The sequence below is a fragment of the Sporosarcina sp. So3-204 genome (assembly GCF_058068165.1).
In genome coordinates this window covers 1,384,116-1,441,786 of the sequence record NZ_CM176485.1, presented here as the reverse complement: position 1 = coordinate 1,441,786, position 57,671 = coordinate 1,384,116, and the positions used below count along the sequence as shown (strand labels likewise).

65 protein-coding genes and 1 riboswitch (2 of these 66 cut by a window edge) are annotated in these 57,671 nt (G+C 37.3%); of the genes, 7 read left to right on the top strand and 58 right to left on the bottom strand.

Annotation, left to right across the window (positions count from 1 at the left end):
- From AC3RV6_RS06965 to AC3RV6_RS06915, 11 genes are all read right to left on the bottom strand, one after another.
- Window positions 1-416 carry the 5' portion of a pyridoxal phosphate-dependent aminotransferase gene (locus AC3RV6_RS06965; RefSeq protein WP_489748725.1) on the bottom strand. It extends 778 nt beyond the left edge of the window, so 416 of the gene's 1,194 nt are visible here — the first part of the coding sequence; the start codon lies at window positions 414-416; the stop codon falls past the left edge of the window.
- 13 nt (window positions 417-429) lie between these two features.
- Window positions 430-909: a cell wall elongation regulator TseB-like domain-containing protein gene (locus AC3RV6_RS06960; protein ID WP_489748724.1), complete on the bottom strand. Its 480-nt coding sequence runs from the start codon at window positions 907-909 to the stop codon at window positions 430-432.
- Window positions 910-952: 43 nt separating this feature from the next.
- A complete protein-coding gene (dinG, locus tag AC3RV6_RS06955; RefSeq protein ID WP_489748723.1) occupies window positions 953-3,736 on the bottom strand; it encodes an ATP-dependent DNA helicase DinG in 2,784 nt (927 codons plus the stop codon).
- A gap of 136 nt (window positions 3,737-3,872) precedes the next feature.
- The gene (gene panD / locus AC3RV6_RS06950; protein ID WP_489748722.1) at window positions 3,873-4,253 is read right to left on the bottom strand and encodes an aspartate 1-decarboxylase; all 381 of its coding nucleotides are present in this window, start codon (window positions 4,251-4,253) and stop codon (window positions 3,873-3,875) included.
- 5 nt (window positions 4,254-4,258) lie between these two features.
- Window positions 4,259-5,119: a pantoate--beta-alanine ligase gene (gene panC / locus AC3RV6_RS06945; protein ID WP_489748721.1), complete on the bottom strand. Its 861-nt coding sequence runs from the start codon at window positions 5,117-5,119 to the stop codon at window positions 4,259-4,261.
- Window positions 5,109-5,954, bottom strand: coding sequence for a 3-methyl-2-oxobutanoate hydroxymethyltransferase (gene panB, locus AC3RV6_RS06940; RefSeq protein WP_489749206.1), 846 nt, complete (start codon window positions 5,952-5,954; stop codon window positions 5,109-5,111). The genes panC and panB overlap by 11 nt, the downstream gene beginning before the upstream one ends.
- Before the next feature lie 318 nt (window positions 5,955-6,272).
- Entirely contained in the window at window positions 6,273-7,247 is a 975-nt protein-coding gene (locus tag AC3RV6_RS06935; protein WP_489748720.1) for a biotin--[acetyl-CoA-carboxylase] ligase, read from the bottom strand.
- Window positions 7,237-8,427, bottom strand: coding sequence for a CCA tRNA nucleotidyltransferase (locus AC3RV6_RS06930; RefSeq protein ID WP_489748719.1), 1,191 nt, complete (start codon window positions 8,425-8,427; stop codon window positions 7,237-7,239). Before AC3RV6_RS06930 ends, AC3RV6_RS06935 begins: the two co-directional genes overlap by 11 nt.
- Complete coding sequence (gene bshA, locus AC3RV6_RS06925) at window positions 8,424-9,557, bottom strand: N-acetyl-alpha-D-glucosaminyl L-malate synthase BshA (RefSeq protein ID WP_489748718.1); 1,134 nt, start codon at window positions 9,555-9,557, stop codon at window positions 8,424-8,426. The genes AC3RV6_RS06930 and bshA overlap by 4 nt, the downstream gene beginning before the upstream one ends.
- 19 nt (window positions 9,558-9,576) lie before the next feature.
- The gene (gene dapB / locus AC3RV6_RS06920; protein WP_489748717.1) at window positions 9,577-10,377 is read right to left on the bottom strand and encodes a 4-hydroxy-tetrahydrodipicolinate reductase; all 801 of its coding nucleotides are present in this window, start codon (window positions 10,375-10,377) and stop codon (window positions 9,577-9,579) included.
- Complete coding sequence (locus AC3RV6_RS06915; RefSeq protein ID WP_489749205.1) at window positions 10,374-10,694, bottom strand: nucleotide pyrophosphohydrolase; 321 nt, start codon at window positions 10,692-10,694, stop codon at window positions 10,374-10,376. Before AC3RV6_RS06915 ends, dapB begins: the two co-directional genes overlap by 4 nt.
- A gap of 126 nt (window positions 10,695-10,820) precedes the next feature.
- Here AC3RV6_RS06915 and AC3RV6_RS06910 point away from each other — a divergent pair, with 126 nt between their 5' ends.
- A complete protein-coding gene (locus tag AC3RV6_RS06910; RefSeq protein WP_489748716.1) occupies window positions 10,821-11,693 on the top strand; it encodes a YitT family protein in 873 nt (290 codons plus the stop codon).
- Between the two features lie 57 nt (window positions 11,694-11,750).
- Here AC3RV6_RS06910 and AC3RV6_RS06905 read toward each other — a convergent pair whose 3' ends face one another.
- The 30 genes from AC3RV6_RS06905 to AC3RV6_RS06760 form a co-directional block, all read right to left on the bottom strand.
- The gene (locus AC3RV6_RS06905; protein WP_489748715.1) at window positions 11,751-12,419 is read right to left on the bottom strand and encodes a zinc metallopeptidase; all 669 of its coding nucleotides are present in this window, start codon (window positions 12,417-12,419) and stop codon (window positions 11,751-11,753) included.
- Between the two features lie 70 nt (window positions 12,420-12,489).
- Window positions 12,490-13,095, bottom strand: a complete 606-nt coding sequence (lhaT, locus tag AC3RV6_RS06900; RefSeq protein ID WP_489748714.1) for a lipoprotein heptaprenylglyceryl N-acetyltransferase LhaT — start codon at window positions 13,093-13,095, stop codon at window positions 12,490-12,492.
- A gap of 126 nt (window positions 13,096-13,221) precedes the next feature.
- Window positions 13,222-13,983 carry a c-type cytochrome gene (locus AC3RV6_RS06895; RefSeq protein ID WP_489748713.1) on the bottom strand — a complete coding sequence of 254 codons (762 nt, stop codon included), beginning with the start codon at window positions 13,981-13,983 and terminating at the stop codon, window positions 13,222-13,224.
- Window positions 13,984-14,031: 48 nt separating this feature from the next.
- Window positions 14,032-14,706, bottom strand: coding sequence for a menaquinol-cytochrome c reductase cytochrome b subunit (qcrB, locus tag AC3RV6_RS06890; RefSeq protein WP_489748712.1), 675 nt, complete (start codon window positions 14,704-14,706; stop codon window positions 14,032-14,034).
- Between the two features lie 23 nt (window positions 14,707-14,729).
- Window positions 14,730-15,230 (bottom strand): Rieske (2Fe-2S) protein, encoded by a 501-nt coding sequence (locus AC3RV6_RS06885; RefSeq protein ID WP_489748711.1) that lies wholly within the window; start codon window positions 15,228-15,230, stop codon window positions 14,730-14,732.
- Between the two features lie 147 nt (window positions 15,231-15,377).
- Window positions 15,378-15,827 (bottom strand): DUF2487 family protein, encoded by a 450-nt coding sequence (locus tag AC3RV6_RS06880; RefSeq protein WP_489748710.1) that lies wholly within the window; start codon window positions 15,825-15,827, stop codon window positions 15,378-15,380.
- A gap of 46 nt (window positions 15,828-15,873) precedes the next feature.
- Window positions 15,874-16,428, bottom strand: a complete 555-nt coding sequence (locus tag AC3RV6_RS06875; RefSeq protein WP_489748709.1) for a ReoY family proteolytic degradation factor — start codon at window positions 16,426-16,428, stop codon at window positions 15,874-15,876.
- A gap of 1 nt (window position 16,429) precedes the next feature.
- Window positions 16,430-17,698 (bottom strand): tetratricopeptide repeat protein, encoded by a 1,269-nt coding sequence (locus AC3RV6_RS06870; protein ID WP_489748708.1) that lies wholly within the window; start codon window positions 17,696-17,698, stop codon window positions 16,430-16,432.
- Window positions 17,699-17,749: 51 nt separating this feature from the next.
- Window positions 17,750-19,048: a 3-phosphoshikimate 1-carboxyvinyltransferase gene (gene aroA / locus AC3RV6_RS06865; protein ID WP_489748707.1), complete on the bottom strand. Its 1,299-nt coding sequence runs from the start codon at window positions 19,046-19,048 to the stop codon at window positions 17,750-17,752.
- Between the two features lie 15 nt (window positions 19,049-19,063).
- The gene (locus AC3RV6_RS06860; protein WP_489748706.1) at window positions 19,064-20,164 is read right to left on the bottom strand and encodes a prephenate dehydrogenase; all 1,101 of its coding nucleotides are present in this window, start codon (window positions 20,162-20,164) and stop codon (window positions 19,064-19,066) included.
- Window positions 20,161-21,261, bottom strand: coding sequence for a histidinol-phosphate transaminase (gene hisC, locus AC3RV6_RS06855; protein WP_489748705.1), 1,101 nt, complete (start codon window positions 21,259-21,261; stop codon window positions 20,161-20,163). Before hisC ends, AC3RV6_RS06860 begins: the two co-directional genes overlap by 4 nt.
- 23 nt (window positions 21,262-21,284) lie before the next feature.
- Window positions 21,285-21,650 carry a chorismate mutase gene (aroH, locus tag AC3RV6_RS06850; protein ID WP_489748704.1) on the bottom strand — a complete coding sequence of 122 codons (366 nt, stop codon included), beginning with the start codon at window positions 21,648-21,650 and terminating at the stop codon, window positions 21,285-21,287.
- Window positions 21,647-22,744 (bottom strand): 3-dehydroquinate synthase, encoded by a 1,098-nt coding sequence (aroB, locus tag AC3RV6_RS06845; protein WP_489748703.1) that lies wholly within the window; start codon window positions 22,742-22,744, stop codon window positions 21,647-21,649. The genes aroH and aroB overlap by 4 nt, the downstream gene beginning before the upstream one ends.
- Window position 22,745: 1 nt before the next feature.
- Complete coding sequence (gene aroC / locus AC3RV6_RS06840; RefSeq protein ID WP_489748702.1) at window positions 22,746-23,927, bottom strand: chorismate synthase; 1,182 nt, start codon at window positions 23,925-23,927, stop codon at window positions 22,746-22,748.
- Window positions 23,928-24,154: 227 nt separating this feature from the next.
- Complete coding sequence (locus AC3RV6_RS06835) at window positions 24,155-24,925, bottom strand: CheR family methyltransferase (protein ID WP_489748701.1); 771 nt, start codon at window positions 24,923-24,925, stop codon at window positions 24,155-24,157.
- Between the two features lie 80 nt (window positions 24,926-25,005).
- Complete coding sequence (gene ndk, locus AC3RV6_RS06830; RefSeq protein WP_489748700.1) at window positions 25,006-25,452, bottom strand: nucleoside-diphosphate kinase; 447 nt, start codon at window positions 25,450-25,452, stop codon at window positions 25,006-25,008.
- Between the two features lie 83 nt (window positions 25,453-25,535).
- Entirely contained in the window at window positions 25,536-26,510 is a 975-nt protein-coding gene (locus AC3RV6_RS06825) for a polyprenyl synthetase family protein (RefSeq protein WP_489748699.1), read from the bottom strand.
- Window positions 26,511-26,534: 24 nt separating this feature from the next.
- The gene (locus tag AC3RV6_RS06820; protein ID WP_489748698.1) at window positions 26,535-27,233 is read right to left on the bottom strand and encodes a demethylmenaquinone methyltransferase; all 699 of its coding nucleotides are present in this window, start codon (window positions 27,231-27,233) and stop codon (window positions 26,535-26,537) included.
- A gap of 17 nt (window positions 27,234-27,250) precedes the next feature.
- Entirely contained in the window at window positions 27,251-27,988 is a 738-nt protein-coding gene (locus AC3RV6_RS06815; RefSeq protein WP_489748697.1) for a heptaprenyl diphosphate synthase component 1, read from the bottom strand.
- A gap of 50 nt (window positions 27,989-28,038) precedes the next feature.
- Entirely contained in the window at window positions 28,039-28,260 is a 222-nt protein-coding gene (gene mtrB / locus AC3RV6_RS06810; RefSeq protein ID WP_489748696.1) for a trp RNA-binding attenuation protein MtrB, read from the bottom strand.
- A gap of 68 nt (window positions 28,261-28,328) precedes the next feature.
- On the bottom strand, window positions 28,329-28,898 hold the full coding sequence (gene folE, locus AC3RV6_RS06805; protein ID WP_489748695.1) for a GTP cyclohydrolase I FolE: 570 nt from the start codon (window positions 28,896-28,898) through the stop codon (window positions 28,329-28,331).
- A gap of 283 nt (window positions 28,899-29,181) precedes the next feature.
- The gene (locus tag AC3RV6_RS06800) at window positions 29,182-29,454 is read right to left on the bottom strand and encodes an HU family DNA-binding protein (RefSeq protein WP_489748694.1); all 273 of its coding nucleotides are present in this window, start codon (window positions 29,452-29,454) and stop codon (window positions 29,182-29,184) included.
- Window positions 29,455-29,734: 280 nt separating this feature from the next.
- Complete coding sequence (gene spoIVA, locus AC3RV6_RS06795; protein ID WP_489748693.1) at window positions 29,735-31,213, bottom strand: stage IV sporulation protein A; 1,479 nt, start codon at window positions 31,211-31,213, stop codon at window positions 29,735-29,737.
- A gap of 82 nt (window positions 31,214-31,295) precedes the next feature.
- Complete coding sequence (locus tag AC3RV6_RS06790; protein ID WP_489748692.1) at window positions 31,296-32,006, bottom strand: hypothetical protein; 711 nt, start codon at window positions 32,004-32,006, stop codon at window positions 31,296-31,298.
- 4 nt (window positions 32,007-32,010) lie between these two features.
- Window positions 32,011-32,220 carry a DUF2768 domain-containing protein gene (locus tag AC3RV6_RS06785; protein ID WP_489748691.1) on the bottom strand — a complete coding sequence of 70 codons (210 nt, stop codon included), beginning with the start codon at window positions 32,218-32,220 and terminating at the stop codon, window positions 32,011-32,013.
- A 28-nt stretch (window positions 32,221-32,248) separates the two neighbouring features.
- Window positions 32,249-33,271 (bottom strand): NAD(P)H-dependent glycerol-3-phosphate dehydrogenase, encoded by a 1,023-nt coding sequence (locus AC3RV6_RS06780; protein WP_489748690.1) that lies wholly within the window; start codon window positions 33,269-33,271, stop codon window positions 32,249-32,251.
- A gap of 33 nt (window positions 33,272-33,304) precedes the next feature.
- Window positions 33,305-34,615: a ribosome biogenesis GTPase Der gene (der, locus tag AC3RV6_RS06775; protein ID WP_489748689.1), complete on the bottom strand. Its 1,311-nt coding sequence runs from the start codon at window positions 34,613-34,615 to the stop codon at window positions 33,305-33,307.
- A gap of 303 nt (window positions 34,616-34,918) precedes the next feature.
- Window positions 34,919-35,185: a YolD-like family protein gene (locus AC3RV6_RS06770; protein WP_489748688.1), complete on the bottom strand. Its 267-nt coding sequence runs from the start codon at window positions 35,183-35,185 to the stop codon at window positions 34,919-34,921.
- Between the two features lie 16 nt (window positions 35,186-35,201).
- Window positions 35,202-35,351: a YolD-like family protein gene (locus AC3RV6_RS06765; protein WP_489748687.1), complete on the bottom strand. Its 150-nt coding sequence runs from the start codon at window positions 35,349-35,351 to the stop codon at window positions 35,202-35,204.
- A gap of 243 nt (window positions 35,352-35,594) precedes the next feature.
- Complete coding sequence (locus AC3RV6_RS06760) at window positions 35,595-36,377, bottom strand: hypothetical protein (protein ID WP_489748686.1); 783 nt, start codon at window positions 36,375-36,377, stop codon at window positions 35,595-35,597.
- A gap of 641 nt (window positions 36,378-37,018) precedes the next feature.
- On the opposite strand from AC3RV6_RS06760, the gene AC3RV6_RS06755 reads away from it, so the two are divergent.
- The 5 genes from AC3RV6_RS06755 (at window position 37,019) to AC3RV6_RS06735 (ending at window position 40,651) form a co-directional block, all read left to right on the top strand.
- Complete coding sequence (locus tag AC3RV6_RS06755; RefSeq protein WP_489748685.1) at window positions 37,019-37,252, top strand: hypothetical protein; 234 nt, start codon at window positions 37,019-37,021, stop codon at window positions 37,250-37,252.
- 619 nt (window positions 37,253-37,871) lie between these two features.
- Complete coding sequence (locus AC3RV6_RS06750; RefSeq protein ID WP_489748684.1) at window positions 37,872-38,867, top strand: excalibur calcium-binding domain-containing protein; 996 nt, start codon at window positions 37,872-37,874, stop codon at window positions 38,865-38,867.
- A 150-nt stretch (window positions 38,868-39,017) separates the two neighbouring features.
- The gene (locus tag AC3RV6_RS06745; RefSeq protein WP_489748683.1) at window positions 39,018-39,737 is read left to right on the top strand and encodes a potassium channel family protein; all 720 of its coding nucleotides are present in this window, start codon (window positions 39,018-39,020) and stop codon (window positions 39,735-39,737) included.
- Window positions 39,738-40,156: 419 nt separating this feature from the next.
- Complete coding sequence (locus AC3RV6_RS06740) at window positions 40,157-40,276, top strand: tyrosine-type recombinase/integrase (protein ID WP_489748682.1); 120 nt, start codon at window positions 40,157-40,159, stop codon at window positions 40,274-40,276.
- Between the two features lie 69 nt (window positions 40,277-40,345).
- The gene (locus AC3RV6_RS06735) at window positions 40,346-40,651 is read left to right on the top strand and encodes a tyrosine-type recombinase/integrase (RefSeq protein ID WP_489748681.1); all 306 of its coding nucleotides are present in this window, start codon (window positions 40,346-40,348) and stop codon (window positions 40,649-40,651) included.
- A gap of 140 nt (window positions 40,652-40,791) precedes the next feature.
- Here AC3RV6_RS06735 and rpsA read toward each other — a convergent pair whose 3' ends face one another.
- From rpsA to AC3RV6_RS06675, 12 genes are all read right to left on the bottom strand, one after another.
- Window positions 40,792-41,934, bottom strand: coding sequence for a 30S ribosomal protein S1 (gene rpsA / locus AC3RV6_RS06730; RefSeq protein WP_489748680.1), 1,143 nt, complete (start codon window positions 41,932-41,934; stop codon window positions 40,792-40,794).
- 81 nt (window positions 41,935-42,015) lie between these two features.
- Window positions 42,016-42,600, bottom strand: a complete 585-nt coding sequence (locus AC3RV6_RS06725) for a lysophospholipid acyltransferase family protein (RefSeq protein WP_489748679.1) — start codon at window positions 42,598-42,600, stop codon at window positions 42,016-42,018.
- Window positions 42,597-43,274 (bottom strand): (d)CMP kinase, encoded by a 678-nt coding sequence (cmk, locus tag AC3RV6_RS06720; RefSeq protein WP_489748678.1) that lies wholly within the window; start codon window positions 43,272-43,274, stop codon window positions 42,597-42,599. The genes AC3RV6_RS06725 and cmk overlap by 4 nt, the downstream gene beginning before the upstream one ends.
- 92 nt (window positions 43,275-43,366) lie before the next feature.
- Window positions 43,367-44,005, bottom strand: coding sequence for a flagellar brake protein (locus AC3RV6_RS06715; RefSeq protein ID WP_489748677.1), 639 nt, complete (start codon window positions 44,003-44,005; stop codon window positions 43,367-43,369).
- A gap of 138 nt (window positions 44,006-44,143) precedes the next feature.
- Entirely contained in the window at window positions 44,144-45,427 is a 1,284-nt protein-coding gene (locus AC3RV6_RS06710) for a PepSY1/2 domain-containing protein (protein ID WP_489748676.1), read from the bottom strand.
- A gap of 79 nt (window positions 45,428-45,506) precedes the next feature.
- Window positions 45,507-46,295, bottom strand: a complete 789-nt coding sequence (sleB, locus tag AC3RV6_RS06705; protein WP_489748675.1) for a spore cortex-lytic enzyme — start codon at window positions 46,293-46,295, stop codon at window positions 45,507-45,509.
- Window positions 46,296-46,375: 80 nt separating this feature from the next.
- Complete coding sequence (gene prsW, locus AC3RV6_RS06700; RefSeq protein ID WP_489748674.1) at window positions 46,376-47,053, bottom strand: glutamic-type intramembrane protease PrsW; 678 nt, start codon at window positions 47,051-47,053, stop codon at window positions 46,376-46,378.
- Between the two features lie 64 nt (window positions 47,054-47,117).
- Entirely contained in the window at window positions 47,118-48,080 is a 963-nt protein-coding gene (locus AC3RV6_RS06695) for a YpdA family putative bacillithiol disulfide reductase (RefSeq protein ID WP_489748673.1), read from the bottom strand.
- Between the two features lie 2 nt (window positions 48,081-48,082).
- Window positions 48,083-48,853 carry a metallophosphoesterase gene (locus AC3RV6_RS06690; RefSeq protein WP_489748672.1) on the bottom strand — a complete coding sequence of 257 codons (771 nt, stop codon included), beginning with the start codon at window positions 48,851-48,853 and terminating at the stop codon, window positions 48,083-48,085.
- A gap of 88 nt (window positions 48,854-48,941) precedes the next feature.
- Window positions 48,942-49,616, bottom strand: coding sequence for a LysM peptidoglycan-binding domain-containing protein (locus AC3RV6_RS06685; RefSeq protein WP_489748671.1), 675 nt, complete (start codon window positions 49,614-49,616; stop codon window positions 48,942-48,944).
- An 85-nt stretch (window positions 49,617-49,701) separates the two neighbouring features.
- Entirely contained in the window at window positions 49,702-51,138 is a 1,437-nt protein-coding gene (locus AC3RV6_RS06680; RefSeq protein ID WP_489748670.1) for a RecQ family ATP-dependent DNA helicase, read from the bottom strand.
- On the bottom strand, window positions 51,129-52,178 hold the full coding sequence (locus AC3RV6_RS06675; RefSeq protein ID WP_489748669.1) for a YpbB family protein: 1,050 nt from the start codon (window positions 52,176-52,178) through the stop codon (window positions 51,129-51,131). The genes AC3RV6_RS06680 and AC3RV6_RS06675 overlap by 10 nt, the downstream gene beginning before the upstream one ends.
- A 305-nt stretch (window positions 52,179-52,483) precedes the next feature.
- On the opposite strand from AC3RV6_RS06675, the gene AC3RV6_RS06670 reads away from it, so the two are divergent.
- The gene (locus AC3RV6_RS06670) at window positions 52,484-52,735 is read left to right on the top strand and encodes a 4Fe-4S domain-containing protein (protein WP_489748668.1); all 252 of its coding nucleotides are present in this window, start codon (window positions 52,484-52,486) and stop codon (window positions 52,733-52,735) included.
- A gap of 137 nt (window positions 52,736-52,872) precedes the next feature.
- Here the strand turns inward: AC3RV6_RS06670 and AC3RV6_RS06665 are convergent, their stop codons facing one another.
- From AC3RV6_RS06665 to AC3RV6_RS06645, 5 genes are all read right to left on the bottom strand, one after another.
- Window positions 52,873-53,457: an ECF transporter S component gene (locus AC3RV6_RS06665; protein ID WP_489748667.1), complete on the bottom strand. Its 585-nt coding sequence runs from the start codon at window positions 53,455-53,457 to the stop codon at window positions 52,873-52,875.
- Between the two features lie 156 nt (window positions 53,458-53,613).
- A riboswitch (FMN riboswitch) is annotated at window positions 53,614-53,746 on the bottom strand.
- 76 nt (window positions 53,747-53,822) lie between these two features.
- Window positions 53,823-55,064 (bottom strand): hypothetical protein, encoded by a 1,242-nt coding sequence (locus AC3RV6_RS06660; protein WP_489748666.1) that lies wholly within the window; start codon window positions 55,062-55,064, stop codon window positions 53,823-53,825.
- The gene (locus AC3RV6_RS06655) at window positions 55,057-55,593 is read right to left on the bottom strand and encodes a sigma-70 family RNA polymerase sigma factor (protein WP_489748665.1); all 537 of its coding nucleotides are present in this window, start codon (window positions 55,591-55,593) and stop codon (window positions 55,057-55,059) included. Before AC3RV6_RS06655 ends, AC3RV6_RS06660 begins: the two co-directional genes overlap by 8 nt.
- A 45-nt stretch (window positions 55,594-55,638) precedes the next feature.
- A complete protein-coding gene (locus AC3RV6_RS06650) occupies window positions 55,639-57,414 on the bottom strand; it encodes an ATP-binding protein (protein WP_489748664.1) in 1,776 nt (591 codons plus the stop codon).
- A protein-coding gene (locus AC3RV6_RS06645; protein WP_489748663.1) for a response regulator transcription factor crosses the window boundary here: on the bottom strand, window positions 57,407-57,671 show its 3' portion. The gene runs 455 nt beyond the window's last position; the window shows 265 of its 720 coding nt (coding positions 456-720); its start codon lies off the right edge, out of view — the gene reads right to left on this strand; the stop codon is at window positions 57,407-57,409. Before AC3RV6_RS06645 ends, AC3RV6_RS06650 begins: the two co-directional genes overlap by 8 nt.

Here is a 57,671-nt window from a genome sequence, read left to right as displayed (position 1 = left end):
ACACCGCCAGCAAGCTTTACTTGTTCAGGATAACTAACCCAGTAAGGAGATGGGATGATTACTTCATCGTCCGGATCAAGCAGAACTTGAAATAATGTGAAAAGGACGTGTTTTGCACCGATTCCTATCATTATTTCATTACGATTATAGTTAAGTCCTTGATCTCTTTCTAATTTATTAATGACAGCATCTTTTAACTCAACTAAACCACCTGATGGCGTATACTTAGTTTTGCCATCGTACATTGATTTTGTTGCTGCTTCAAGTATATTATTAGGTGTATTATAATCTGGTTCGCCTGCACCAAGACCGATAATATCAATACCCGACTTTCTCATCTCCGCAGCTTTCGCTGTAATTGCAAGTGTTGTCGACGGTGTTAGTGTGCTAACCCTAGAGGCTAATTGGATTTTCAACTAAATCACTCCCTTATAAATTTAATATTCTTTTCCACCACTGTCCATTTTCAAAAAAAACATATACATAGTTAAGTTTATCACCTTCACTTGTAAAGACGACTTCCCAAACCGGTTCTTCTTCCTCAATGCCGAGTGTGACATGAAGAACATCCTCGATTTGAAGTTCTTTCCTAACTACCTTTATTGCTTCTTCAGCCGTAATACCATCAGCAAGTTTCACTGACTCATATTCTCCATCCTTCTCATTGTTTACAAATAATGCAATTTCTTCACCGTCTTTATTAAGTCCAATAACCGTCATCAATGCAACAGCACCATTGTATGACTGAACAGAATTAACTGACACTACTTGGCCAGAAGCAATTGCCTCTTCTTTTGCCACATTAGTTGCGGCGGCGAAAGGTTTATTCGCATTAAAAAAAATCGTAATTACGATAATTGATGTCAATGCAATTAGAAAGACTGATATAAATTTAATCCAATTTACCATATCATTCACTTCCTATAATGTGAAACTTCAATTTGTTTAAATTCTACTCGAATCTATTATAGCAATTTTCAAGTTCTTTAACCATTACTTCAAGAGGTACATTTTTAATTGGCACATTAGGCAAAGACTCTAGAAATCGATTTCCATATGACTTTGTTTCAATTCGTTTATCTAAAATTATAAAAAATCCTTTATCCTCAGATGAGCGAATAAGTCGACCGAATCCTTGTCGTAGCCGCATAACAGCTTCAGGCAAAGCATATTCTCCGAATGAATTTTTCCCTTCAGCTGCTAACTTCTTAGCCTTCGCTTTAAATATAGGTTCTTCTGGAGAAGAGAATGGAAGCCTAACAACGATGACAGCTGAAAGTGCATCACCTGGTACATCAACGCCCTCCCAAAAGCTACTCGTTCCAAAAAGTACTGAATTGCCGAATTGGCGGAATGACTTTAACAGTTTCATACGGCTGCCAGGTGTAATACCTTGTGCAAACAGAGCATACTCTTCCAATTGTCTACTTTCGACAATTAGTTCAAATGTTTTTCTAAGCATATCTTTTGATGTGAAAAGAACAAATAACTTTCCCCCTGTTGCCATAACAGTTTGAATGATAGCATCCGTCATTGCTTCGATATATTCTGACTGGGACACTTGCTGAATGTCCGGCATATCTTTAACAATAAATATTTTTGCACCTGCATAAAAGTTTTTTGGCGCATCGAAAGTAAGTAAAGGGACCTGTTCATCTACGCCTAGCTGGTTTGGTATGTATCTTGTGTTATCACAAATTGATAATGTCCCTGAAGTCCAAACAATACCAGTATTTTGTTCCTTTAATGAATCAATTAATTTCCGAATGATTATTGTGCCGTCAAGAGGTCGTTTAACTATAATTAAACTACCTGGGATACTACGTTTGTCTTTTTCCATCCATACAGCATAATCCGGAAAGTCTTTCTCCAAAAATAGTTCTACCCAATCCGCCACTTTAATTTTTAACTCTTGAATCCAATACGACCATTCCGAAAGAAGCGCTTGCTCATTATTTGTCATATTATCTGTATGAATTGTTAAGCGTCTATCGACTGACTCCAAAATATCTATATAGTCCTTCATGGTAACTACTACCTTAGAAAAATAACCATTCATATTTTCTAATTCATTTAGCATATAAACCTTTCGATTACCTTGCTGCCGCTTATCATTATGAGGTTCAAAATACGCAAGAATCCCGATTGCTTTGTCAAAGCTATCTGTAAACTCAGCATATGACGCCATTAAAGATGATTTTGAGTGCATTAAATGAATGCTTAGTCTATTAGCAAGTGAATATATTTGGTACATCAAATGTCCTTCAGCTTCTGATCCTATTTGCCCCATAATATATTTCCAATTCGTATAAGAAAAAACTGTCTCATTAAATTGTGAAGCTGTTTGCACAAACTGATGTGCCTCATCGACAATAAGCCCAGTCAAAGAGCTAAATAATGGCTTATTTCTATTTATATCCGCTAAAAGCATCGAATGGTTAGTAATTATAACATTTGATTGATTACAATCTATCATATGCCGACTGTAGTAATCAGCCTCTGGTTCATCAATTGCCATTTTTCTCGATCTATTTCGAATACGGTCTACGAATAGCTGACCCCCACCAGAAACATTTAATTCTTCGAGATCGCCTGTAACAGTTTCTGTGAGCCAAACCAATACTTGCATGATTGTAAACGTTTCATCGTAAGATTCTTCTGATATAATAAGCAATTCCTGAAATTTACCCAGGGAAACATATTGTTCTTTCCCCTTTATCACAACTGCCGTTAAATCCGCACCTATAATCAGACGAAGCTTATCGAGTTCTTCTTCAAGAATCTTATCAGCCAAATAATTTGTATATGTACTTATAACAACAGGCTTACCAGTCGTTATTGAGCGAATAGCCGCAGGTAAAAGATAGGCAATTGTCTTCCCTATACCTGTCGGAACTTCTGCTGCAATTTCTGATTCATTTACTAGCGTATCCCAAACCGCATCCATAAATCTATACTGAGATTCCCTATATTCAAAAGATGGGAAAGCTTTTTTAAATTGAATTGTTTTCTCTTCATCATCTACTGGATATGAAAGTTCCTTTAATACACATCTATCCACATTCGCTCTTTTTTTATAAGGAATATTTCTGAAAGTAGCAAAATCAGACCCCTCTATTTTATTCCTGACGGCTTTCAATGCTGCGTAAAATAAAGAAGATAAATCAGTTTTTAAATGAAAAGACCGCTTATGCAGCAATTCCAATGTACCTTCTGGAAGTGAATGAAGCTTTTTGTTGCATGCGAGTAAAAGCTTGCTTGTCGCTTCTGCATCGTCATCTGCTCTATGCGCAGACGGCAAAGGAATTTCTAATTCTTCAGCAATATCTTGTAATCGATAGCTTGGAGAAGAAGGGTAAACGATTTTAGAAAGCTCTACCGTATCTATTATTTGGCCAGACCATTTAGCAATTCCACATCTTCCAAATTCGCTTTGAAGAAACGGTAAATCAAAATCAGTATTATGCGCGACAAATATTGCCCCTTCAAGGCGTTGTCTAACTTCAACAGCAATATCTTCAAAATACGGCGCATTTTCAACGTCTTTATCCGATATATTTGTGAGTTGTCGAATAAATGCAGGTATTTTTTGACCTGGATTAACGAATTTAACATATTTATCACAGATTTCTCCATTTTCAATTAAAACAATTGCGATTTGAATTATTCTATCCCCATTTATTGGCGAATGTCCAGTCGTTTCTAAATCAACAACCGCATATTTTTTAGTATTCATATGATCATCAACTTCCCATAACCCCTATAATCATTGCACACTTGATTATATCATAATTAGAACCTTTCGTTCATCACAATAGTTAATTTAGCCACGGCTTAATTGATTCTCGATTTTTCAAGCTAATTAAATTCATCTAAATTGTCATTCCAGGGGCTTCAGTAATAATCTGCTCAATTTTATTGTTCTTATCCATAATAAGAACAGTTGGCACATGGTCTTGGACCTCTTCGTCTGCCAAATAGACATAAGATAATATAATGACGATATCACCTTTTTGTACAAGACGAGATGCTGCACCATTTACACAAATAACCCCGCTCCCGCGTTCACCTGCAATAATATACGTTTCAAATCGTGCGCCATTATTATTATTGACGACATGGACTTTTTCATTAGGATACATACCCGCTGCATCTAGTAGCTCGCTGTCTATCGTAATGCTTCCTACGTAATTAAGATCTGCTTCCGTCACCGTCGCACGGTGTAATTTACTTCCCATCATCATTCTAAACACTTATTTCATCCCCTAATTGTCATAATGATATTATCGATTAACCTAACTTTTTCAAATTGAATAGCACAAGCGAGAATTGCCTCTTTCGTTTCAGGCACAATCGGTGTTAGCGTTGGGTAAGCAAGTAATGATACATAGTCGATCTTTCCAGAACTATTTTCTGTAATTAATCGTGAAACTGTTTTTTTAATAACTTCAGCTGATTGACCTTCATAGAACAATATTTCCCCTTTTTTTAACGATTCCTGAATAATAGGTGCTTCTAATCTTTCACTGTCAGCTAAATTAACATTACGTGAACTCTTTGCAAGACCATCTTCTTCACGAACAATTGGGACACGAATAATTTGCGTTCTAATGTTGAATTCTCTGACAAATGTTTCAATTATAGCCAACTGTTGCGCATCTTTCATACCAAAATAAGCATAATCGGGTTCTACAATATTAAATAATTTGAGCACAACTTTTAACACACCATCAAAATGACCCGGTCTTGAAGCACCACAAAGTACAGTTGATTGTGGACCAGGCAAAATGCGAATGCCGCCATCTTGAGGATACATCTCTATATTTTCAGGAATGAATAGAATATCGACGCCAGATTCTTTTGCTTTAATTGCATCATTTTTTTCATCGCGTGGATATGCATCATAATCCTCATTTGGTCCAAACTGCGCTGGATTTACAAAAATACTCATGACCACAATATCATTTTTTTCACGAGCCTTTTTAACAAGTGACAGATGTCCTTCATGTAAAAAACCCATAGTCGGAACCAAACCGATTGTTTGTTTGTCTCGTTTTTTTTCATCCAGCATTACTTGTAGTTCACTGATTGTACGAACAATACGCATACTATTTCCCACTTAACAAACCTCCGTACAACTCCGTTAATTGTTCATCGGCCATTGTAAAATGGTGCTGCTCCGCTGGAAATGTACCTTCTTTAACAGATGCTACATAAGCAGTAATTCCATCATGAATTTCCGATCCGACATCTGCATATTGCTTGACGAATTTAGGTATATGATGGTTGCCGTACTTTATCATATCGTGAAAAACAAGCACTTGACCGTCCGCCTCAACGCCAGCTCCTATTCCAATCACCGGAATAGATACTGCAGCTACAACTTCTTTTGTTAGCTGGTGTGGGATACATTCAAGAACCAACATGAATGCTCCAGCCTCTTCACAAGCGAGCGCATCACTTATAAGTTGATTAGCTGCTTGTGCTGTCTTCCCTTGAACTTTATACCCCCCTGTAACTCCCGCAAGTTGTGGTAGTAACCCTAGATGACCAACCACTGGAATTCCAGACGTTGTGAGTAATTTTATTTTATTAATTACTTCGCCTGCTCCTTCTACTTTAAGCGCATTCGCTCCGGTTTCTTGAAAGATTCTAAGCGCCTCTTCTAAAGTCCGATTCGATGAGCCATGATATGACCCAAAAGGCATGTCAACAACGACAAATGTGTCCTTTGCACCTCTTTTAACAGCTTTACCATGATGGATCATTTCATCCACAGTAACGAATGCTGTCGATTCATAGCCTAATACAACCATACCAAGAGAGTCTCCCACTAAAATTAAGTCCACACCTGCGTCTTGTACTATCTTCGCAGAAGGATAATCGTATGCAGTCACCATAGCAATTTTGTTATTATCACGTTTCATTTCTATAAAACTAGTTGTAGTTTTCATCATTTTCTCCTCTCTAGGAAAAAACCAGAAGATAAAAACCCTTCTATCCAATAAAAATGGACAGAAGGGTTGCGTAATCATCATTAGATGGTTTCCTCCGTCCCTGTCTTTTTGAAAGATCAAGGCAGATATTTTTAATTTTCATAATAAGTTACACCAATAGTAATTTAGTGTAGATTATTTTCGAACTCAAAGCTTATAGAGAAGAACGAAAATCAATTCCACCCAGCAGACTTTAACTAAGTGTTATTTAGGTGCGATTCATTTAAGATACCGCCCTTAGAACTAACTATATCAAATCATTTTAACACTGTACACTTATTGTTTCTGTATTTCAATATCTGCTGAATAAATACCTCGAATAGTTCCATCATCCAACTTCAATTCAAGCATACCATCTTCTGAAATCCCAAGTGCAATACCTTCAATCGTCTCGTTCAACATAACTGCACGAATTCGACGGCCGGCTGTATTTGAAAAACCTTCCCACAGAAGTTTAATTGGACTAAAGCCGTTTGTCACATATATATCCGTGTACACCTCAAGATATTCCAGTGTTTTGGCAATCAATTCCGCACGATTCACAACTTTTCCACCGATAATATGAAGTGACGTTGCAATCGTTTTTAATTCCTCCGGAAACTCATCTAATGTTTGATTAACATTTATGCCTATACCTAAAATTATCGCTTTTACACGGTCAGGATCCGCTTGCAGTTCAGTTAATATTCCCGTAACTTTTTTCCCGTCAAACAAAATATCATTTGGCCATTTGATATACGGATTTAAACCTGTCACTGCATGAATCGCCTGTGTTACAGCAACAGCAGCCACAAGCGTCATTTGCGGCGCTTGCTGAGGCGTAAGAGAAGGACGTGTAATGACACTCATCCAAATTCCTTTACGAGCAGCGGAATCCCACGGTCGAGACATTCTACCTTTTCCTGATGTTTGTTCTTCCGCAATAATAACAGTTCCATCCGGAGCGCCATTTTGTGCTTCATCATGGGCAATTATTTGTGTTGAAGAACAAGTTTCAACGTAATCAATTCTTTGTCCATATGACTTAGTCGTCAAATACTTTTTCACATTTGCTTCATTTACCCGGTCAGGAACGGTAATTAAGTAATAGCCCTTTTTTCTAACTGTTCCAATTTCATAGCCTTCTTTTTCGAAGTCTTTTACATATTTCCATATCGCAGTTCTAGACAACCCGAATTCATCAGCTATCTCCTGCCCAGATACTGGCTGACCATCAGCTTCATGCAATCGTTTTAAAAATTCATTTTTCACGTTTGAACTCATAAGTAAACCAGTCCTTTATTTTATTTGGCTCATTTTCTAACTTTCCATGTAACACGGACTTCTCAATTTTACTAATCCAAAACCCCGTCCACTTCCCACCAGCCAATCCTGTCCATTCCATAAGGATTTTCCCATCAATCGAGAGATCCTTAATAGATCGAATTGGAAGATTCTGCTTCGCTTCTTCTATAGTCTCATCAGCTATAAGTTGAGTTTCCGGATTTATTGCATGGTAAAACTTTTCAACTACTTTTAAAACAGCTAACTCATTTGTGTAATATTCCTCAATAGAATACATTGTCGTTTCTCTTATTTCATATAAGTTTTTCACCGCTTTGATAAACTTCTCTTCATCATTTGATAGTTTATACGCTTTCCCAAAAGCAGACGGGGCGAACTCACCTATAACCGCTAAAAAAGCCCATCCTTCTACAGGTTTTTCAAATGGAATGACATGATTCAGTCCTTCTAGATTGGCTGGAAAAATAGGAAAAGACTTACTTAAGCCGGATTGCGTTAAGTACTCAAAAGCCTGCACGACATTTTCGCCGGTATATAGTTTATCCAATTCAATTTTCAATCGTTCTATGGAGACAAAACGAATTTGATCAGCATTATCACAAATCGCTTGAAAAGTAATATCTTCAATATCAAAACCTAGTACTGAAGAAAAACGAACAGCACGTACCATCCTGAGTGCATCTTCACTAAAACGTTTTTCAGCCATACCGACTGCACGCACTAAATTATTCGCCATATCAACTTTACCATTAAACAAGTCAATAACTCGACCTTCTGCAGTCATCGCAAGTGCGTTCATTGTAAAGTCACGACGGAGCAAGTCCTCTTTAAGTGATTTCACAAATTTCACTTTATCTGGACGACGGTGATCCGTATATGTGCTTTCTGTACGGTAAGTTGTTACTTCAATTTGTTCACTATCTATAAGCACAAGAACCGTTCCGTGCTCAATACCAACATCTACTGTATTTGAAAATACTTCTTTTACTTCATTTGGCTCAGCGGAAGTCGCAATATCAAAATCCTTTGCTTTTTTCCCTAAAATAAAATCACGAACTGCACCACCAACAAAAACAGCTTCATAACCGGCTTCTTCAAGTCGATGAATTACTTTATAACTCGCTTTACTACCAAATTGATTGTTCATAACTGACCAACTACTTCATAATATAACTTCTCGTACTGGTTGACGATTCCCGTCGAACAAAACTTTTGCTTTGCAGCAATGATTCCATTCTTACTAAACTTTTTAAGCAACGTATCATTTTGAAGAAGTAAAAGACTTTTTTCAACTGCCGCATCAACATCGCCGTACGGCACTAAAAAGCCGGTTTTTCCATCATCAATGACTTCAGGCATCCCACCAACAATTGTTGCAATAGAAGGTACTCCACAAGCGAGTGCTTCTAGAATAACAAGGCCGAAAGCTTCTTGTTTTGACAAATGAATCATTAAGTCACTAATCGCTAAGAGTTCAGGCATATCATTTCGTGTGCCTGTAAAAATAACTTTTTCTTGAAGATTTAAATCTGCTACGAGTCTTTCAATATGTTCTTTTTCAGGACCTTCACCTACAAGAAGTAGTTTCACATCCATTACATTAGAGATTTGATTAAATGTATTTATAATATCAGGGATATTTTTTACATCTCTAAAATTCGAAATATGTATAACTACTTTTTCTTCATCTTTAATACCAAGATCGACTTTCAACGTCCCAGGATTAACAGGTATATATAGACTTTCATCAATAAAATTATATATGAGTTCAATTTCTTTATTCGGTTTGATTAATTCATGCGTATCTTTAATAAGTGATTTAGACACCGCTGTTACAATTGTCGATTTATCAATTCCGTAGCGGACTGTATTGCGAAGCCCTGGGTCATGACCAAGAATCGTCACATCAGTTCCGTGAAGCGTCGTAATTACACCAATGTCTGATTCTGCCATATCTTTCCCTAATGCTGCTGAGACCGCGTGGGGCATCGCATAATGAACGTGGAGAAGATCCAGCTGTTCAGAGTCAATTACTTGGGCAATACGATTTGCAAGCGCTATGTCATAAGGTGGATATTTAAACACTGAATAACCTTCAATTGTAACTTCATGTAAGTGAATATTTTCGTGTTTATCAAGAAGTCTAAATGGTTTGCTTGACGTTATATAATGTAACTCATGACCCCTGTTAGCAAGCATAATGCCAAGCTCAGTCGCTACAACGCCAGAACCACCGAGAGAAGGATAGCAGATAACGCCGATTTTTAATTTTCTCAAGCCAAACCATCCTTTCAACCTACTCGATAATATTCTCTAGACCGTAAATTAGGTTGTCCCGATTAACTACATCTCGAATTGCCATAATTACACCTGGCATAAAACAACTCCTGTCAAACGAATCATGTCGAATTGTTAACAACTCACCAACACTTCCGAGCAACACTTCCTGATGGGCAAGGAGTCCTGGGAGACGTATGCTATGTATTTTCATTCCTTCAATGTCAGCTCCACGTGCACCAGCCATTTGCTCTTTTTCATCAGAATGGCCTTGAATATGCGGCTTTCTCACATCCATAATCATTTCTGCCGTTTTCATAGCTGTTCCAGAAGGTGCATCGACTTTTTGATCATGATGGGACTCAATAATCTCAATATCTCCAAGATAACGCGCAGCCATAGCAGAAAACTTCATCATTAAAACAGCGCCAATTGAAAAATTCGGTGCTATAATAGCCCCAATCTTTTTTTCTTTAGCGAATGCAGATAAAGCTTCAATACTATCAAATGATAAACCAGAAGTGCCGACAACTGGACGAATCCCAAATGAAATTGCCTGGTGCATATTTCGATATACAGCTTCTGGATCCGTCAAGTCGAGTAAAACATCAGGTTTTGTTTTGTCCATCATCTTATCAAATGTTGTAAAAATGGGTATACCACTATTATCATCGTTTACGCCAGAATTATTTAAGTAAAGACCAGCGAATTTATAATCTAGTGCTGCTACAATTTCTATATCGGTTATTTCAGTCAATGCTTTTACTGCAGCTGTGCCCATTCGACCTCGAGCTCCTGCGATTGCAACTTTAATTGTCATATTGTTTTCTCCTTTTTTGTCCAGCGATCAGCATCACGCTCTTTAAATTTTTCAAGAACAGTTGTGAGCGCATTTTCAAGATTAATTCCTTGTGAATTTGCAAAACATACAAGTACAAAGAGTAAGTCACCCGTTTCCTCTTCAAGGGAACGGATTGCTTCCTCCGGCTTTTTCTTCTTAACGCCGTAAACATTTTGGACTTCCCTTGATAATTCACCTAATTCTTCAGTAAGCCTAGCAAGTAGTTCCAGTGGAGGAAAATACCCTTCTTCAAAACCATTTATGTATAAATCAACTTCCTCTTGTAATTTTACCATTGTCTTATCATTTTCCACACGTATTCGCCTCCCAATCTTTATCGTATAAATTTATAGCACTGTTGTCAAAAATATGAATAAAGATGATAATAGAAATAATGTTTTAAAAAGAAAGGTTGGAATGAAATGCTCGGAAGTATTAAATTTAAAAATATATTCTTTATTTTAATTGGATCGGCAATATTTAGCTTTGGACTTGTTCATTTTAATATTCAAAATGAATTAGCAGAAGGCGGTTTCACCGGAATCACGCTTATTCTATTATTCGCTTTTAATTGGGATCCCGCACTAATGAATCTACTTTTAAACATTCCTATGTTTATAGTTGGTTGGAAACTATTGGGGCGCACCTCATTTATTTATACAGTGATTGGAACAGTTGCAGTGTCTGTGTTTTTAAAAATCTTTATGATTTATCAGATTGATATTCATATGAAAGATGATATGGTACTTGTCGCATTGTTTGCAGGTGTTTTCATAGGTGTTGGCCTCGGTATTATTTTCAGGTACGGCGGAACTACTGGCGGGGTTGATATTATTGCCAGACTCGCCCATAAATATTTCGGGTGGGCCATGGGTAAAACAATGTTTCTTTTTGATGCCGTCGTTATCTTATTATCCTGGATTATTTACCTTAACTCTCGTTCAATGATGTATACGCTTGTTGCTGTTTTTGTTGCTGCTCGTGTCATCGATTTTGTTCAAGAGGGTGCCTACGCAGCTAGAGGCGCATTTATTATCTCTACAAAACAGGACGAAATCGCAACGAAGATTACAAAGGAAATGGGTCGCGGCGTAACTGTTTTAACTGGCTATGGGCATTTTACAAAGTCCAAAAGGGAAGTTCTCTATTGTGTTGTCGGTCGGAATGAAATTGTTCGATTAAAAAACATTATTTCAACCATAGATGAGTTTGCATTTGTCTCATTAATAGAAGTTAATGACGTCATGGGAGAAGGATTCACACTAGATGAACAGAGAAAACCGTTAAACCCTTAGTTTTGATTAGAAAAAGGTCCATCCCACACTTAATAGGGATGGACCTTTTTCTTCTGTTTAATCTCTATTTGTAAAGATTAGAAGAAGTCGAACGAGTTCAAGAACCGCAACTGCAGCTGCAGCTACATAAGTCATTGCTGCCGCACTAAGTACTTTTTTAGCGTGAACTTCTTCTTCGTTGTTAATTATTCCTAATGAAACAATTTGATCCATCGCTCTACTAGAAGCATTAAATTCGACTGGTAATGTTACTAATTGGAACACTACTCCAACTGCGAGAAGCGCGATACCAATCCCAAGCAACGAATTCATCGACGAGAAAATAACCCCAATCATAATGAATATCCAAGATGCTTTTGATGTAATATTTGCGACTGGAACAAGCCTGTGACGGAACTTAAGAAAAGCATAAGCCTCTTGGTCCTGTATTGCGTGTCCAACTTCATGTGCAGCTATTGCTGTGCCCGCTACAGATGCTTCTCGGTAATTATGAGTAGACAGCGCTACGATTTTTGTTATAGGGTTATAATGGTCACTTAAGAACCCCTGAGATTCAACGACTTTAACATTTTGTAATCCATTCTGATCTAATATATGTCTTGCCACTTGAGCACCCGTCATTCCCGATGTCGAGCGAACTTTCGAATACTTTTTATATGTGCTTTTCACTTTAAATTGCGCATAAACTGGTAATAAAATGATGAGCCCTAGGTACAAAAAGAACATCTCAAACTTCCTCCTCTTTATCTATAGTTTCATTTTATATCGCAAGCTTCTACTTTTCAACTTTTTACTATTATTTGATATTGTTTGTTAAACGTCTTTTCCAAACAAAATAAGCAAGCGCAATACAAACAATAGATAACCAAAATGTAAAATAACCAATTTGATTACTATATTTCATCACATCCCCATAGATTGGCATTTGTCCAAAAACATAATCAATAACGTCATTATGTAATGTCCAAATAGCCGCAATAACGATTTGTACAAAACTAAACTTATAGAACCTAAAATACAGAATTGCTTGAACAGCCATTGCAAAATGAGAACCAATTAACATCCATCCTACAGGCCCGATAGAACCTGTTTCTATAAGGGTTAGGATATTCAATACGACAGCCCAAAGACCATATTTTACAAGCGTAATAAGCGCAAGCGCTTCCATAAGTTTAAAGTTTTTCCCGATTATCCACCCAATTATAGCTAAAGAAAAAAACAAGCTAGCAGTTGGGCTATCAGGAACAAAGATCCAAAACTTTGGCTCTGTAATAACCAATTGCCACATATACCAATCATATCCGTAAACGGTTCCTAATATATTAACGATTAATAAAATCCAAAGAAATGATTTATGGGATAAAATTAGCCAAATACGATTTATTAATGAAATAGTGAACACCTACCTCTTTATAGAAATACGTCATTATGTACAAAAAAAAGAGTCAGTTACCTGACTCTTTTTGATTAAGAGTCAGTTACCTAACTCTTTTTAATTAAGAGTCAGTTACCTAACTCTTTTTAATTATTACTGATTTAAACTTTCAATGAACTCTGAAAGCACTTTTAAGTCTTCATCTGAGCCATCCCAAGATGGAGGCATTTTACCATTCTCAGTACCATTTACAGCAATATCTGCAATCTCTTCAGCTGTATGGCCATTATTTACTAACGGCTTACCTAAGCCACCTTCAAATGAACCACCATGACAACTAATACAAGATGAACCCGCATAGATTTGATAACCTTCTGCATCCATATCGAATTCAGCTTCTTCAACGATTGCTCCTTGAAGTTTTTGTTTCTCCCAATCATGGTTTGCAACTGATTCCCATGTTAAGAAAATAAGTGCAGCTACTGCAAGTAGCATAAATGCTGTTGGAAGCGGACGTTTAATCGGACGACGCTCTTTTGATGTATCCATAAATGGAACAAGCATTAAAGCACCGATTGCAAGTCCTGGCATAATAATTGCACCAACAATGTTCCACGGTCCTGAAGCAAACGAATATTTCAATAACTGATACATTGAAAGGAAATACCAATCTGGTACCGGTATGTACATTGTATCGGTCGGATCCGCTTGACGTTCAAGTGGTGCTGGATGAGCTAAAGTTAATACTAAATATCCAATTAAGAAAACGGCTCCTACTAACCATTCTTTCAAAAGAAAGTTTGGCCAGAAAGCTTCAGTTTTCCCAGGATACTCTGAGTAATCCTTAGGAACATTTGGTTTCTTTTGAGTAATTCGGGAGTCCCCTACAAATTTCATCCCTTTTCCGCGATGCATATTGTCCCCTCCTTTTTAAAATCGATTTAACATCGATAGACACTGTTCTTATAGTGGTCCTGAAATACCTTGTCTTCTAATAAAGATAAAGTGTGCCGCAAGCAACCCAAGCAAAGCAGCTGGTAGGAAGAATACATGAATCGCGAAAAAGCGTGTCAAGGTTTGAGCACCTAGAATTTGAGTGTCTCCTGCAAGGAGCATCTTAATCTGATCCCCGATAAACGGCACAGATGCTGCAATTTCAATACCTACTTTTGTAGCGAATAATGCCTTCATATCCCATGGTAATAAATAACCTGTGAAACCAAGTCCAAGCATCGTAACGAAGATTAAAACTCCAACGACCCAATTTAACTCACGAGGCTTCTTATAAGAACCTGTAAAGAATACACGTAATGTGTGGAGGAACATCATTACAATAACAAGCGACGCTCCCCAGTGATGCATCCCACGCACGATTTCACCGAATGCTACTTCATTTTGAAGGTAGTAAACGGACTTCCAAGCATTTTCAATATCCGGCGTATAGTACATCGTTAAAAACATACCAGATAGGATCTGAATAACTGTGACGAAAAACGTCAATCCCCCGAAACAATAAATAAATGCTGAAAAGTGATGCGCAGGGTTTACGTGCTCAGGTACTTCGTGGTCAGCGATATCGCGCCAAATCGGGGTGATATCCAACCGTTCGTCAACCCAATCATAAATTTTGTTTAGCACTTCGGTCGTACCCCCTTACATTTTTAGACTAATGTGTTCGGTTTTGTTACTCCAAGATGGACGTATCCGTCTTCTACCAGTACTTCATATTCATCCAACGGTCCAATTGGCGGTGTACCTTTTATGTTTTCGCCGTTTTTCTTATAGCGACCCCCGTGGCATGGACAGAAGTATTCGTTCGGATCTTCATCTCCCCAGTTCACAGTACAACCAAGATGCTTACAAACAGGAGAAAGTGCTACGATTCTATCGCCATCTTTATACACCCAAGCAGTATACGATACATCTGAATGGTACCAACCATCTTTACGATCTACAATTGTATAATCGACTCGAACAGGCGTATCAGTTAGCTCGTCCACTTTTTGTGGTGTTGCAGTGAAGGCTCCATCACCCTCTTTTTGTAATACCGGATCAATTGCGAATCGAACCATTGGCATTAGCATTCCGGAAGCCATAAAACCACCGACACCCATAAGCGAATAGCTAAGGAATTGGCGTCTTGATACTCGTTTCTTACTCATCATTTCCCTCCTCTTACTTAAAGGTCAGTCCAATGGACATACTTTTGCTAAATGTAATACTAGGACACTTCTATGATAGCTTAATTATCCTCAAAATTCAATGTAACTCTACATACTATAACAAACTTTGTGAACAAATATTGACTTTTATCCCTCTGCCCATTTCTTAGTAAGTAAAGGCATAACTTGAATTAGCTGATCCTCGATAACTGATTGCTTTAATTTCCGGTCCATATTTTCTAAAGGCAACGAAGGAAGCCAGATAACTTCACCAGGTAGTTCAACGGATTTCCAGTTGGCATCCGCCGTTATGTAGAAGACATATTTAAAATTCATTGCGCTAATATCATTCGAAAGTAACGATCCCATTTGTTCCAAATCAACTGATTGTGTATAAGAGAATGGCGGCATTAGCATGATTCGTCCTTTAAATTGAGTCTCAATAAACGTTGTTACATTCGTCAAAAATTCTGTTGAAGAAGAACTACTTTTCATTTTTTCTGGATCCGTATCGATTTTATAAAGCGGTACAAGTAGTGAGTCGATATAATCTTTTTGTTGAATATATACATCCATATCTTTTGCTGTCCAGTTCATCGGTTTATCCTCCTTAAAATAAACGACTCCATCCTGGTAGATGGAGTCAAGAATTCCTTTTTTCTCGCAATTCATTAAGCATACTACAAAGATGAATAAATTGCTCCTTATCATTCGCGTCTAACGCTTCATCAATTTTTCTCTTCAATACTTCCTCTGTCAACATAGCAATACTCTCTTCAAGCAACAGTTCTGCCGTTCGTTTGTCTTTTTCGCTCACTTGTAAATAGGACGGAAGGAAAGGATTTTCTTCACGCACACTTGCAAAACGTGCACATGTATGACTACTTGGAAAGTTGAGCTGGATATACATTTTTTCTTTAGGGTACAGTCTTAAATCATGAAAAGACTTTTCTGCATCTGCAGTCATTAAATTACCTTTATAAAAACGAAACGGAATACTTTCAGTTTCCGTTGTGGAAATCACCATTGCCCTAGGGCAATAATGAGCCTCGTCAGTAAAGTGAACACTTTGTAGAAGCTCTTCATGGCTAAGAAGATAATTTAAAATCCAGACACACTCACGGCGTTTTAATTTGTATCGCTTTAGAAACCATCGTACAAATTCCTTCTTCGCAGCGACTGGAATCATAGCCGTCATATCACACCTCCTCGTCAGATTGCGCTTCAAGAAAGGCTCTCCAATTCTGATCCTCTGGAAAGAGTGTCACTAATTGATTAACGACCACAATAGCTTCACTCCGCTTCCCTTCCTCAATTAGAAAGTTTGCGTAATTCCCCAGAAATTCATGATCTTCCTTCATTTCACTATATGCCTCGCTATATGATTCGTATGCATCTATATAACGTTCGGTACGTTCATAAGCATATGCACAAAAAGCTTTTAAAAGTGATGGCATATCTTCTTTTTCAGGTTCCATATATGCCAGAAGTTCTAGTAAGAGTTCATCTTGTTCTTGTTCATTATATAAAGAAGCCAAAACAATAAGTGCTTCCATATATTCTGGATCGAGTACAAGCGCTTCTCTTAGATGGGTTTCAGCCTCTTTAATTAGACCAAGTTTTAAAGCTGATTTACCCGCGGACAGCTGTAGTTCTTTATCATATTCATCCCTTCGAATACCATTTTGATAAACCTTGTATGCAGCCTCATCGTCACCTACAAGAGATTTTGCTTGTCCTAATAAAATATAAGCCGAAAAATAGTCCGGATCAATTTCAATCAATTGATCAAGCAATATAACTGCCCTGTCTGGTTGATTACTTTGATAATAAGCGAAGGCGGCTCCGAAAAGTGTGTCAGGTAATGCTTTCTCTTCTAACAACTCCTCGTAATAAGGAATTGCTTCTTCGTAAGCGCCTCCAGAACTATAAGTTTCCGCTAATCTCGAACTAATACTTACGTCACTAATAACATCTGTCTGCTCTTTTAATTCAAGAAAAAATCTCGCAGCTTCTCCGTACTTACCAGCATCAAGAAGGAGCTCTGCATAAGCAAACTGAATCACAGGTTCCTCAGGATCAAGCGAGTGTGCTTCTTTAACCTTGCTAAAGGCAGATTCCGCCATTCCAGTCATATTATAATAATCAGCAAGCGCAAGAAGAGCCTGAATATACTCTTCATCATCCTCTGTAACTTCTGTTAGAAGTAACAGCGCCTGGTCTTCTTCTCCTAATTCAATTAAAGTACTTGCACGGTCAATTTTTAATTGAGCCTCATTTGGCAAGTGCATAAGCAATGTTTGATAAATCCGATCGGCTTCTTCAATAAATCCATAAGCTACTAATACATCTGCTACTTCGTATAACATATCAAAGTCAGTAGATTCCATGAGTTTATCAAGTAGGAGTGCTAGCGCATCTAAATCGCCTTGTTGAATAATTTGTTCAACTTCTAGAAGTTGTTCCATATTTTCACCTGAACCTTCCAAATATATACATACAAGTAACTTGTATTACCATTATTCTCTTTTAATAAGTATATCAAGATCTTTAAAGAAATTAGGGTAAGAAATATTAATACATGATACATCTTCAATAGAAATAGGTTCTGATGCAATAAGTGACGCAATTGCAGCCATCATACCAAGTCTATGGTCACCATAAGAATCCATCGTACCACCTGTTAGCGGTGTTGGACCATGAATAATCATCCCATCAGCTGTCGCTTCTATGTTCGCGCCAATTTTTGTTAACTCTTTTGTGACAGCCGCAATTCTATCTGTTTCTTTCACTCTTAGCTCAGCAGCATCTTTAATAATTGTCGTACCATTTGCTTGCGTGGCTAAAAGGGCAATAATAGGTAATTCATCTATTAACCTCGGGATCAGAGAACCACTAATTTCCACTGGATTAATTTGATTATGAGATATGGTTAACGTTCCAGATAATTCGCCATTTTCATCTGACACATCCGAAGTCAAAATAGATACGCCCATGTTTTGTAAAACATCAATTATGCCAGTTCGTGTAGGATTAAGCCCCACATTTGTAAGTTTAACTGAGCTACCTTTAATCATTCCTGCAGCAACCATAAAAAACGCTGCTGAAGAAATATCGCCCGGTACATGTACATCAGTACCACTTAGGGATGTCCCACCTGTAACACTGACTTTACCATCTTCAGTTTGGATTTTTGCACCAAAGTGTTTGAGCATTTGCTCAGTATGATCGCGCGAAACGGTCTTTTCACGGACTGTTGTTGTTCCCGCTATCTGAAGACCTGCAAACAATATGGCAGATTTTATTTGCGCGCTGGCAACCGGGTTATTATAATCTATTGGTTTTAGTGGAGCACCTTTAATACTGAGGGGAAGAAAATCTGTTTCTTTTTCACTCTTGATAACTGCTGCCATCGACCGTAAAGGTAGCGTTACTCTATCCATTGGACGGCCAGATAATGACTCATCACCAGTCATAATTGTAACGACATTCGAACTTGCAAGAATACCAAGCATTAATCGGGCTGTCGTTCCAGAATTCCCAGCATACAACTCCTCACTCGGTGTCTTCCAATTATTTATACCAGGACTATCAATTAAAACGTCAGAACCTTCTCTTTCAATTGAAACGCCAAGTTGCTTAAATATTTCTATTGTACGAAGGCAGTCTTCACCGTCTAAAAAGCCTGTAACTTTAGATTGTCCCTCTGCAATAGAACCTAGCATAATTGCTCGATGTGAAATTGACTTATCACCAGGAACGACTAATTCGCCACTCAAAACTGGTTTAGTAAAATGCATTTCTTTTAATCTATCCATTTCTAATACCTCCATTTAGACGATATGCGTACTATATTCTGTTTCGTATGCCAATGCAGCTTGAGCCCTTTCACGATCTTCAGACGTTTGAAAACTAATAACAAGTATTCCAAAAACATCTGTCCTCGTTTCCACAATACGAATATTTGTCAAACTTATTCTTTCATCGGCAAGTATCCGTGTTACTTCAGATATAACTCCTGGATGATCTGGTACATCAATATGTAAATCATGTGTCATATAAAGGGCGCCTTGCGAAGTTATTGGCAATTCATCTCTATACTTTTTCGCATGCTCAAAATAAGCATATATCTCAGTTGGATCACTTTGCATGACCATTCTGCGTACATTACCCATCTCTTTAAGCCATCCATCTAATTGATTTATCAACTCATCACGATTTTGGATTGTAATATCACGCCACATAATTGGATCTGCTGAAGCAATTCGGGTCGTATCACGAAATCCGCCCGCTGCTAAATTTTGAACAAATGGTTGTGTTTTTTGTTGCGCAGAAAGTCGTCCTACGAGTGACGACGCAACTAGGTGCGGAAAATGACTAACTATCGCTGTCATACGGTCGTGTTCACTCGCATCAAGAATAACAATCTTACCTTTAATTGGTGATAGCAATGTTTGAAATCGTTTTAGCGCATCTTTTTTTGTCACGTTAGAAGGAGTCAGGATATAATATGCATTTTCAAATAAATGCTCTTTTGCCGCAGAAACACCACTTTTATGCGAGCCCGCCATCGGATGACCACCTATAAATGTAAGGCCTTTTTTTAATAAAGGCCCAGCTGCTTCCATTATTAAGTTCTTTGTACTCCCAGTGTCAGAAATAATTACATCCTTTTTTAATTCCCATTCTACTATTTCTTTCATTAAACGTATTGTAGTGTTAACGGGTGTCGCAAATATTATTACATCGGCATGGATGGTAGCGCTCTCTAACGAAACTGAAATTGTATCTATAATTCCACGTCGATAAGCTTCTTGCATCGTACTATAAGAATTATCGAAACCGGTAATGTGAACATTTGGATCTCTTTTTAATGCAAGTCCAAGTGAACCACCTATTAATCCGAGTCCAATAATCGCTACATTTGTTCTCATTTAAGTAAACCTGCTCCTTCTAGCACTGCATCAAACGCTTTAAAAAACGCGGTGACTTGGTCTGCTGTTCCTACAGTCACTCTTACATAACCAGGCGTCCCTAGTGCATCACCACTTCTTACGATAAAACCATTCTTCAATAAGGTCTCCGTTGCTTCATCCGCGCTACCAGGTACTTCAATTAGCACAAAATTCGCTTGTGTGTCAAACATATGTAAATTATGCATTGCAGCATATTCTTGGAAACGTTTAATTTGTTCTCGATTTAATTTACTACAGTTATTAATAAATTCATCATCTTCAAGTGACTTTTCGGCAAGCTTTAAGCCAGCAGTCGTAATGTTAAAAGGACTTCTAACAGTATCTAAATTTGAAATAATTTCTGGGTTACTTATACCATAACCAATTCTTGATGATGCCAAGCCATAAGCTTTCGAAAAAGTTCTCAATACGATTACATTCGAATAGGTATCAACTAAATTAACTGTCTCTTCATAATTTTCATCAACGATATATTCATAGTATGCTTCGTCCAGAACTACTAAAATGTTGCTAGGAACTTTATTTAAAAAAGCTATTAGTTCTTCAGTGTTAATTAAATTACCTGTAGGATTGTTTGGGCTACATATCCAAATAACCGATGTATTTTCATCAATTGCTTTAGTAAATCCGTCCAAATCATGTTGCCCATCGATTAGTGGAATTTCTTTAACACCCGCACCTTCTATTTTAGCGTGGTGAGCATATTGCGGAAAAGTAGGCGTTGCGATAATTGTATTCATTCCTACACCCAGTAAAGCCCTAACGATAATAACAATTAGTTCATCAGAACCACTTCCAAAAATAAGCTTATTTTCGGTAATATTTAGTTTTTCAGCCAGTTTTTTTCGCAAACTAGTTGCATAACCATCCGGATAAATTTCGTAGTCTACTTTTGCTAACGCTAAATATTCACTGACAGCTGGTGCTGTACCGTATGGATTCTCGTTAGATGCAAGTTTAACTATTTCATCCAAGCCGTAAGCTCTTTTTACTTCTTCAATTGATTTACCTGGTTTGTATGGCGATAATTCTGCAAGTGCTTTTTTCCAACGCATATTTATCCCTCCGGTTAATTTATTTATTTTTGTAAATCTGGTCGTAATTTTACTGCTTCATTTTGATAGATATGAGTAATATCTTGTTGTAAAGTATTAGTATTTACATGCATAAGAATTCGTATACAAAGTGGCATTCCGCCTGGCACATCTATTTCATGTGTACACATAACAGGTACATACTTCCATCCATCAATTGTTCTAATAGCTTTAGCTGGAAATGTCGATTTTATATCCATTGTAGTTGAAATCAATACAGAAACAATATCTTCAGGCAAGATATTGTTTTTCTCTACTATTTCGCGTGCAAGTGTTTCCGTTGCTTCAAGAACAATAAGCTCTTTATCAACACGAACCGTTGTCGCACCACGCAACCCTCTTACCGTCATATTGTATCCCCCGTTCTACTTTTTAATTCATCGAATGCTATACGGCATTGCTCACTTGTTATTTCAGTTACAAATGGATGACCAATCTTACTTAGTAAAACAAAATTCAACTTACCAAATGAAGCTTTTTTATCCTTTTGCATATACTCCATAAAAATTTCAAATGTATATTCATGTACAGGTTTGAAAGTATAGCCGTTTTCAACCGCAAACCTAATAAATTCATTTGAATCTTTTTCTGTAATAGCACCATTCGATTCACTTAATATTAAACTATAAGCCATCCCGATCATCACAGACTCACCATGACTTAAACCACCGAATCCGCATGCGGCTTCGACTGCATGACCAAATGTATGACCAAAGTTAAGAAACTTACGTGCACCAAGTTCGAATTCATCTTCAGCAACAATTTGAGCCTTGACATGAATGCCACGAAGAAGTTCAGAAGATAACCAATCAATTGATGGCTGAGAAAAAGACTTGTTTGAAAGAAGCTTTTCTGACCATTGCTCGTCTGAAATATAAGCGTGTTTCAATAATTCTGCCATCCCGGATCGTATTTCTTTTTGTGGTAGAGAATCATAGATTGACATATTAAAAAGTACAGCAACTGGTTGATGAAAAGAACCAACCATATTCTTTCCACCTGGCATATTAATTGCAGTTTTACCGCCAACCGCACTATCATGGGCCAGAATCGTCGTAGGACATTGAATATAGCGTATGCCTCTCATATAAGTCGCAGCGACAAAACCTGTTAAATCCCCACAAGCTCCGCCGCCAAACGCGATAATAAGTGAATCTCTTGTAAATCCTTTTGAAAGTAAAAATGAAAGACATTCTGTATAAACATTAGCGGATTTACAACTTTCACCTGCTGGCACTGTTTTCACTTCTATTGTTTTAGTAGTTTGTAACGCATCTAGAAGGATTGGCAAATGCAAATTCGCCACATTTTCATCTGCAATAATTGCAATACGATCAGCACTTTCAAGCAACACCTTATATTGTGCTGAAAAAAGTTTATATGTGTCTTTACCAATATGCACGTCATACTCGTGATTTTTAATGTTCACATTAAGTTTTTGCATATTAAAACTCCTTCACATATTGTCTATGCGCATCAATCTCTTTTTTCAAGCCCTCAATAGTATCAGAACGGAACTCTTCCATGATTGCCTTTGCAAGTTCAGTTGCTATAACATGTTCAGCAACAACAGAAGCAGCAGGCACTGCACAAGGATCAGAACGCTCTACAGTCGCTACAAACGGTTCTTTACTGTTAATATCAACACTTTCAAGCGGCTTGTATAGCGTCGGTATCGGTTTCATTACCCCTCTTACAATGATAGGCATTCCCGTAGACATACCGCCTTCCAATCCACCTAGTCGATTCGATTTTCTGTAATAGCCTCGCTCTTTATCCCAAGCAATCTCATCATGTACTTCACTTCCGAATTTTTTAGCCATTTCAAACCCAAGACCAAATTCCACACCTTTAAACGCATTAATGCTCATCATTGCGCCTGCAAGCTTACTATCCAATTTACGATCAAATTGAACGTAGCTACCAATTCCTGGTGGACAGCCTTCGATTATTACTTCAACAACTCCACCAATTGTGTCTCCGCGCTCTTTGGCATCATCAATTGCAGCAACCATCTTTTTTGAAGCTGTTGGATCTGCACAATAAACAGGATCATTTTCTATAACTTCTCTTAATTCTTCTATTTCTAAATTTGCATATGTATCTGGATCTGTTTGAATACCTGCAATTTCCTGTACATGAGCAACTGTCGTAATACCAAGTTCTAATAGGAACTTTTTAGCAACCGCTCCAATTGCAACGCGCATTGTCGTTTCACGTGCTGATGAGCGTTCTAAAACATTTCGGAGATCTCTATGCCCATATTTCATGCCGCCAACAAGATCTGCATGCCCTGGACGAGGACGTGTGATTTGACGTTTTATATCTTCTGGGTTTATTGATTCATCCAACGGCTCTACACCCATTATTTTAGTCCAATGTTTCCAATCATCATTGACGACAGAAAGCGTCAATGGGGAACCAAGTGTTTTTCCGTGACGAACACCAGAAGAAATAACTACTTCGTCCGTTTCAATTTGCATTCGTCGACCACGACCATGCCCACCCTGTCTCCTTGCAAGTTCTTTGTTAATCATGTCTGTCGTTAATTCCAATTGTGCCGGTAATCCTTCAATAATTGCAGTTAGTTGTGGACCGTGCGACTCACCAGCTGTAAAAAATCTCATCCTGTCTCCTCCTCTATCTTTATACCTTTTCTAAGCACTATAACAAATTAAATATGATTCGACTATGTCTAAGTCAATCAATTTCATAATAGGTTTTATTGCTACACCACCACAACATATAGTCGAGTAGAATCGTTCTCGAACAATATGCAGTGTCGTTGTAGCAAGTTAAGGTAATTATGAAATTAACTCAAGTATTAAAAATATCCGGAAAAAAATCCGGATATTTATATTTTCTTATAAAAGAATGTTTCGATTGATTCAAGTCCAAATTTCGCTGGATTAAATATTTGTTCTGTACTTCCAACAAAAAGAACGCCACCAGTTTTTAATGAATTCGCAAAGTTTGTATAGATTTTCTCTTTTGCCTCTTCAGTAAAATAGATCATTACATTTCTACAAACTATTAGGTCGTAACCAGAATCATAACGATCATCCAATAAATTATGTTGCTTAAATGTCACCGTACTTTTTATCTCATCAGTCACTTGGTAGTAGGTTCCGTTATTAACAAAGTACTTTTTCACGACTTCAGCTGGCGCCTCTTTCAGCGCGCGTTCAGGGTACAACGCAGCTTTTGCTCTCTCAATTACCCCTATATCTAGATCAGTTGCATAAATAGAAATATCACGAATCGGCAAATGAGATGACAGCACCATTGCAAGTGTATATGGCTCTTCTCCGGTAGAGCAAGCCGCACTCCAAATCTTCAGTCTTTTGTTATCAGCTAAAAGCCGAGGAACAATAATTTTATCAAGGACTTCCCAACGCTGTGCATTTCTATAAAACTCCGAGACGTTGATAGTCATTCTATCAAGAAACTCATCTAGTACTGCAGTTTCATTATGTATCGATTTATAGAACTCATTAAAGTTTTTGAAACCCTTTTTTTCGTACAACGAGGTTAATCTTCTCTTCATTTGGGCTTCCTTATAAAGTGACAAATCTATTCCTGTTTTCTTTTTTATATTCCCAATAAATGCCGCATAGTCTGCCAATGAGTAACCTCCTACATTAACTTCAATAGATAAGAATAACAAAAACAGCCGTGCGATTACCGCGTGGCTGTTTTTAAAAATTAGTTAATCCAGTTGTTCGAATCCTTGACATACGATACTAACTCTTCTTCTTTAAAGAAAAGACCGATTTCACGTACCGCTGAATCAGGTGCATCTGAACCATGGATAATGTTCTTTCCGACAGTAACTGCAAAATCACCACGAATTGTTCCAGGAGTTGCTTCAGCTGGGTTTGTTGCACCAACTAATAGACGTGATGTAGAAATAACATTCTCGCCTTCCCATACCATTGCAAATACAGGACCAGATGTGATGAAATCAACAAGCTCACCAAAGAACGGACGCTCTTTATGCTCACCGTAATGCTGCTCTGCAAGCTCTGTTGAAATTTGCATAAGTTTCGCACCAACAAGTTGGAATCCTTTATTTTCAAAACGACTTACAACTTCACCTACAATATTACGTTGAACACCATCAGGTTTAACCATTAAAAAAGTTCTTTCCATTCAAAACACTCCTTAGTTTATACATACGGGATTTCCCTTGTAAATCTTATCATTCGACACATTTTCTTTCAACTATTAGGTTGTTAATAATTACGTTTCCCAATAAATTCAGCTATTTGTTTAAATGCTTTTTTCGAATCCCCATCTGGCAAGCTGTTAATTTCTGCTAGTGCCTTATGTATATATAGATCACTTACTGCTTGTGCTTTCTCAATAGCCCCAGAATTCCTAACATACGAAATCATTTTCCCACGATCAACTTCAGACAATGTACCGTTAAAGGATTGATGCATATATGGTTGGAATGCCGCATCGTCTTTTATGTATAAAATCGGAAGTGTTAGATGACCGTTTAACAAATCACTACCCGCAGGTTTACCAAGTTCTTCATCGGTAGATGTGATATCAAGAATGTCATCAGTAATTTGAAAAGACATGCCAGCATAATAACCGAATCGACTCAACCTTCTAACGATAGACGCGTCAGCCCCAGAAACAAGTGCACCGAGCTCACAACTAGATGATAGAAGTAGAGCTGTTTTACGTTTTATTCGACGCAGATAATCACGGATTGTTTGATTAACTTCCCTTTGTTGTTCTATCTGAATAATTTCACCTTCACAAATTTCAAGCATTGTTTTAGCAAGTAAACGATGCACCGCTGGAATTTCTATTTCTCCAATCGAAGTTAGTGCCCGGGAAAAAATATAATCTCCAGTATACATCGCAATTTTATTATCCCACTTCGCCTTAACAGTTTGAAGGCCACGACGAATATCAGAGTCATCTATAACATCATCGTGAACAAGCGAGGCCATATGAACAAGTTCAAGTGAGACAGCAACTTTAGACACATTTTCTAGCGAATAGTTCCCAAACTCAGAAGCAAGAATAACAAATATAGGTCGGATTCTTTTACCGCCTGCACGAAGAAGATGTAGCGATGCTTGTCGAATAATGGGGGAAGCTGAATCGACTGAGCGTTCCAGCTCCTTTTCAATAAAAGTGAGATCCTTTCGGAAATTAGCATATAGCGATAATAACTGTAGTTTTTCCAAAACGATCACCTTCCCCTACGGAGTTCACTGTTTAAACCCGATATGTCCCGCAGCTACTCCACCGCTATATGACTTATAAGATACATTTTTAAAGCCTGCTTCTGTGAACATATGAGCCAACTGCTTCATCCCAGGAAAGTCATCCGCTGACTCTTGGAGCCAAGAATATTCCTTGTAACTCTTAGCAAGAAGTTTCCCCAGTATAGGCATTATAAATTTAAAATAAAGACGAAATAATTGTTTATATCCAGGGATTTCAGGTTGCGAAGTTTCTAAGCACGCAATCATTCCACCAGGTTTTAAAACACGATTAATTTCACTTAAAGCCGTTCCGTAGTCAGGTACATTACGCAAACCAAATCCGATTGTTACAAAATCGAAAGAATTATCAGCGTAAGGTAACTTCATAGCATTGCCATGAACAAGTTTTATTACAGGATAGTTTTCCACTTTAGGTTTACCTGACTCCAGCATACTTTCACTAAAATCTAACCCTATAACGTCACCAGTGCCGCCAGTAGCCTTTGCTAAAGCAATAGTCCAGTCTGCAGTGCCGCAACAAACGTCGAGCACACGTGCTCCTTCGTAGACAGCCATGCGACGCATCATATCATCTCGCCATTTCTTATGTTGATTAAAACTTATGACGGAATTCATTTTATCATAATCACCGGATATCTTCTCAAATACACCGTGAACCTTCTCTTCTTTTGATAAAGTCAAAAAGCATACCTCTTTTCTTAAATCGGTTTTTCAAGAAGTGGTATTGTCATCTCTAAGATTTCACTTCGCAACAACGGATTTATAAAGTCCGCTTTCTCTATTTCAGTTTTAATTTCTTTCCTTAATTTCTTAATTATATTTTCAGCATCTATTTCTTGAATCGTCCAACCGAATGTGTCGATGCCTCTACCAAGATATAAAGGGCCTCTGTCCAGTTCAATGGAGATCAGTGGTAATGCAGCTGTAACTATAGGGATATACTTAGAAAAACCGAACTTATGTAAAAACTGTGTTATACAACCTGTTTCTATTATTCGAACCGCTTCAAGAAGCTGTTCTGAGCCTTCCGGTGAACGGTCTTGATAATTCGTTTTAGATTCATTAATTTGGCCAATAGTTTGCGATAGAGAGCGGATAAAATCAAAATCAGGTATTGATGCGAGTAGTCTATAGTGAATGCCACTATAGTAATCTCCTGAAAGCACTGTGAGCTGTTGCATCGTCGTTGTTGCATCTGATGCATTTATTTCATCATGCGCATCAAAACCAGCCTGAACAGCACCCACGGCAATCGCTGCCGTGTTGATGGGTTCACTCCACTTTTCTCCATTCATTTTAGGAAGTAAAAGAAAGAAAACTTTAGCTTTATCAAGATTCACCATACCAATATCTCTTTTCAATATTGGGTGGCGAACTGCAAGCTCCATCTCGCTCATATATTTTTTAATATCATCATACATAGTTTGTCTTTCCATCGTCGAATCTCCATTCAAAGACGTCTCGGGGAAAGTGTCTACTAAAAGTGTTAGTTTCTGCTTTCACTTGTTACGACACCATATGCGGTATGGACTTCTGCCTCTCCGCGTATTTTCATCGCTGACGTGTGATGAGTAAATTGAGCAATCATTACTTCGCCACGGTCTAGCTTTTCCGTGTGATGAAACTTTGTGTCGTCACCTCGTGTTAGTCCGATAACATTTACTCCATCTTCTTTTGCTTTAATTACGATATAGTCGGATTGTGTCATACTATCTACCACCCCTGTCTGTTCGTATAGTCCATCATATCACAAATTAGGACATTTCGGCAAAGCCCTTATGACATCTTAATAAGTGAAAGTATTTCAGAGCGCTTCACATCGTCATTCTCATAAATTCCACGTGTGACAGACGTTATTGTTTTAGCTCCTGGTTTCCGAATCCCACGCATTGTCATACACATATGCTCGGCTTCAATAATAACATAAACACCAACAGGATTTAACATTTCCATCATTGCATCAGCAACTGTCGATGTTATTCTTTCCTGGAGCTGAGGTCTTTTCGCAGTTGTTTCGACAGCTCTCGCTAATTTACTTAATCCTGCAACTACTCCATCCCTAGGTATGTAGGCTATATGCGCTTTTCCAAAGAAGGGCACAAGATGATGTTCGCACATAGAATGGAATGAGATGTCTTTAACAATAACAACTTCGTCATAATCTTCATGAAATACTGTTTTAAAATATTCTTTTGGATCTTTATGTAACCCTTCAAACATTTCACCATACATTTTCGCAACACGTTTTGGTGTATCTAAAAGGCCTTCACGTTCTGGGTTTTCTCCAATTGCCTCTAAAATCATTGTTACCGCTTTTTCTATTTTTCCATAGTCAACTTCATGCATCTTGTTATTCCTCCTCAAAGAACAATAAAGCTATTTCTTCAAAAATAGTAGCATACTTACCTATCTTCGTACAGTTCATGAACTCATTTTCATGCTAACTTTTAAATCAATAACGCTTCGACTTAATTTTGTCTAGATTTTTTCATGCGTTTACCCGAAAAGTTACTTTGATAATGTGTGATAACTACTAATCATTTTACTGACTTTAGTTAAACGGAAAGGAGCCCATCCGTGAATCTAATAAAAAAGATTCAACGAACAGGCTCCTATGTAATCGTTACGATTATTTAACTGCGTCTTTAAGCGCCTTGCCAGCTTTGAAGGCAGGAACTTTACTTGCAGCGATATCAATTTCTTTTCCAGTTTGTGGGTTACGTCCTTTACGTGCAGCACGCTCACGAACTTCGAAAGTTCCAAAACCAATAATTTGGACTTTATCGCCTTCTCCAAGAGTTGATTGGATCGTTTCGAAAACTGCTTCTACTGCTGATGTAGCATCCTTTTTTGAAAGTTCTGCTGATTCAGCTACTGAGTTAATTAATTCTGATTTGTTCACACTATTCACCTCCCCTCGTCGCATTGTTGATTGCAATACTGTAGAAAGAGTATCACAAGAAAAACCGCCATGCAACAATATCTATGCGGATTTCCCATTATAATGCATATTTTATGTAAAATGAAGAAAAAGACCCGTTGTGACGGATCTTTCCTCCAATGCCTATTTTCATAAATTTTCAGGGCAAAAAGATACAAGTATCAATGTTCTTAAGTTTTAGGCTTTAGATTATTAGTCTATTTCCAGCCTAATTTTTGTACGACGTCATAATTGAAAAAAATTAAACGATGAATGTGATCATACCTTTATTACCTTCATTCACCATTTGCTCAATTGTCTCACGTAGTCTTTTTCTGGCATTTTCTGGGACTGAATCTGTTTTAAATCGAATACTTTCCTTCATCACTTCATGTAAAGGCGTTCCGAAAAGTTGTGTTTGCCATAGCGCTTCTCGATCATGTAAATAAGCATCTTTCAAGTCTTTCAGTAAATGATGACTATGAAACTCGGAACCAATAAGCGGCGAGAACTCGGCCTCCATATCTACTCGAATAATATGAAGTGAAGGAGCTTTTGCCTTCATTCGAACACCGAAGAAATCATTTTGCTTAATAAGTTCAGGTGGAGATGGTGTAAAATCATCGATGACCGGGAGCGCAACCCCGTAACCATCTTTTTTAGCTTTATCAATCGCTTCTGCGTACATACTGTAAGACTTCCTTGCTTTTGAAGCTTCTTTAATAAATAACAACCAATCTTTTTTTGTGCCTACTTCTTGTTCCATTATTTCTTCACATACTTCACGAAATGCTTGTTCATCCATCTCGATTTTCAATGACGCTCTACCTTGACCAGCGTCTACCTCGACAACTTCAGCATGCCTTACATACATTTCATCTTTCAGTTGTTCAGCCAGTTCCTGAACCTTACGTATCTTTGAAGCGCCAAGAAACCCTTCACTAACAATTTTGTCAATGGAAGCGTTTAACATATTATCCGGTCCAAGAACTTCCATCCAATCGGGTTTCTGTACTTGAATTTCCGAAATTGGGAATTCGTAAAGTGCTTCTTTTAAAATAAGTTGAATTTCCTGCGCATTTAATTGATCAGCACTAATCGCAATTACTGGCACTTCATATTTCTCGTGTAATCGCTGTTTTAGTAAGACTGTTTTTTCGTTTGCAGGCATTTTTGAATTTAATACAATAACAAATGGCTTTCCTATTTCTTTTAACTTTCCAACAATTTCTATTTCTGCGACTTCTGCCGCCGCGCGCGGAATATTGTTTACGGTACCATCTGTCGTTAATAGTATCCCAATCGTTGAGTGATCCCGTATTACTTTATCAGTCCCAATGCGGGCGGCCTCTTCAAACGGGATTGGCTCGTTATGCCAAGGTGTATGGACGTACTTAGGTCCATTTTCATCTTCATAACCCTTAACACCATCAATCACATACCCAACACAATCAGCAAGCCTTACTTGGAATTTCAACTCTCCGTCCCCTACTGAGATTGCCGTCCCTTGAGCAGGTACGAATTTTGGTTCCGCCGTCATAATCACTGGTCCTGGTGAACTTTGTGGCAGCTCGTCTCGTGCTCGTATTTTGTCCGCCTCATCTGTCATGTTAGGAATCACCACTTCTTCCATAACTCTTTTCACGAACGTGGACTTACCTACACGAACAGGACCGACGACGCCGATGTAAATATCACCATCTGTGCGCCTAGCCAATGTTTCATACAATTCTTCTTTCATCCATCGTCCTCCTTTTTCTCTGCATATTAGTTTATGTAATAGAAAAACGTTTCATGCTTATAAGCATGAAACGTTTTTCTTCTTAGTTATTTAAATACACTGGTTCGTTATTCTCGTCCACTGTATAAGGGAGTGAATAAGCTGGCAATATTGGTGAATTTTCCGATAATAAATAACGTATATCTTCCCCTGGCTTGACGTCAGGTTTTTCTTCTTTAAGAATTCGATTTAAATCAATTGAATAGTCAACATAAAACTGACCATTACCACCTACAACGAGCGGTAGATGCGTCTCGGAATAGGGACTTTGAACAGTTAACTGTTTATCAAAACCCATTTCTTTATAATCAATTGCAAATACACCATTCCCAACTGAATCTTTGAAAGGAATTGAGCCTTGGTTAACATCCTTACGTAAATTCAAATCACGTATCTTTTCAGCGATACGTAAATCAACAAGTTTAACTGTCGGCTTAGTTTCTACATCGACAAGGACATATTGATAGACCCCTCCTTTTTCATAAGCATTCGAAGGGATTTTCTCTGTAAATTCTGGAATTATCATTGAAAATTCAATTGGATATTTAATATATATATCTGTTTCGATATCTCGTGTTTTAATCGGAAGTAAACCACCAGATTTTTCTTGAAATGAATCAACAGCTCTTTGCATTAAGTCAATTTGATCGTCATACGGTATGGCACCACTAGCATTATTGTCTCCGCCACTCACGCAGCCCGTTAATAATAGCACTAGTGAAAGAACTATTAGATATAACATTTTTTTCATCATATTATTAACCTGTTCCTCTCTCAGGTCCATTAAAGACTAGAAAGACCATAATAATAAAAGATGCAAGGAGAAGGATATATGCAATAGCCGAAAATAGAAATGTCAAAACCTTATTACTTATTTTTGTCCTACTTAGATGTATAAGAATAACTGAAACAGCCATTCCCCCCATCGCTCCGAAAGATAACCACATTTTAATCAACCCTGGAGTCAAAGAATGACCCCCTTTCATATAATAAACATTATCTTTTACCAGATAGATCTTCTATTTCTTGCTTTTTCATACGTCCCATTAAAGTATCAACTGCATGTTTTGGTGCTTCCCCTTCAAAGAGCACAGAATAAAGAGCCTCTGTGAGGGGCATAGAGACATCGTACTTAGCCGCTAATTGATGAGCAGCCTTTGCTGTACGAACTCCCTCAATAACCATCCCCATACCAGAAATAACGTCTTCTAGGCTATTTCCTTTTCCGAGCATATTACCAGCTTTCCAGTTTCTCGAATGGACACTTGTACATGTTACGATTAAATCACCAAGACCTGTTAGACCTGAAAAAGTAAGTGGATTCGCACCCATCCTCGCACCTAGCCGCGTAATCTCTGCAAGGCCACGCGTAATAAGCGCTGCCTTTGCATTGTCGCCGTATCCTAAGCCGTCTGTAATACCTGCCGCAAGCGCAATCACGTTTTTAAGAGCCGCTCCTATTTCAACACCAACTATATCTTGGTTGGTATAGACACGAAAGTAATTGTTCATGAAAAGATCCTGCACTTCTTCCGCCGCTACTAAATCTTTTGATGCAACAGCAACAGTTGTAGGATGACGAAGCACAACCTCTTCAGCGTGACTCGGACCAGAAAGTGCGACGACCGCCTTCAATTGTTCAGGCAATAGTTCTTCTTCTATCATTTCAGAAATTCGTTTCAAAGAATCAGGTTCAATTCCTTTAGACACGTGTACAAATAACTTTTTCCCTGCCTTCATATCATTAATACTTGAACATACGTCACGAATCGCTTTTGTCGGAACTGCCAGCACAATTACATCCGCATGTAAGACAGCTTCTTCCAAGTTTGAAGTCGATTTTAAATTTTCAGGCAATAAAGTAGTTGGTAAGTAAGCTTTGTTAGTATGCTCTGTTGAGATTTCTGAAGATTGCTCTGTCCGTCTCGCCCAAAGTAAACAATCATGACCATTCTCAGCCAATACAAAAGCAATTGCAGTTCCCCAACTCCCTGCCCCGATAACCGATACCTTTTTCATAGTACGATCATTCCTTTCCCGCCTATTCCCTAATTAATTTCTAGTCCTTGTAATGAGTCGAATCGGCGTTCCTTCAAAACCAAACGATTCACGAAGACGATTTCTTAAAAATCTCTCATAAGAGAAATGCATAATTTCTTCATAGTTCACAAAGATGACAAATGTTGGTGGTTTAATTGCAACTTGTGTAGCGTAATAAATACGCAGTCTCTTGCCTTTTTCAGTAGGCGTAGGGTTACGAGCCACAGCATCTTCAATAACTTCATTCAATACGCTCGACTGAATGCGCAGTGCATGGTTCTCACTAACCATTCGAATACTGTCAAATAACCCTGTTATACGTTGCTTTGTTTTAGCTGAAACGAACGCAATTGGCGCGTAATCAAGAAACAAGAAATTACCGCGTATATCATCAATAAATTTATTCATTGTTTTATTATCTTTTTCAAGGGCATCCCATTTATTTACAACAAACATAACGCCTTTACCCGCTTCTTCTGCAAATCCGGCAACTCGTTTGTCGTAATCACGAATACCTTCTTCAGCATTAATTACGATTAACACAACATCAGATCTATCGATTGCTTTTAATGCACGCATCGCACTGTATTTTTCAGTGGACTCGTACACTTTACCTTTTTTACGCAATCCAGCAGTATCTATTATTTTATACTTTTGCCCCTCGTATTCATAAGGCGAATCAATTGCGTCCCTAGTTGTTCCAGAAATATCACTAACGATTACTCTTTCTTCACCAAGAAGAGCATTCACAAGTGATGATTTACCTACATTCGGACGTCCAATCAGAGAAAAACGAATAACATCATCCTCAATTACTTCATCTTCACGCTCTGGGAAATTCGCCGCTACTTGATCCAATAAATCGCCTAGTCCAAGTCCATGTGAACCAGAAATTGGATACGGATCACCAAATCCTAAGGAATAAAAATCATAAATTAAATCTTTCATATCTGGGTTATCGACTTTATTGACAGCCAATACAACAGGCTTCTTCGTTTGATAAAGAATTTTGGCTACATGCTCATCTGCATCAGTAACCCCTTCTCGCCCATTCGTAAGGAATATAATAACATCTGCTTCATCTATAGCTATTTCAGCTTGTGCACGAATTTGTTCCAGAAAAGGCTCGTCCCCAAGTTGAATACCGCCTGTATCTATAATGTTAAAATCATACGCAAGCCAATTAGCGGAGCTATAGATTCGATCTCGCGTCACTCCGGAAACGTCCTCAACTATTGAAATACGCTCACCGACTAATCTATTAAAAATTGTTGATTTTCCAACGTTTGGTCTGCCTACGATGGCAACTGTTGGTTTTGTCATATTCATACACCCTTCCAGCTTATCTTCTGCATATTATACACATTAATAATGCTCACGTCTAAGTGCATACATTATTATAACGAAGATGTGTCCGTTATTGGATTCAACTGATAATTCGATTTCTTTGGTATCCAGAGAGCATGATAAATAACTTTCTATTTGGGTGAAGAAATGGGGGAATCTAGAAACGGACAGACGCATTATTCCGAAGGTGGAATTTATCGCCAATATAGTTTTCTAGCATATATAGAAGGAACCCGAAAACAAAACGACCTTCCCTTAATTGGATTGGTCGTTTTACGTTTATTTAATACCTACAATACTATTAATGTGAATCGTTACATCCGCATGATTCACTCGCAAGGATAAGGTGCCAACTTGACCATCAGCACTTGAAATAACGCCAGTAAAGTTTTCATGTTGTTTGTTGTGAAATATTGTGATTTCCACTTCATTTCCATATTCCATTGCTTCTCCAATTCTTTCTCCAATTTCAATAAAGTCTTCCTCTGATATTTTCGGTTTCGCCACCGCATTATTAGTCACTTTTGGTTTTGGTACTGCCCACATATTAATCATCCTCTCTTCAATCAATTAATGATACTGCTATTATCTCATCAAATGCATATCGAGTCGTTGTAAAAGGATCATCAAGCACAAGTGACTTAGCTGATTTATCAATACAAACAATAATTCCGTAATCGTCTTTTAAGTAACCGTTGTGCCAGTAACTCAATTTAATACTAGCCTTTTTCTTCTTTTTTTTGCATCTTTATTTCTTGACCACTATTCACTACTTCTACTCTTCAATGTACCTTCTTTTAAATCATATTTTTCAGCTAATGCTTTGAAAATTATTTTTGTCGTTTTCCATTCGCTTCTTATTTCACCCCCAATTTGGCACATCACATCACATCACTATCATTTTCGTGTTTTTAGGCATAGAAAAAGCACTCGATTAGGATGCCAAAAGTAATTACTATATTTCTTCAATGTCACCGTCTGGATATATGATGTAACTTTTCAATAACATTCCCGAACCTAGCACATTGGCGTCGTGTTCTTCTTTTTTAACGTATTCTTTTACGTCTACATATATCAGACTATGCGCTTTACTAATCATGGTTGTTGTATTGTAATTAAAATTAATAACGAAGTGGACTTCATCATCTTTCATTTGTGACACACTATATGACATTGCGTATTCTTCCATGTTTATGCTTTCGGCAATAGTGCTCTTTCGCCATTTACCTGTTATGTCATTTCTGACATCACGAGGTTTTTGCTTTGAAAACTCTGAATAGTCCTTGTCGCTCTTACCAACAATTTTATCCTTTTCCTTCATATCATCCCAAGTAGTTTCTTCCTCTTCTGGCTCTTCCTCTTTCACAGGGACAACTATCTTTTCTTTTTTCTTTGCAACTTCTTCTGTTTTTGGCTGTTCTTTTTCCTCTTCGACAATTTCTATTGGTTCTGGCTTGTCCTCTTTATTTGGATCGTCTACTGTATCCGAGTCTCCTGAAACCTGAATTTGTTCCGTCGGTTCTTCTTCTTGTTCTGCTGCTTTATCGTCAGGTTTATCCATAGTAATAGCAAATGCAATAATCGAGATAAACATTACTACTACTGTTGCTCCAGTAAACTTCAACTGCTTGGTTTGCTGTATTTTATCTTTCTTGATTGCAGACAAAATCACACGTATTATAAAATATAGTATTGCTGGTACAGATAACAATAAAATAATAAACGAAAAAGTATTCAATCTAATCTCCCCCTAACTGACAACATTCGCCAAAAAAGGTGTAAATCCTTTATACACCTTTATTTATCACTCGTTATGTATGGGGCTTGTAGGAGTCGTTCTGTCGTTCGAACGCACCCCTCCTTTAATGGTTCCCCTCATATACACAGACTTCGTATATCAAGCGTATATCAAGGAATCTTTTTCCATCCGTTCTTTTACCTTCTTTTTGGCTGTACGTATAGATTGTTGAACCATGCTCTTGCTACCCCTTAATTCGATTGCGATTTGACGGCTCCATAAAAACAAAATAGCCTTCTAACTCGGATAATCCGCTATTGACTTTGCTGGAAACATATCCGTCAGACTTCCTCAGAAATGCACTAACCCTTGATCGACTTCTGAAATAATGCGATTCTTTCGTCTCTTTATGAACCAGCACTATCTTTTTCCCTGTCTGAATTAAGTCATTATCAAATGCATGATTATTGTTTTCAGTGTGATCACACCACTCAAGATTTGATGCCTTGTTTTTTAAACGGCTACCATCTATGTGATTTATGTATTTTTCACCTGCGACTTTTGGAAAGAATGTGAAATGCTCCCTATTAGGTAGACAGATTAAAAAAGTAAAATCTGTTTATCTAAGGGGAGTCTTTTTTATGGCAAGAAGTAAGCATCCTATTGAAGTGAAATTTAAAATCCTTCATTTATTAGCTGGTGTTTCATTTGTTGCTTACTATAAACGGCTTAATTGTACAGCTCCAGTGAGAGAGTTGGAGAATGAGAAATTGTGGGTAGGTATTCAATTACTTACTCAACAATTGAATGGCATATACGGCTATCGCCGCATGACGTTAACGAGAGTTCGCCAAAGAAGAACGACAAACTACTAAAAGAGGTGAGGAAGAAGCGAAAAAAGAAAAAGTTGAAGCTGAAAGATTAGCGACAGTAAAAGTCAAAAAAGAAGCGAACAAGAAAAAACAAGAAGAAAAGAGTTCAACTGTTCAAGCAAACTCTAAAAAGATTGTTACGGAGTTTTTAAAAGAGGTGATGACAAAATCGTTGAAACTGTAACGAGTGTCGATTTCGATGAAGATGAAAAAACTGTAATGATAACCGTTAAAGGAAAAGATTTCTGGTCAAAAAAATCAATAGGTTTAGCATTTTATGAGGATTCCACTGCTGTGTATCGTGAGTTAGCGAAAGATTAACGCATTGAAGAGGCGTGGCTCACTATAACCTTTCCAATGAAAGATAAATATAGGAATGCGAAGGACGAGGAATTAATGGGTACTTGGATGTCTCGAGAAACAATGGATAAAATCAACTGGAGCAGCTTCAACTATCAAAACTTCATTGATGAATTAGACTAAAAAAGGGTATATTCGCAGTTTTTGCAATAACAACGCCCTACCCAGGGTTTATCTTTTTTAACTATCGCAATCTATTCGGACCTTACATTTTTTACCCAAATATAAATACATAAAACCATAACCAATAGGAGGACTACAGATGATAACGCTCAAAAAGATATTTCCTATTCTACTAGTAACTATTTTATTATTATTTTCTACGTTTCGAGATGCACAAGCTATGGATAAAAATGTTGATATGAAAGATTGGTTAGAAAATACGGCAAACCCTTCTATCAATGATATTGTAAAGAACTTTAATAATTCAGCACAAGAGAATTGGTACGTGAATCTTTCAAACCATCTAATAGAAGTTGATAAAAAAGGAACGGTCGCAAAATTAGCTGTTATGCGTGATGACATTCGCGGCTTGAAGAAAGAAGTAAAAGAAATCAAAACACCAAAGTCAGCGAAGAAAAATGATAAGAAACAAATTAAGTTAATAAAAAAGAATTTAACGAAATCACTTAATCAAACTGATGCAAGCGCTAAAAAAATAATGAAACGTGTCGAGAATGATAAAAAAATTAAAATCGTCAAGGCGCGTAGTAGTGAGCAAAAGAATATGTCCAAAGTAAACACGGCCTTCCTTACGCTTAACGATAATAATGCAGTAGACACTCCCCCACTCAAACTTGTTGATACTGTAAAGATTGATCCAAAAGCCGCAAAAGTAATCATTCAAGATCATGATGAAAAACTAAAAAAGATAGCTGCAAAAAAAGCCGAAGAGAAGAAGAAAAAGGAAGCTATAGCAGCCGCCAAGGCCGAAAAGAAAGCACTTAAAGAAGCTGAAGAAAAGAAGTTAGCAGAAGAGAAAGCGGCTGCCGAGGAAGCAAAAAGACTGGAGGAGGTGCGAAAAGCTGAGGAACTAGCGAAAATCGAGCGACAGAAAGCTGAAGAAGAGGAACAAGCTAGAGTTAAACAACAAGAAGAAGAGAAAAAGAAAGAAGCTGCTTCTGCACCCGTCGAATCCGAATGGTTCCAAAACTGCACTGAATTACGCAAGAAGTACCCAAGCGGTGTTGCCTCTGACCATCCAGCATACCAATCTAAGATGGATCGTGATAAGGATGACTATGCTTGCGAAAAATAAGTTTGTTGTTCCTCCGCCCTACCCAGGGCTTTTCTTGAATAATGATTTTTGAATGGATTTAAGATGAATTGAAAAAGAGTTGATGCTATCTCTACATTGTGTAGAAGGCTTGATGCGATGGAGCGGCTTAAATAAGGGGTGATTAAATTCATGAGGAAAAACAGATTGACTCTGGCATATGAATTAATTATGTTTACTTTAGCTTTAGTATCCGTCTCGTTCATTTGGGTGGAAAACGAAACCTTAAATTTTGTCGATACGGCAATTTTGATTGTTTTTGTACTCGACGTATCTATACGATTTATAAAGAGCGAAAACAAACTGCAATACATAAAGAAAAACCCATTTGACATTATTGCGATCATCCCATTCGACTCTATTTTCAGGCTAGCTAGATTGGTTAGGCTAATTCGTGTAATTCGCGCATTAACAATTGCGAAACGATTCGTTGGTCCCTTCTTTGGTATTTTGAAAACCAACGGATTACAAAGAGTCTTATCATTTGCAGTAGTATTGATTTTCGCTGCCGCTGTGCCTATTCTTTTTATTGAACCGTCTATTAAAACATACGGGGACGCACTCTGGTGGAGTGTGGTAACTGCCACAACGGTGGGGTATGGGGATATATCCGTTGAAACTGGACTGGGTAGAATTATAGCAATAGTTCTTATGGTCTTTGGCATTGGACTGTTAGGAATGGTAACAGGTTCGATAGCAACTTACTTTATCAAAGACGCAAAAAAAGAAGATCCTACTGCCACTTATTTAAAAGAGCAAATAGATAGATTAAGCGAGTTGGACGAAAGGGAAATCGATGCAATTATAGCGATTTTGGAAACGTCTAAAAAACAGTTAAAAACAAGTACATAGCCGCCCTCCCCAGGGCTTTTCTTTCTACCTGAAAAAGAACACATGTTCCTAAGAGAAGCTAATGCCTACTCTGATCCCCTCATATTATAGCGTCTGTCCACGAAAAAGGGAGATAACTATGACAAACATAAAAAACACTAGTAAACCGAAACGTTAATACTCAAAGAAAGAACCAGGAGTCTTTTATTACTTGAACGCCAAAAAGAGAAAAGTTCTGGGGGTTTCGACACCGTTACTATGACGAACTAGGAGATAGACAAGAATAATCTAGTCAGGGATTAGCATCAGAAAACATTGCAATTAGATAATTATTGCAAATTAAGACTGAATTGATTAACGGTAACTCCAAGTGTGTAGATAATTAAATATTAACGATATAAGAATGGCTTGACATTTGGTTTGAAATTCATAAAAACGAATTGGAGATTTCAACTCGTACACAAAGAGAACAAGCCATCGCGCTGCATTTAAAGCCCCTGCTACGCAATTACAAGCTTAATAAACTAACAAGGACACTTTTTATAAGCAAAAGTTCATAAACGCCCTATTAAAGAGTCACGAGCCTAATAGCGTACTGCAATTCCGCCGCGTGTTTAAAGTGGCAATTAATGCAGCTATTGAGTATAAAATTATTCCTCGAAACAGAGTTAATAAGATTGTTATTGCCGATGAGCAAAACAACGCTTACTTCTGCATTTAACCGAACGAATAAAAGTTCAGGCGTTAAACGCATCAGGCCGCACGGTTTACGACATACCCATGCAAGGATACTGATTTCGGCAAGCATGCCCCTTAAAACAATAGCTGAGCGCTCGGGTAACACTCCTGAAGTAATACTAAGCACTTATGGAAATGCACTAAAAAAGTTCGAAGCAAAATCAGTAGAAGCCTTTTCAAAAGCAGTAAATTTATGAGTTTTGGGGGGAGGTTTTTGCAAAATCCCCTCTAACCCCTTGCGCTATAAGGTTTTATGTAAAGAATACATTTTTTACACATAAAAAGATGATGATGCCTTAATGAGCATCATCATCCATAAAGTTTTACTTCTTCAGAATTATTCAGTAAATCTTTTCAACTGGTCTCCGATGACGTCACTTATTGAAAACCCTGTAGTCTCCTCAGATTTTTCATAGTTAGCGTATGAAACTTCGTCTGTATTTTCAACTAAGTCTTTAATGCTTAGTGATAGACGCTCATCTTCCGGATTAACATCAAGTACTTTGACCTCAATTTTTTGGCCCTCTTTTAGTACTTCATCCGGCGTTGCGATATGTTGATGAGAAATTCTTGATATATGGACTAATCCTTCTACACCTGGGAATACCTCTACGAACGCCCCGTATGAGACAAGCCGCCTAACAGTACCTTCAAGTACAGTTCCTTTAGGCGCTCTTTCCTCAATCCCTACCCATGGTCCTGGCAAGGTTTCCTTAATGGATAAAGAAATACGTTCCGAATCGCGATCTACAGTCAGTATCTTTACTTTCACCTTATCGCCTTCTTTTAAAAAGTCAGAAACTTTTTCGACGTGTTCATGAGATAGTTGTGAAATATGAACTAGCCCATCTATTCCACCTACATCTACAAAAGCTCCAAAAGAAGCCAAACGTTGAACCGTTCCTTCTATTACCTGTCCTTCAGCAAGGTTAGCTAAAATTTCACCTTTTTTAGCTTCTTTTCCTTCTTGAATAACAGCACGATGAGAAAGAATTAAGCGGTTTTTTTCTTTGTCTATTTCAACAATCTTGAATGCCATAATTTGTCCTTTATACTCTTCGAAAGACTCTACAAAATGATCCTCTACGAGAGAAGCAGGGATAAAACCACGAACGCCCAAATCGACAACGAGTCCACCTTTAACAACATCTTTCACTTCAGTCTCAATAGTCTCTTTATCATTAAACTTTTTCACAAGTGAATCCCAAGCGTCCTCAGCATCTACTCTTCGTTTTGATAGTACATAGTTATTTTCTTCAATTTTAATTATAATTAATTCAAGTACATCTCCATCAATTACAGCATCTGACGCTTTTTCGATATGCAAACTAGATAGTTCACTAATAGGAATGACGCCATCAAATGGTGCTCCTGTAATTTCAACTACAACAGATTTATCTTCTACTTTTATAACTTTACCTGAAACACGGTTGCCTTCTTTATACTCACCTTGTGCATCAACTTTAAGTTCTTCAGTCATATGTAGTCCTCCTCCATATAAGCTTCTACTTCTATAATATGCGAATACTCATATAAAAACAAAAAATTACACTTAACTTAATTATTTATTCTCTTTAATTAACTTTGCAATTTCCGCCATAATGACAAGAGTTACTTCTTCCGCCGTCGCCTTATTTTCACGATAAGGTATCATATCGATTGGTTTACCATAAACAACTTTCAAGCTCCGCAGTGGTTTGTAAGGACCGATAATTGCACATGGGACAACTGATGCATCTCCACCTCTTAAAGCAAAAAATCCAGCTCCAGCAAGACCTTCCTGCAATTCTCCAGTTTTACTCCGCGTGCCTTCCGGGAATAAACCAACTACATTACCTGACTTAAGTATAGACAAAGCATTTCGGAATGCCTTCCTATCACTCATTCCTCGTTTAACTGGAAACGCATGCACTTTTGGCAGAAGCGTTTTCAAAATCGGCAATTCAAAAAGTTCTTCCTTAGCCATAAAGTGTACAGGGCGCTGACATGTAATACCAACAACTGGTGGATCAAAATTATTAATATGGTTTGTGCAGAGTAGCACACCACCATCTTTTGGAAAATTTTCCCGTCCAATTACCTTAATTCTATAAACAGGATATAACATAGCACTAAAGAGACCTTTACCTAGCGAATAATAACTCATTCAGCTAACCTCTCTTTCGCTAGAGATGATATTTGCTCTGCTACTTCTTCTATTGTCATAGTAGTTGTATCAATTAATATAGCATCATCAGCTTGTCTCAGTGGCGATACCTCGCGTTCACAATCAGCGCGATCACGTTCACTTATTTCAAGTCGTAATAATTCAACCGAAGAATCTATTCCCCGTTTAAGGTTTTCCTTATGGCGGCGGAGTGCTCTTACATCAACTGAAGCCGTCATAAATATTTTTAGTTCAGCATCAGGCAAAACTTCGGTTCCAATATCCCGACCATCCATAACAACACCATAATCTCCGCCTAATATCTGCTGTTTTTTAACCATGAGTTCACGAACACTTTGATGCGCCGCAACTTCGGAAACATTAACTGTTACGCCTGTAGATCTGATTTCCTCAGAAACATCTTTACCGTCAACTATTACAGCTTGGCCTTCGTTTGATGGAACTAATAAAATAGTCATTTCATGAAGCAATTTTACTAGTTTTTCTCCATCAGTAATATGTATGTTTTGCTCAAGCGCCTTATGTGTTAGCGCTCGATACATAGATCCTGTATCAATATAAGTATAGCCTAATTTTTCAGCCGTCATTTTTGCGATTGTACTCTTTCCTGCTGCAGCAGGCCCATCAATTGCAATTTTTATCACTTTAGACACTATTTCTACCTCCTTGATTAATTCGTCAATAGTGTACCATAATTAAAAGAGAAAAGTCCCGTTACGATGGACTTTTCCCTAGTATAGATTTATTAAGAATTCCTCAACTGCAACTGACGTTCAAAACAAAAACGAACAATACGCTGACAATCATCTTCACGGATTTCTATAAATTTAATGGATGCAATCGTACGATTTGATTTTTCCAAAATACGAACAATTTCACCCTTTGCTTGCACATATTTCACCTCTTTGTTCGCGTAAGTTAACACAATCATAAGTTCAACTGAATCCGACTCTTTAAATAGTGAAGGATTTGGTAAGTTGATTGCAATACCGCCGGCACTAATGTCTTCTGTCACTAATTGAGTGTTACTATCTTCCTTTGCGACCGCTACATCTAATAACGCTTCTACCCTAAGGAATTCACGTCTTTGAATTTTTATCAGCTGTTTATCTCCAGGATACAAAAGTTTTAACATGGGGATGCCATTATTTAAACGTCCTATAACTTCTGTTCTAAACGCATATGACATTTTTAAATTGTCAGTAAATGAAACGAGTAGCTGTGTTCCATCCATGAAAAAAGCTGTCCTACCCGTTTCGAGTTGTGTTGGATAGTCAATCATCACAAAGTTTTCTCCAGAGTCGACTACCTTACTTTTGTATTTTTCGGTATCTTCTTCAAAACCTTTATTCATATTAATAAACGTCCCGACAGTTAAAATCATACTAAACACCTACCGTCCTTCATCATAAAAATATTATCTCATGAAAGACATCTTTTTCCAACCATAATTAAATAATTATTCATTATCTAGCACTGACCGCTGATATTACTTCCTTTTATCTTCAAATAAAGAACCCTATTATTGTAGTTCAGTTTTAATTATTTCTGATGTTTCTGTATCAATTACTACTACATAAGTCTCAATTATATTTTCTGTATCCATTGTTACGGTTAAATAATGTGCAAGTCGTTGCTCTAACCTGTCATTTTCAACATAAGCTAGTTCATCTTTCATTACCTTTACATTAGAATGAAAGAAGTTGCTCCAATCCTTTTTCACTATTTCTTGTTTCTCTGTCTTCTCTTTTCTTATATATTCCATGGCATTAAGCCCAATGATACCGCCAGTATCTTTCGCAATTTTCAAATGAATAGCATCCGAAAAAACTTTGGCTTTATATTCTGGTTCTACACGAACAAAAACAAAATGCCAAGCTGTATTATTTTCTCTTGATTCTTGATAAACAAGATCCCCATAACCTGAATCTTTCAGGAAATCCTCTCCCTTTTCTTTAATCACTTTAAATGGTAAGCTTTCCTTTCCAAATGATCTTTCAGCCAAATATGATAAGACATGACCTCCTTTTTCAGTAATATCAATATAGCCAATCGTCTGATTTTCAGCGAAACGAATATGATAAAAAGGATAAGGTGAACCTGGTTTACTACTTTCCACAACTATTGAAGAACTAGATATATCTGGAAACAACTTTTTAAATTTCTCTACCGCTTCTTCTCGCGTAATATTTTTATCAGTCATAGTTTGGAGGTCATTTTTCTTCATTGAATCAGATTCACTTGCAGTAAGCGGAAAGTCACTTTCAGTATATTTCTTCACTGAATTCCCCAGTCCATTCCAATCATGATCAACATCAACTGACTTCAGCTGGTTTGACCAAGTTTCCATACTCATTTTTCCATTCAGCATATTCGCAGTCGCAACTTGCCATTGATCGGCCATTTCACTTAAGTTTCCAGATGCTTGCGTCATCGCCCTATGATATTCCTTGTGGTCACCCATACGCTCCGAATCCTTTGAATAATTCCCTAATCGACCTAGATAATTTATCCATTCATTAGAAAAGTGACGATCAAGTGGCAAAGAACTAACTGAGTTCTTAATGTCTGAAGATAATCTCCAAATATCATCTCTGGCTTCTTTTGAACCAGCAAGTTCATTAAAAAGCAAAGTTTTCTTTACCGCTATATCTAGTTCTTCAAGTTTTTCTGAAGCATCAGACATTTTTTTTGCATATTGACCATTTAATAAATTAGACAGATCTTTGTTTTCATTAACTTTCCCGAAAGAGAATATCGATAGTGCAGCAATCGAATAAACTAATACAAATATTATTTTTTTCATATTTTAGCAAAATATAACCGGAATGATTTATGTTCTCCAGAAACATCCGCTTTCCTTCCTCCCTTCATATGTTTTACAGTTAATTACAAAATATGTGTAAACCAATTTTTTTAATTTGCGGACGTGACCAAATCCATTTACTAGTCGCAGTAATCGGATTGAAATAGTAAATCGCATTTTCTGATGGATCCCAACCATTTATCGCATCAAGTACCGCTTCAGTTGCACGTTCATTTGGTTCAAGCCATATCTGTCCGTCTGAAACAGCTGTAAATGCACCTGGTTGAAAGATTACAGAACCGACAGTATCCGGAAAGGACGGGTGTTCAACACGGTTCAAAATAACAGCAGCTACTGCAACTTGCCCTTCGTAAGGTTCACCACGCGCTTCACCATAAACCGCATTTGATAATAGTTTTAAGTCTTGTTCTGAATATTTCGAAGGTAAATGCGCTTCCTTCTTAGTCCCAGATCCTTTTTTAACTTGTGAGGCGAGCGGCGTTCCACCGTAGTGAGTAAACTTGTTCCCTTTTTTTATATTATCCTTTACAAACTTCTCATCAAAATTCGAAACGTTAACAAGTTTACTTTTGGTTTTTGCTCCTGCAACTCCATCTACGGGAAGTCCGTAATTTTCTTGAAATTTTCGTAGAGCCCAATATGTGCCATAACCAAACTTACCGTCAATAGTACCTGTATACAGACTGATATATTGAAGCCTTGACTGTAGCTCGATTACATCATCACCAAATGAGCCCTGATGAAGTTGTTGTGAAGTAAATGCACCTGTTTGTATCGGCGAAATAATATACACACTACCGAGAAGAAGTAATACAATCACTAGATGAATTGAAAACTTTTTCAACAAGATTCCTCCTTTTTATTTAGCTTGTCCAATATCAAGTAATTTATGACATAAAAAAAGACCTGGCATTTGCCAAATCTCTACTACTTCATATCCGCTTTCCGTCTAAACTGTTGCATGGCAAAAGTATGTGCATATTTTACTCGTGTCAAACCAAACCACCATAAGAAAAGCATAAAAGGAATAATCAAATATAAAAAAAGTTCTTGGATGGCAAAAATTGTATTATATATAAAGTGCAAAGTATACGGCGCAAGAAATGCTAGGAGGAGATACTTCTTTTTGGCAGACTCTTTAGCAAATTTTGCCCGCCCAAAATAATAACCAAGGACAACACCGAATAATGCATGGCTAGAAACGGGTAATAATGCGCGGATAAAAGCAATATCAGTTCCGTATGTTAAAAGATAAAGAACATTTTCAACTGTTGCAAAACCTAAAGATACACTCGCTCCGAACAGAATACCATCATATACATCTTCAAATTCAACATGCCTATAAATTACTAGAAGTAAAATTAACCATTTAAAGAATTCTTCAAGACCACTTGTAAAAACAACATTACTTAAAAAGTTATTCGTGAACACCGCTTCTTCTTCAAAAACGTGTTGTATAAACATAATCGGAAATGTCATAATAGCGCCATACAAAAAAGTCTGAAATAACATATGCGAGGGTTCTTTTGCAATTTGTTTCCGTAAATAGAAGTAACTAAATAACGCTAACCCTGGCGCAATTGCTACTGTGAGAAGTATAAACATGTTAACCCTCCTACACGTAATATTGTATCATTGTTTACGAAATAAGAGGACCACGTCTAATTAGTTAACTTTGCGATTCAATCGCGCGTGCAATGATGCCCCCGTGAAGTTTTCCATTTTCAATAAAAATCTCATTCGCATTTTTCCCCGCCGCAATTACACCAGCAATATAAAGCCCTGTAACGTTCGACTCCATCGTATCTTCGTTGAAAGTAGGAATACCAGTCAATTCATCTATCGCAATTCCTATATGTTTAAGAAACGCATAATCCGGATGATAGCCAGTCATCGAAAACACATAATCATTAGGAATTTCAATAGAATTTCCGTTATTTTCTATCGTAATAGAGGATTCAGCAATCGCCGTCACCGAAGATTCAAACTTCATCTTTATACCACCACTATTAACTAAACTAACAAAACCCGGTAAAATCCAAGGCTTCACACTTGGTGAATAATCAGATCCTCGATAAACAACAGTCACTGAAGCACCTGCGCGCTCAAGCTCAAGTGCTGCATCTATTGCTGAGTTTTTACCACCAATGACAACCACCTTTTTTTGAAAGAACGGGTGGCCTTCTTTAAAATAATGAAATACATTAGGTAAACTTTCACCTTTAATTCCTAACATATTCGGATTATCATAGTAACCTGTAGCAACTACAATATTGTCAGCTCGATATTGTTGTTTACACGTTTCAACTCGGAATCCTTGCGGGGTTTTCTTAATTACATTTACCTGCTCGAAATTATTCACTTTTATATTTTTCATTTTCGTCACTTCACGATAATAGACAAGTGCATCATTACGTTTAGGTTTATCTTTTGCAGTAATAAACGGAATGTCTCCAATAGATAACTTAATACTCGTGCTAAAAAAGGTTTGATGTGTTGGATAGTTATAAAGCGAATTAACGATATTTCCTTTTTCTATCACTAGCACATCTAAACCTATATTCTGTAACTCAATCGCTGTTGATAGCCCACAAGGACCTCCCCCAACAATGATGACATCTTTGTGTAACATTTTTACAACCCCTCAACTTCTTTGGCTCTATAATTTAGCGTAATAACATGACATTCAGGTGGTGCTCCTAACCTAAACGGAACCGTTGAAGTGCCATAGCCATTGCTTATTAACTTGCCTCGATTGCCGTTCACTACAAAGGATCCTCTTTCAAATAAGCCATATTTCCCCCATCTAATTTGTCCGCCATGTGTATGCCCAGCAATCATTATAGCTGGTTGTAATAACCCTTCAATCGTTTGCAACACTTTAGGTTGATGACTCACACAAATCACATGGTCATAACGGTCAATACCACTTAGAGTAGAATCTATATCTGTTTTTCTAGTAGACGGATCGTCCGTTCCACATATTCCCCAACCAAAGTGATTAGGAACTCTTTCATTTTCATTGTCTAGAATCTTTCCATTAAACCGGTCGATAATATCACGAATTCCCTGTTCTCCAGCCTCACGATCGTTATTTCCCCAGATGTAATACACTGGGCCTAACTTGGCCAAATTACCAACGTTTTTTGATATACGCGATAAAGGGACGCCTCTTTCCGCTAAATCGCCACCTATAATTACAATGTCGACTCCATAACCAATTTTATTTAATAATTTTGTATCTATTTTACGTCGATGAATGTCTGAGATGAAAAAAATCTTTAAAGTAGAATCACATTCCTCATCATCAACATTCAATTTATGTTGAATAACATTTCTTCTTTTTGCACTTACAAACATGAGGGCGAATAATATTGTAAAGCATAAGATAAGTGCTCCTAACATTTTTTTAATCGTAATCGTTTGCCACCTTCCAACTTTATTTAAAAAAGTTTTTTATAAGACCTATAAAATATTTTGCCACGAACTGCTATTAAGGTATGACGAGTTTGCTGCCTACAGTAATCTCATTCGATTTCAAACCATTTGCTTGCTTGATTTTATCAACACCATCACCATTTTTATAGTACTTCAACGATATGCGATATAAATTCTCGCCAGGTGCTACAGTGTGCGATGTTGCACCTATGACTGGTTTCGTTTCTGGTTTCGTTTCTGGTTTTAGAACGGGTTTTGGATCAGGCTTTTTTTCTGGCTCAGGCTCTGGTTCTGGCTCTGGTTCTGGCTCTGGTTTAGTGTCCGGCAATACTTCAGGAGCCGGATCTGGTTTTGTTTCGATGTCAGGACTGGCTTCAGTTTTTCCGTTACCATTATCGACTATATCTACTTCAATATCCGTTTTTTCCGATTTGCCACCAGAAGTATTTTTACTCGTTTCAAACTGGACAGTTGTATTATCAACATCTACCTCTTCATTTCCTTTAGGTTTATACCAATTTGAAATAACGAATATCAAGATACATACAGGAATTAAAGTAAATAAAACTAGTATTATATTAATAATATTATGACGAGACCTTTTTTGTGGCTTTCGCGCGCTTCTATGTAATTCAGCGCGAGATGTAATACTCGATTTAGCGCTTCTATCACCCAGATTTATCTCTTTGCGATGTTCTTCAAATTCGGATTTATAATCTTTTTTATCCATAATCACATTCTCCTATCACAATCATACCTATCGTTCCCTCTATTATGGCGAATTTTGTCGGAAAAGTAAACGGACATCCTACCTATCAACCCAGAAGTTGAGTTAGCCTTTCAGACCAATTAGTTAAATGTCTAATTGTATTATTAGTTTTTTCGTTTACAAGCCATTCTTCATTTATTGCTCCACAAACCGAGCAACAACATTTAGGATTTCTAGACAATTTCTCATCAAAGTAATCAAGTAATGCCTCACGAATACAACTATCCCCTTTAACAACTTCAAGCATTCTTTGTAATTGACGTTCCTTCTTCAATCTTTGTTCCTGAATTCGAAGAACTGTCTCTTCTAAGGACATTCTCTCAAGATAAAACTCCGTCACTCTTTTACCGGTCTCACTTAATCCAGCTAACTGTGCTGCTTCAGATTTCGGAACCAACTCTGTAACCAACTGACTGAAGATCCGTATTTCCTCTTCGTCTGGAATATCATCCTGAATAATGAAACGAGTCTTCCTTTCATCGTCCCCTGAATAAAGCAAGGTAGTTATCGATAATTCATCGTCACGACCTGCTCTACCAACTTCTTGCATATATCCAGCTATCGTTGAAGGGATATGTTCATGAATAATTTGTCGTATATTACTTTTATGTATACCCATTCCAAAGGCATTTGTTGCACAAATCCATTCAATTTCCCCTGTCAAAAACTGTTGTTGGATGAACGCACGATCCTCTTGTTCCATTCCGGCATGATAACTAGAAACAGAATTACCTTGTGCCGTAAGCTCTGCCGCTAATTCATCTGATCGTTTTCTTGATGAAACATAAATAATACCCGGCCCCATCGTTCTCTTTACCCTGTCACATATCCAATCGGTTTTAGCAGAAATTGATGGAAGCTTGTTAATCGCATAGGATATATTTGGTCGATCAAGTGAAGAACGATGGATAATTGGATTTTCTAGATGTAAATACTCTTTAATTTCATCAGTCACCTGAACGTTTGCTGTCGCAGTTAATGCTAGCAAATTTGGTCGATCTATTTGTCGTAAAAACTCACCTATCCTTAAATAGTCCGGTCTAAAATCAAAGCCCCATTGTGAAATGCAATGCGCCTCATCAACAACAATAAGTGCAAGTTTAATACTTTTTAATTCAGCAGAAACGATAGGTTGTAACAGCATTTCGGGCGAGATAAACACAAACTTATAAGTTCTTAAATTTGCTATTATTTGATTACGTTCTGAAAAAGAAAGAAATGAATTTAATGCAACGACACGTTTTTCTCCATGTTGCTTCATAATAGCTACTTGATCTTCCATCAGTGCGACTAGTGGAGATATAATGAGAACCGTTCCCTCCAAAGCATAGGCCGGTAATTGGTAACATAATGATTTACCACTGCCCGTCGGTAAAATGGCTATCGTATCTTTCCCTACAATAACATCTTGAATAACCGCTTCTTGACCTGGCTTAAATTCACTATATCCAAATTTATTTCTTAATATATCTTTTATGTCCACTTCGAAACCTCCTCCGATTGCGAACTTAAAATTAATCGTAACTGAAAAAAAGAGAGTGTATTGAACTCTTCTTTTAAAATTTTTAAACGCTTTGTCCTAAGTTCATTTACCTTAACAAGTACAGCTTCTATATCGGTTTTCGCAACAAATTGCTCAATCGAGAAACTAGGATCATTTGCCGCAATTTCTACGAAATGATCCTCAATTGTACTAATCTTCAAATTACGTATTTTAGATATTTCTTCTATAGACAAGCCTTCAGCTAAATAAAAGTTTGTCCGCTTAGAAGAATCGGTCAAATAAGAAGTGACTTTTATGTTTTCCGTTATTTTTCTTAAAAATGCAAAATCAGTTGACGTTTCAATCACATCAAGTAAAAGATGTAGACTTTCAATAAAATAAAGATAGACGGATGTAGTTGTGATATGTAGCTGTTCAGCTAATTGGTCCCATGTCCACCCTGTTATTTCAAAACCGCCTAATCGATGCGTCAAAATACTTTTCTGTATATCTTTCATGCCACTTCTATCTATCAATTGTTGTATTTCAATCATAAATTCACGTGAGAAAGATGGCTCAGATATCGGTTGTCTAAACAAAAGTTTTTTTACAAACTGTTGAATCTCAATATTTTTTTGAATTGGTAAAAATGATTTCTCTCCTGCCTTAAAGTTTGATATCGTTTGTACGACTAGTGAAAGTCTTTCAAAAAACAGAATTTCATTCCCTCGATAATTAAATCCATTAAAACGAAAGTCATAAATTGATTTAACAGTATTCCGGCCATTCTCCGTCAGATGCACAATAGAGTCTTGGTCTATTAAAATCAAATTGGCATTTTCTAAAAAGTTTGCCGCTTTATCATATGTGTCTACTTTTAGTTTAGGTAAAATAGAAAAAAAGTCTCTTAAATTGTAATTATCAGCGTCTTGTAATGTTTGGCCAGAACGCTTACCCCTCAAAAGGTGGAGTCCCGCATAAATTGTTCGTTCACCGTCAAGTTTACATATAATCTTTAATAATAGAGATGAAAGTTCCATAATATATTCCTCTTTTCAAAGAAAAGTTGTTTTATGTTGAAAATTCCTACGAATTTCATTAGAATAGAGTCGGAGCAAGAAGTATAAATACGTCTCAGCGGAATTGCGGTCAGAGCTTAAGTCTTCGTGATACAGATCCGACAGCCTTTGCTTCAAGACACGTCGTTCCAAGCCCGAGTTGATCTATTCAGCCTGGGTTTGAAATACTTACTGAATTCAGGGAGACTATGCATTCATACCGTCACTTATTGAAGCAGGGACTTCTACTGGATTCAGCTAAACGGTAAAAAAGAGGAGATACGAACATGCCTAAATACACAATTGTCGATCAAGATACATGTATCGCTTGCGGAGCTTGTGGAGCTGCAGCGCCTGACATATACGACTATGACGATGACGGAATTGCATTTGTTATTCTAGATGATAACATGGGTACTGCAGAAGTACCAGAAGAGCTATTGGAGGACATGGAAGATGGTTTTGATGGTTGTCCAACTGACTCAATCAAAGTCGCTGACGAGTCTTTTGATGGCGACGCATTGAAATTTGAAGACTAATCAGAAAAGCCATTACGCCAAGACTGTTTTTCAATTTTCCAAGCTAACATAAACGAGATATAGTTAAAGGGTCGCTCTAGAATTCTAGAGCGACCCTTTATTATTTAAACATGCAAAAAAGGAATATGAACATTATATCAATCAAACATTAATTTATTTCTTTGTAGCTCAATCCATTGTTTCATCTTATTAAATAAAAGGATTGAGAGTGTTGCTAAAATAACACCTTTTATTAAGTTAAAAGGTAATATACCAAGTACAATCATAGTGTATAATGCATCACCTGTTACTGGCGGCATATTTAAGAAATATGTGTACATCGGTAAAAACACAACATAGTTTAAGAAGCTCATCCCAAAGGCCATTACCCCAGTACCTGCGATTAACCCAATTGTTAAGCCTTTTGCATTTCGGAACTTATTAAAGATAAAATAGATTGGTAAAATAAATAAAATACCCGTTGTAAAGTTAGCAATTTCACCGACTGGAACTCCAGTTGGACTTCCACTAAAAAACCAATGCATAATATTCTTAATTGCTTCAACTGTAATTCCAGCTACAGGTCCCAATGTCATTATTGCAAGTACTGCGGGAATCTCGCTAAAATCAAATTTCAAAAAACCTGGTAAAGCTGGTAATGGAAAATTAAATTGCATCAAAATTGTAGCGATACTTCCAAGCATTGCGACGACAATCATCTTACGTAATTTCTTATTATTCAATTGTTCCTCTCTCCTTGTGCGATTCACTTCTAAAGAGGAAAGGTCGGTTCGTCTTCGTTAACAACAAAAATCCCCATAGCAATTAAGCTTTAGGGAGTTACAAGGCACACTTAAACAAGCGTGTTATTTGTGAGTTGAACAAATAGACGTCCGCGCCTCCACCTTCTCCCATCCAGACTATACTGTCGGCTCTAGAATCTCACTAGAATCAGCTGTTAAGCTCGCGGGCTCGAAAATATAAATTTTCATTACCGCCGGTCGGGAATTCCACCCTGCCCCGAAGATGAATCAATATTTTTTTGTACATTATTATCATATACAATAAAAAGTACTTTGTAAACTCTTTAAGTCTACAAAGTACTTTTTCATTTTAATAATAACGGAATATTATTCGGTCCAATCGGCATTGGAAGTGGTTTACTAAAATCAAAGTCATACCACTCAACCTGAACTACGTTCTCAAATTGTACTTGTTTATCAAAACTTGCTGCAGTCAACAAAATACCATCTACAAGTTGTCTTGCCTCTTTAGGATCCATTGAATCTAAATCCAACGGTTTACGAAATTTTATCTTAGTCAATCCACTATTAACATCAACTATAACTTCAAATGAGATAGAATCCGGAATGACGGGTGAAAATATATCATTTGGTTTTATTCTCATCTCCTGAAGCGCTTCTTCAAGCGTCTCATAAGAAAATGCAAAATTAGACGACAGATATTCATTCCCATCTTCTTGCTTAAATAAGTAGTAATTATTATGATTACTACCACTCTTCAATTGCATCGGTTTACTAGGTTCCCCAACTTGATCAAATTCAGTTGAAGTGCCATTCTCATTTTCAAATTTGATTTCCTTGAAACCATAAAATGTATCATGTAGCGTTCCAAGGTAGACTGACATCGTTGCAGAAGCAACATCATAACCATGTCCATTCGGTAAAATATGTGCAAGCGAATCCTTTCTTCCAACTAATTCACCTTTATATGGATGGTAGTCATTAAAACCAAGGGCTTCTTCATCTAAATTGTTTGCATACATCTTATACAAATCCAAGCTTGTAGGTTCTGACTCCCCAAAGTCCTCAACGATCTGCTCTCTAGGTATAATGAACGTAACAGGAAGACTGGATGCAGCATCACTTGCAAGTCCAAGATGGAAGACTACCCCATCCAACACATCTTTATTATAAACAGCCGGGAAATAATTTGTTCCATTAGCCCTAGTATAAAGAGATGATGATTCAGCAGCAAAACTCGCAGATTCTTCTTCTGATGTATTCATATCTGAACTATCGCTAAGCGCTTTATTTTCAAGAGCTGAACCCGCATCTTCATCGTTCATTACTGCAGTTGAGTCTGATGCTTGATCCAAACTGTTATTATTCATAAGGAACATGGACGGCAGCAAAATACTGAAAATGAGCAATGCAGCGATAGCAACGATCGCAGGTATCCATTTACCAATCTTCTTCTTAGGTGCGTCATTTATTTGTTGTAACTTTAACCTCTTGAGCACAACTTCTTTAGATCGCGTATCTGTTAAATCTGGCATATCAAGAAGGATTTTCTCAATCTTTTTATCAGACCAATCCTTATTATTCATCGTCCATCATCCTTTCCACTGGGAAAGCATTTAGTTTATCTTGCAGTGATTTAATTGCTCTATGCTGGGTCGTTTTAACTTTCCCTTCTGACCAACCAAGAATTTCTGCTGATTCAGTTATAGACAGATCATGAATATAACGCATATGGATTACCATTTTCTGATCTCCTGTACAAGTGTCTAGTGCTTCCAATACCTTCTTCATATCATCGTTCATGATAACTTTAATATCTGGTTGTATAGCATCAGAAATGAGTTCACTTTTCTCCCAGTCAAATTTATCAAAATCACGCTTTCTACGCACTGCACTTTTCCTGAAATAATCTATCGCAACATTCTTTGCAATAGAAAATAACCATGTCTTTTCAGAACTCTTCCCTTCAAAGTTATCATAAGCACGAAGAACTCTCACATATACCTCATGCGAAAGATCCTCAGCCTGGTCACGATCCCTAGTTAAGTAAATCAAAAACTTAAATAGATCGTGATGATACTCTTCATACAACCGATGGAAAACAGAGTCATCCATATTATCCCCTCGTTCATTCTATTAGTCGTTTGTCTTCTAGAAAAGTTACACTTTTTTTATTGGAAGCGTACAAGTCATAATTGTACCTTTTTCTTCCCCACGAGAAGCAGAAATCATTCCACCATGGGAATCGATTATATTTTTAGCGATTGCGAGTCCAAGTCCAGTCCCGCCTTTACCACGCGTTCTCGCTTTGTCAGCCTTATAAAACCTCTCAAAGACAAACGGTAAATCTTCTTCAGAAATACCAAAACCTGTATCAGAAACAGTTAATTGACACATATCTTTATATTTATGTGCACTAAGAGTCACACTACCACCATCAGGTGTATGCCGGATCGCATTATCAATTAAGTTAGTAAATACTTGCTCAACACGATCTTCATCGATTGGACAAACAATCTCTTCCTTAGGATATTCAAAAATTAACGCGACATTCGCATCTCGTGCAGCTTGCATGAACTTGTTCACTATTCTCTCTAAAAACAAAATTAGGGAGACATCTTCTTTATAAAGAGTCATATGGCCGGATTCCATACGAGCAAGATCTAATAAGTCGGTCACAAGACGACCCATCCGTTTAGATTCCTCATGTATTATTTGAATCATTTCATCTCTTTCTTCATCACTTGTCGTTACGCCATCCAGAATCGCTTCACTATAGCCTTGAAGCATAGATATCGGCGTTCGGAGTTCGTGAGATACATTAGCAATAAAATCTGAACGAAGCTTATCTAACTGATGCTGGTCAGTCATATCCCTTAGAACGGCAACCGCTCCTCGAATGCTATTCCCACTATACAATGGGCTAATTGAAATATTATAAAATTGACCACCAAGTTCTAATTCATCTTCAACTTCTTCAGAAAAAGTAACTACATGGTCTAACATATGAAATAATTCAGGTGGAATCGCTTCATTAGGGGACCCTGTTTTAAAAAACCAGTTTTGTAGTAGTCTTTCTGCTTGGGGATTACTTCTTAATATTGTGCCATCCCTATTAAACGTAATTACCGCATCAGTCATTGATGTAAGTATACTTGAAAGTTGCTCTTTTTCCTGACTGATTAATTCAACATGATATTTAAGTTGACTTCCCATTTGGTTAAAAGCTGTAGATAACTGTCCAATCTCATCATTTTGCAAGTATGGTAAACGTGTATCAAAATTACCCTTTGACAATTCAAGTGCGGCCTGTCGTACTTTTCTAAGTGGTGAGGTAATTCTAGTTGACAAGAAAAAAGCAAAAATTGTCGTTAAAATAAAAGCTATAAACGCTGATAAAAAAACAATATTGGTAGTTCTTTTAGTAGTTGCACGAATGGCTTCCAGACTTTGATAAATATATACAGTACCACTGATTCCAGAATCAGTAGTGAAAGGATCTGCTAAAACTATGTACTTCTCCAATACACCATCTTCAGATATTGAAGGCAAAATCATTTCTTTAATTACTTGATTCTCAGAAATCTGACTTAATGACAGTTTTTTATTCGATAATATTTCTTTTTCAATCTGTTTCTTATTTAAACCTTTATGAAATGTATGTATTACTTTTCCGTCATCACCGACAATAATTGCATTCGTTTCATTATCTAAAATATCAAGCACAATTAGAGGCATTAAAGATTGTACTTCCTGTTCTAAAACAACTTTACCAATCATGGCTGCTTCTCTTCTAAGTGTTTCTTCAGCTTGCTCACGATGGAAGTTTCCAAGGAACTCTAAAAGTAAGGCCGTTACAATAAACAATATAAAAGCAACGAGAAGCAATATGGTTGCCCATAGCTTCCCGACGATTGAATTCCATATTCTATTCATTGTGAGCCTCGAATTTGTATCCGACACCCCAAACTGTAACTATCATTTTTGCAGAGCTTTCAGATACCCGACTTAGTTTTTCACGAAGTCGCTTAACATGTGTATCTACTGTACGAAGATCCCCAAAGAATTCATAATGCCAAACTTCTTTTAATAGCTGTTCACGATCAAATACCTTATCAGGTGATTTCGCCAAGAAATATAATAATTCGTATTCTTTTGGCGTCAAATTAACTTCTTGTCCTTCAGCAGTCACG

Bases quoted from the DNA above. Each gene is read 5' to 3' on its own strand.
- AC3RV6_RS06960 (WP_489748724.1), bottom strand. From the start codon at position 909: ATGGTAAATTGGATTAAATTTATATCAGTCTTTCTAATTGCATTGACA.
- dinG (WP_489748723.1), bottom strand. From the start codon at position 3,736: ATGAATACTAAAAAATATGCGGTTGTTGATTTAGAAACGACTGGACAT.
- panB (WP_489749206.1), bottom strand. From the start codon at position 5,954: ATGAAAACTACAACTAGTTTTATAGAAATGAAACGTGATAATAACAAA.
- AC3RV6_RS06930 (WP_489748719.1), bottom strand. From the start codon at position 8,427: ATGAACAATCAATTTGGTAGTAAAGCGAGTTATAAAGTAATTCATCGA.
- dapB (WP_489748717.1), bottom strand. From the start codon at position 10,377: ATGACAATTAAAGTTGCAATCGCAGGAGCTCGAGGTCGAATGGGCACA.
- AC3RV6_RS06915 (WP_489749205.1), bottom strand. From the start codon at position 10,694: ATGGTAAAATTACAAGAGGAAGTTGATTTATACATAAATGGTTTTGAA.
- AC3RV6_RS06910 (WP_489748716.1), top strand. From the start codon at position 10,821: ATGCTCGGAAGTATTAAATTTAAAAATATATTCTTTATTTTAATTGGA.
- AC3RV6_RS06905 (WP_489748715.1), bottom strand. From the start codon at position 12,419: ATGTTCTTTTTGTACCTAGGGCTCATCATTTTATTACCAGTTTATGCG.
- AC3RV6_RS06895 (WP_489748713.1), bottom strand. From the start codon at position 13,983: ATGCATCGCGGAAAAGGGATGAAATTTGTAGGGGACTCCCGAATTACT.
- AC3RV6_RS06885 (WP_489748711.1), bottom strand. From the start codon at position 15,230: ATGAGTAAGAAACGAGTATCAAGACGCCAATTCCTTAGCTATTCGCTT.
- AC3RV6_RS06880 (WP_489748710.1), bottom strand. From the start codon at position 15,827: ATGAACTGGACAGCAAAAGATATGGATGTATATATTCAACAAAAAGAT.
- AC3RV6_RS06875 (WP_489748709.1), bottom strand. From the start codon at position 16,428: ATGACGGCTATGATTCCAGTCGCTGCGAAGAAGGAATTTGTACGATGG.
- AC3RV6_RS06870 (WP_489748708.1), bottom strand. From the start codon at position 17,698: ATGGAACAACTTCTAGAAGTTGAACAAATTATTCAACAAGGCGATTTA.
- aroA (WP_489748707.1), bottom strand. From the start codon at position 19,048: ATGGATAGATTAAAAGAAATGCATTTTACTAAACCAGTTTTGAGTGGC.
- AC3RV6_RS06860 (WP_489748706.1), bottom strand. From the start codon at position 20,164: ATGAGAACAAATGTAGCGATTATTGGACTCGGATTAATAGGTGGTTCA.
- hisC (WP_489748705.1), bottom strand. From the start codon at position 21,261: ATGCGTTGGAAAAAAGCACTTGCAGAATTATCGCCATACAAACCAGGT.
- aroH (WP_489748704.1), bottom strand. From the start codon at position 21,650: ATGACGGTAAGAGGGTTGCGTGGTGCGACAACGGTTCGTGTTGATAAA.
- aroB (WP_489748703.1), bottom strand. From the start codon at position 22,744: ATGCAAAAACTTAATGTGAACATTAAAAATCACGAGTATGACGTGCAT.
- aroC (WP_489748702.1), bottom strand. From the start codon at position 23,927: ATGAGATTTTTTACAGCTGGTGAGTCGCACGGTCCACAACTAACTGCA.
- ndk (WP_489748700.1), bottom strand. From the start codon at position 25,452: ATGGAAAGAACTTTTTTAATGGTTAAACCTGATGGTGTTCAACGTAAT.
- AC3RV6_RS06815 (WP_489748697.1), bottom strand. From the start codon at position 27,988: ATGGAAAGACAAACTATGTATGATGATATTAAAAAATATATGAGCGAG.
- mtrB (WP_489748696.1), bottom strand. From the start codon at position 28,260: ATGACACAATCCGACTATATCGTAATTAAAGCAAAAGAAGATGGAGTA.
- folE (WP_489748695.1), bottom strand. From the start codon at position 28,898: ATGCATGAAGTTGACTATGGAAAAATAGAAAAAGCGGTAACAATGATT.
- spoIVA (WP_489748693.1), bottom strand. From the start codon at position 31,213: ATGAAAGAAGAATTGTATGAAACATTGGCTAGGCGCACAGATGGTGAT.
- AC3RV6_RS06790 (WP_489748692.1), bottom strand. From the start codon at position 32,006: ATGATGAAAAAAATGTTATATCTAATAGTTCTTTCACTAGTGCTATTA.
- AC3RV6_RS06780 (WP_489748690.1), bottom strand. From the start codon at position 33,271: ATGAAAAAGGTATCGGTTATCGGGGCAGGGAGTTGGGGAACTGCAATT.
- der (WP_489748689.1), bottom strand. From the start codon at position 34,615: ATGACAAAACCAACAGTTGCCATCGTAGGCAGACCAAACGTTGGAAAA.
- AC3RV6_RS06770 (WP_489748688.1), bottom strand. From the start codon at position 35,185: ATGTGGGCAGTACCAAAACCAAAAGTGACTAATAATGCGGTGGCGAAA.
- AC3RV6_RS06755 (WP_489748685.1), top strand. From the start codon at position 37,019: ATGGCAAGAAGTAAGCATCCTATTGAAGTGAAATTTAAAATCCTTCAT.
- AC3RV6_RS06750 (WP_489748684.1), top strand. From the start codon at position 37,872: ATGATAACGCTCAAAAAGATATTTCCTATTCTACTAGTAACTATTTTA.
- AC3RV6_RS06745 (WP_489748683.1), top strand. From the start codon at position 39,018: ATGAGGAAAAACAGATTGACTCTGGCATATGAATTAATTATGTTTACT.
- AC3RV6_RS06735 (WP_489748681.1), top strand. From the start codon at position 40,346: ATGCAGCTATTGAGTATAAAATTATTCCTCGAAACAGAGTTAATAAGA.
- rpsA (WP_489748680.1), bottom strand. From the start codon at position 41,934: ATGACTGAAGAACTTAAAGTTGATGCACAAGGTGAGTATAAAGAAGGC.
- AC3RV6_RS06725 (WP_489748679.1), bottom strand. From the start codon at position 42,600: ATGAGTTATTATTCGCTAGGTAAAGGTCTCTTTAGTGCTATGTTATAT.
- AC3RV6_RS06715 (WP_489748677.1), bottom strand. From the start codon at position 44,005: ATGATTTTAACTGTCGGGACGTTTATTAATATGAATAAAGGTTTTGAA.
- AC3RV6_RS06710 (WP_489748676.1), bottom strand. From the start codon at position 45,427: ATGAAAAAAATAATATTTGTATTAGTTTATTCGATTGCTGCACTATCG.
- prsW (WP_489748674.1), bottom strand. From the start codon at position 47,053: ATGTTTATACTTCTCACAGTAGCAATTGCGCCAGGGTTAGCGTTATTT.
- AC3RV6_RS06695 (WP_489748673.1), bottom strand. From the start codon at position 48,080: ATGTTACACAAAGATGTCATCATTGTTGGGGGAGGTCCTTGTGGGCTA.
- AC3RV6_RS06690 (WP_489748672.1), bottom strand. From the start codon at position 48,853: ATGTTAGGAGCACTTATCTTATGCTTTACAATATTATTCGCCCTCATG.
- AC3RV6_RS06685 (WP_489748671.1), bottom strand. From the start codon at position 49,616: ATGGATAAAAAAGATTATAAATCCGAATTTGAAGAACATCGCAAAGAG.
- AC3RV6_RS06675 (WP_489748669.1), bottom strand. From the start codon at position 52,178: ATGGAACTTTCATCTCTATTATTAAAGATTATATGTAAACTTGACGGT.
- AC3RV6_RS06670 (WP_489748668.1), top strand. From the start codon at position 52,484: ATGCCTAAATACACAATTGTCGATCAAGATACATGTATCGCTTGCGGA.
- AC3RV6_RS06660 (WP_489748666.1), bottom strand. From the start codon at position 55,064: ATGAATAATAAGGATTGGTCTGATAAAAAGATTGAGAAAATCCTTCTT.
- AC3RV6_RS06655 (WP_489748665.1), bottom strand. From the start codon at position 55,593: ATGGATGACTCTGTTTTCCATCGGTTGTATGAAGAGTATCATCACGAT.
- AC3RV6_RS06650 (WP_489748664.1), bottom strand. From the start codon at position 57,414: ATGAATAGAATATGGAATTCAATCGTCGGGAAGCTATGGGCAACCATA.